Origin of the sequence: Chelatococcus sp. XZ-Ab1, assembly GCF_029309855.1 — a bacterium.
Taxonomy (GTDB): domain Bacteria; phylum Pseudomonadota; class Alphaproteobacteria; order Rhizobiales; family Beijerinckiaceae; genus Chelatococcus_A; species Chelatococcus_A sambhunathii.
Genome location: NZ_JARKII010000002.1, coordinates 112,436 through 168,267, shown reverse-complemented (window position 1 = coordinate 168,267; position 55,832 = coordinate 112,436). Strand labels below are relative to the sequence as shown.

The 55,832-nt window shown below is 68.2% G+C and carries 52 protein-coding genes (2 of these 52 running past the window's edge); 22 read left to right on the top strand and 30 right to left on the bottom strand.

The window, feature by feature from the left end:
• Positions 1 to 351 carry the 5' portion of a LacI family DNA-binding transcriptional regulator gene (locus P2T65_RS04205; protein ID WP_276199266.1) on the bottom strand. The gene continues 687 nt to the left of window position 1, outside the view, so 351 of the gene's 1,038 nt are visible here — the first part of the coding sequence; it begins with the start codon at positions 349 to 351; the stop codon falls past the left edge of the window.
• A gap of 144 nt (positions 352 to 495) precedes the next feature.
• On the opposite strand from P2T65_RS04205, the gene P2T65_RS04200 reads away from it, so the two are divergent.
• Positions 496 to 1,797 (top strand): extracellular solute-binding protein, encoded by a 1,302-nt coding sequence (locus P2T65_RS04200; protein ID WP_276199398.1) that lies wholly within the window; start codon positions 496 to 498, stop codon positions 1,795 to 1,797.
• An 18-nt stretch (positions 1,798 to 1,815) separates the two neighbouring features.
• Here the strand turns inward: P2T65_RS04200 and P2T65_RS04195 are convergent, their stop codons facing one another.
• Positions 1,816 to 3,669, bottom strand: coding sequence for an ABC transporter ATP-binding protein (locus P2T65_RS04195; protein ID WP_276199265.1), 1,854 nt, complete (start codon positions 3,667 to 3,669; stop codon positions 1,816 to 1,818).
• Between the two features lie 210 nt (positions 3,670 to 3,879).
• On the opposite strand from P2T65_RS04195, the gene P2T65_RS04190 reads away from it, so the two are divergent.
• Complete coding sequence (locus P2T65_RS04190) at positions 3,880 to 4,431, top strand: flavin reductase family protein (RefSeq protein ID WP_055458842.1); 552 nt, start codon at positions 3,880 to 3,882, stop codon at positions 4,429 to 4,431.
• A gap of 53 nt (positions 4,432 to 4,484) precedes the next feature.
• Here P2T65_RS04190 and P2T65_RS04185 read toward each other — a convergent pair whose 3' ends face one another.
• The 3 genes from P2T65_RS04185 to P2T65_RS04175 all read right to left on the bottom strand — a co-directional run bounded on the left by P2T65_RS04185 (position 4,485) and on the right by P2T65_RS04175 (position 6,219).
• Entirely contained in the window at positions 4,485 to 5,411 is a 927-nt protein-coding gene (locus P2T65_RS04185; protein WP_055458843.1) for a GGDEF domain-containing protein, read from the bottom strand.
• Between the two features lie 324 nt (positions 5,412 to 5,735).
• Entirely contained in the window at positions 5,736 to 6,017 is a 282-nt protein-coding gene (locus P2T65_RS04180) for a hypothetical protein (protein ID WP_055458844.1), read from the bottom strand.
• Between the two features lie 10 nt (positions 6,018 to 6,027).
• Positions 6,028 to 6,219, bottom strand: coding sequence for a hypothetical protein (locus P2T65_RS04175; RefSeq protein ID WP_055458845.1), 192 nt, complete (start codon positions 6,217 to 6,219; stop codon positions 6,028 to 6,030).
• Between the two features lie 198 nt (positions 6,220 to 6,417).
• Here P2T65_RS04175 and P2T65_RS04170 point away from each other — a divergent pair, with 198 nt between their 5' ends.
• Positions 6,418 to 7,821 (top strand): ethanolamine ammonia-lyase subunit EutB, encoded by a 1,404-nt coding sequence (locus P2T65_RS04170; protein ID WP_276199264.1) that lies wholly within the window; start codon positions 6,418 to 6,420, stop codon positions 7,819 to 7,821.
• On the top strand, positions 7,814 to 8,590 hold the full coding sequence (eutC, locus tag P2T65_RS04165; RefSeq protein ID WP_055458982.1) for an ethanolamine ammonia-lyase subunit EutC: 777 nt from the start codon (positions 7,814 to 7,816) through the stop codon (positions 8,588 to 8,590). The genes P2T65_RS04170 and eutC overlap by 8 nt, the downstream gene beginning before the upstream one ends.
• Here the strand turns inward: eutC and P2T65_RS04160 are convergent.
• Positions 8,557 to 9,375, bottom strand: a complete 819-nt coding sequence (locus P2T65_RS04160) for an aminotransferase class IV family protein (protein ID WP_276199263.1) — start codon at positions 9,373 to 9,375, stop codon at positions 8,557 to 8,559. The genes eutC and P2T65_RS04160 overlap by 34 nt on opposite strands.
• A 78-nt stretch (positions 9,376 to 9,453) precedes the next feature.
• Here P2T65_RS04160 and P2T65_RS04155 point away from each other — a divergent pair, with 78 nt between their 5' ends.
• Positions 9,454 to 9,807, top strand: a complete 354-nt coding sequence (locus P2T65_RS04155; RefSeq protein ID WP_276199262.1) for a MerR family transcriptional regulator — start codon at positions 9,454 to 9,456, stop codon at positions 9,805 to 9,807.
• A gap of 2 nt (positions 9,808 to 9,809) precedes the next feature.
• Here the strand turns inward: P2T65_RS04155 and P2T65_RS04150 are convergent, their stop codons facing one another.
• Entirely contained in the window at positions 9,810 to 10,595 is a 786-nt protein-coding gene (locus tag P2T65_RS04150; protein WP_071924576.1) for a class I SAM-dependent methyltransferase, read from the bottom strand.
• A gap of 263 nt (positions 10,596 to 10,858) precedes the next feature.
• Here P2T65_RS04150 and P2T65_RS04145 point away from each other — a divergent pair, with 263 nt between their 5' ends.
• From P2T65_RS04145 to P2T65_RS04135, 3 genes are read left to right on the top strand one after another with little or no spacing between them, the layout of a single operon-like run.
• Positions 10,859 to 11,977 (top strand): ABC transporter substrate-binding protein, encoded by a 1,119-nt coding sequence (locus tag P2T65_RS04145; protein ID WP_276199397.1) that lies wholly within the window; start codon positions 10,859 to 10,861, stop codon positions 11,975 to 11,977.
• Positions 11,974 to 13,050 (top strand): iron ABC transporter permease, encoded by a 1,077-nt coding sequence (locus P2T65_RS04140; protein ID WP_210165981.1) that lies wholly within the window; start codon positions 11,974 to 11,976, stop codon positions 13,048 to 13,050. The genes P2T65_RS04145 and P2T65_RS04140 overlap by 4 nt, the downstream gene beginning before the upstream one ends.
• Positions 13,044 to 13,826: an ABC transporter ATP-binding protein gene (locus P2T65_RS04135; RefSeq protein ID WP_276199261.1), complete on the top strand. Its 783-nt coding sequence runs from the start codon at positions 13,044 to 13,046 to the stop codon at positions 13,824 to 13,826. Before P2T65_RS04140 ends, P2T65_RS04135 begins: the two co-directional genes overlap by 7 nt.
• A 13-nt stretch (positions 13,827 to 13,839) precedes the next feature.
• Here the strand turns inward: P2T65_RS04135 and P2T65_RS04130 are convergent, their stop codons facing one another.
• A complete protein-coding gene (locus P2T65_RS04130; RefSeq protein WP_055458852.1) occupies positions 13,840 to 15,165 on the bottom strand; it encodes an FAD-binding oxidoreductase in 1,326 nt (441 codons plus the stop codon).
• 251 nt (positions 15,166 to 15,416) lie between these two features.
• Between P2T65_RS04130 and P2T65_RS04125 the strand changes: the two genes are divergently transcribed.
• Positions 15,417 to 15,899 (top strand): Lrp/AsnC family transcriptional regulator, encoded by a 483-nt coding sequence (locus P2T65_RS04125; RefSeq protein ID WP_019402962.1) that lies wholly within the window; start codon positions 15,417 to 15,419, stop codon positions 15,897 to 15,899.
• 6 nt (positions 15,900 to 15,905) lie between these two features.
• On the opposite strand, the gene P2T65_RS04120 is transcribed toward P2T65_RS04125, so the two are convergent.
• The 7 genes from P2T65_RS04120 to P2T65_RS04090 form a co-directional block, all read right to left on the bottom strand.
• Positions 15,906 to 17,570 carry an ABC transporter ATP-binding protein gene (locus P2T65_RS04120; protein ID WP_063188488.1) on the bottom strand — a complete coding sequence of 555 codons (1,665 nt, stop codon included), beginning with the start codon at positions 17,568 to 17,570 and terminating at the stop codon, positions 15,906 to 15,908.
• A complete protein-coding gene (locus tag P2T65_RS04115; RefSeq protein ID WP_055458854.1) occupies positions 17,570 to 18,421 on the bottom strand; it encodes an ABC transporter permease in 852 nt (283 codons plus the stop codon). The genes P2T65_RS04120 and P2T65_RS04115 overlap by 1 nt, the downstream gene beginning before the upstream one ends.
• Positions 18,422 to 18,424: 3 nt before the next feature.
• Positions 18,425 to 19,375 carry an ABC transporter permease gene (locus P2T65_RS04110; RefSeq protein ID WP_055458855.1) on the bottom strand — a complete coding sequence of 317 codons (951 nt, stop codon included), beginning with the start codon at positions 19,373 to 19,375 and terminating at the stop codon, positions 18,425 to 18,427.
• Positions 19,376 to 19,529: 154 nt separating this feature from the next.
• On the bottom strand, positions 19,530 to 21,143 hold the full coding sequence (locus tag P2T65_RS04105) for an ABC transporter substrate-binding protein (RefSeq protein WP_276199260.1): 1,614 nt from the start codon (positions 21,141 to 21,143) through the stop codon (positions 19,530 to 19,532).
• A 63-nt stretch (positions 21,144 to 21,206) separates the two neighbouring features.
• Complete coding sequence (locus P2T65_RS04100) at positions 21,207 to 21,923, bottom strand: HAD-IA family hydrolase (protein ID WP_276199259.1); 717 nt, start codon at positions 21,921 to 21,923, stop codon at positions 21,207 to 21,209.
• 268 nt (positions 21,924 to 22,191) lie between these two features.
• Positions 22,192 to 23,568, bottom strand: a complete 1,377-nt coding sequence (locus tag P2T65_RS04095; protein ID WP_071924571.1) for an aspartate aminotransferase family protein — start codon at positions 23,566 to 23,568, stop codon at positions 22,192 to 22,194.
• A 13-nt stretch (positions 23,569 to 23,581) separates the two neighbouring features.
• A complete protein-coding gene (locus P2T65_RS04090; RefSeq protein ID WP_276199258.1) occupies positions 23,582 to 24,436 on the bottom strand; it encodes a GNAT family N-acetyltransferase in 855 nt (284 codons plus the stop codon).
• A gap of 322 nt (positions 24,437 to 24,758) precedes the next feature.
• On the opposite strand from P2T65_RS04090, the gene P2T65_RS04085 reads away from it, so the two are divergent.
• Positions 24,759 to 25,427 (top strand): haloacid dehalogenase type II, encoded by a 669-nt coding sequence (locus P2T65_RS04085; protein WP_276199257.1) that lies wholly within the window; start codon positions 24,759 to 24,761, stop codon positions 25,425 to 25,427.
• A gap of 10 nt (positions 25,428 to 25,437) precedes the next feature.
• Complete coding sequence (locus P2T65_RS04080; RefSeq protein WP_055458861.1) at positions 25,438 to 26,715, top strand: FAD-binding oxidoreductase; 1,278 nt, start codon at positions 25,438 to 25,440, stop codon at positions 26,713 to 26,715.
• 53 nt (positions 26,716 to 26,768) lie between these two features.
• Here P2T65_RS04080 and P2T65_RS04075 read toward each other — a convergent pair whose 3' ends face one another.
• The 5 genes from P2T65_RS04075 to P2T65_RS04055 form a co-directional block, all read right to left on the bottom strand.
• Positions 26,769 to 28,232: an NAD-dependent succinate-semialdehyde dehydrogenase gene (locus P2T65_RS04075; RefSeq protein WP_055458862.1), complete on the bottom strand. Its 1,464-nt coding sequence runs from the start codon at positions 28,230 to 28,232 to the stop codon at positions 26,769 to 26,771.
• Between the two features lie 15 nt (positions 28,233 to 28,247).
• On the bottom strand, positions 28,248 to 29,291 hold the full coding sequence (locus P2T65_RS04070; RefSeq protein WP_276199256.1) for a tartrate dehydrogenase: 1,044 nt from the start codon (positions 29,289 to 29,291) through the stop codon (positions 28,248 to 28,250).
• Between the two features lie 12 nt (positions 29,292 to 29,303).
• Positions 29,304 to 30,767, bottom strand: coding sequence for an aldehyde dehydrogenase family protein (locus tag P2T65_RS04065; RefSeq protein ID WP_055458864.1), 1,464 nt, complete (start codon positions 30,765 to 30,767; stop codon positions 29,304 to 29,306).
• A 128-nt stretch (positions 30,768 to 30,895) separates the two neighbouring features.
• Positions 30,896 to 31,249 carry a cupin domain-containing protein gene (locus tag P2T65_RS04060; RefSeq protein ID WP_063188508.1) on the bottom strand — a complete coding sequence of 118 codons (354 nt, stop codon included), beginning with the start codon at positions 31,247 to 31,249 and terminating at the stop codon, positions 30,896 to 30,898.
• Positions 31,250 to 31,274: 25 nt separating this feature from the next.
• Positions 31,275 to 32,198, bottom strand: coding sequence for a glyoxylate/hydroxypyruvate reductase A (locus tag P2T65_RS04055; RefSeq protein WP_276199255.1), 924 nt, complete (start codon positions 32,196 to 32,198; stop codon positions 31,275 to 31,277).
• A gap of 106 nt (positions 32,199 to 32,304) precedes the next feature.
• On the opposite strand from P2T65_RS04055, the gene P2T65_RS04050 reads away from it, so the two are divergent.
• The 4 genes from P2T65_RS04050 to nagA all read left to right on the top strand — a co-directional run bounded on the left by P2T65_RS04050 (position 32,305) and on the right by nagA (position 36,777).
• Complete coding sequence (locus P2T65_RS04050) at positions 32,305 to 33,303, top strand: GNAT family N-acetyltransferase (RefSeq protein ID WP_245316396.1); 999 nt, start codon at positions 32,305 to 32,307, stop codon at positions 33,301 to 33,303.
• Between the two features lie 963 nt (positions 33,304 to 34,266).
• The gene (locus P2T65_RS04045) at positions 34,267 to 34,599 is read left to right on the top strand and encodes a hypothetical protein (protein WP_276199254.1); all 333 of its coding nucleotides are present in this window, start codon (positions 34,267 to 34,269) and stop codon (positions 34,597 to 34,599) included.
• 16 nt (positions 34,600 to 34,615) lie between these two features.
• On the top strand, positions 34,616 to 35,647 hold the full coding sequence (locus P2T65_RS04040; RefSeq protein WP_169790095.1) for an SIS domain-containing protein: 1,032 nt from the start codon (positions 34,616 to 34,618) through the stop codon (positions 35,645 to 35,647).
• A complete protein-coding gene (gene nagA / locus P2T65_RS04035; protein WP_276199253.1) occupies positions 35,647 to 36,777 on the top strand; it encodes an N-acetylglucosamine-6-phosphate deacetylase in 1,131 nt (376 codons plus the stop codon). The genes P2T65_RS04040 and nagA overlap by 1 nt, the downstream gene beginning before the upstream one ends.
• A gap of 119 nt (positions 36,778 to 36,896) precedes the next feature.
• Here the strand turns inward: nagA and P2T65_RS04030 are convergent, their stop codons facing one another.
• Entirely contained in the window at positions 36,897 to 37,673 is a 777-nt protein-coding gene (locus P2T65_RS04030) for an APH(3')-II family aminoglycoside O-phosphotransferase (protein ID WP_276199396.1), read from the bottom strand.
• Positions 37,674 to 38,040: 367 nt separating this feature from the next.
• On the opposite strand from P2T65_RS04030, the gene P2T65_RS04025 reads away from it, so the two are divergent.
• The gene (locus P2T65_RS04025; protein WP_071924777.1) at positions 38,041 to 38,679 is read left to right on the top strand and encodes a class I SAM-dependent methyltransferase; all 639 of its coding nucleotides are present in this window, start codon (positions 38,041 to 38,043) and stop codon (positions 38,677 to 38,679) included.
• A gap of 31 nt (positions 38,680 to 38,710) precedes the next feature.
• Here P2T65_RS04025 and P2T65_RS04020 read toward each other — a convergent pair whose 3' ends face one another.
• The 8 genes from P2T65_RS04020 to P2T65_RS03985 all read right to left on the bottom strand — a co-directional run bounded on the left by P2T65_RS04020 (position 38,711) and on the right by P2T65_RS03985 (position 47,675).
• On the bottom strand, positions 38,711 to 40,837 hold the full coding sequence (locus P2T65_RS04020; protein ID WP_276199252.1) for a caspase family protein: 2,127 nt from the start codon (positions 40,835 to 40,837) through the stop codon (positions 38,711 to 38,713).
• A gap of 28 nt (positions 40,838 to 40,865) precedes the next feature.
• Positions 40,866 to 41,072, bottom strand: coding sequence for a caspase family protein (locus P2T65_RS04015; RefSeq protein WP_276199251.1), 207 nt, complete (start codon positions 41,070 to 41,072; stop codon positions 40,866 to 40,868).
• A gap of 508 nt (positions 41,073 to 41,580) precedes the next feature.
• Positions 41,581 to 43,482 carry a bifunctional sugar phosphate isomerase/epimerase/4-hydroxyphenylpyruvate dioxygenase family protein gene (locus tag P2T65_RS04010; protein WP_276199250.1) on the bottom strand — a complete coding sequence of 634 codons (1,902 nt, stop codon included), beginning with the start codon at positions 43,480 to 43,482 and terminating at the stop codon, positions 41,581 to 41,583.
• The gene (locus tag P2T65_RS04005; RefSeq protein ID WP_276199249.1) at positions 43,479 to 43,925 is read right to left on the bottom strand and encodes a type II 3-dehydroquinate dehydratase; all 447 of its coding nucleotides are present in this window, start codon (positions 43,923 to 43,925) and stop codon (positions 43,479 to 43,481) included. Before P2T65_RS04005 ends, P2T65_RS04010 begins: the two co-directional genes overlap by 4 nt.
• A complete protein-coding gene (locus P2T65_RS04000; RefSeq protein ID WP_071924563.1) occupies positions 43,922 to 45,223 on the bottom strand; it encodes a TRAP transporter large permease in 1,302 nt (433 codons plus the stop codon). Before P2T65_RS04000 ends, P2T65_RS04005 begins: the two co-directional genes overlap by 4 nt.
• Positions 45,220 to 45,738, bottom strand: coding sequence for a TRAP transporter small permease subunit (locus P2T65_RS03995; protein WP_276199248.1), 519 nt, complete (start codon positions 45,736 to 45,738; stop codon positions 45,220 to 45,222). The genes P2T65_RS04000 and P2T65_RS03995 overlap by 4 nt, the downstream gene beginning before the upstream one ends.
• A 63-nt stretch (positions 45,739 to 45,801) precedes the next feature.
• Positions 45,802 to 46,788: a TRAP transporter substrate-binding protein DctP gene (dctP, locus tag P2T65_RS03990; RefSeq protein WP_276199247.1), complete on the bottom strand. Its 987-nt coding sequence runs from the start codon at positions 46,786 to 46,788 to the stop codon at positions 45,802 to 45,804.
• A 38-nt stretch (positions 46,789 to 46,826) separates the two neighbouring features.
• Complete coding sequence (locus P2T65_RS03985; protein ID WP_276199395.1) at positions 46,827 to 47,675, bottom strand: shikimate dehydrogenase; 849 nt, start codon at positions 47,673 to 47,675, stop codon at positions 46,827 to 46,829.
• 209 nt (positions 47,676 to 47,884) lie between these two features.
• On the opposite strand from P2T65_RS03985, the gene P2T65_RS03980 reads away from it, so the two are divergent.
• Positions 47,885 to 48,559: a TetR/AcrR family transcriptional regulator gene (locus P2T65_RS03980; RefSeq protein ID WP_055458878.1), complete on the top strand. Its 675-nt coding sequence runs from the start codon at positions 47,885 to 47,887 to the stop codon at positions 48,557 to 48,559.
• A 36-nt stretch (positions 48,560 to 48,595) separates the two neighbouring features.
• Here the strand turns inward: P2T65_RS03980 and P2T65_RS03975 are convergent, their stop codons facing one another.
• Positions 48,596 to 49,618 (bottom strand): M23 family metallopeptidase, encoded by a 1,023-nt coding sequence (locus tag P2T65_RS03975; RefSeq protein ID WP_276199246.1) that lies wholly within the window; start codon positions 49,616 to 49,618, stop codon positions 48,596 to 48,598.
• Between the two features lie 469 nt (positions 49,619 to 50,087).
• Here P2T65_RS03975 and P2T65_RS03970 point away from each other — a divergent pair, with 469 nt between their 5' ends.
• From P2T65_RS03970 to fhuB, 5 genes are all read left to right on the top strand, one after another.
• Positions 50,088 to 50,585 carry a sigma-70 family RNA polymerase sigma factor gene (locus P2T65_RS03970; protein ID WP_276199245.1) on the top strand — a complete coding sequence of 166 codons (498 nt, stop codon included), beginning with the start codon at positions 50,088 to 50,090 and terminating at the stop codon, positions 50,583 to 50,585.
• Positions 50,586 to 50,684: 99 nt separating this feature from the next.
• Positions 50,685 to 51,698, top strand: a complete 1,014-nt coding sequence (locus P2T65_RS03965; protein WP_276199244.1) for a FecR domain-containing protein — start codon at positions 50,685 to 50,687, stop codon at positions 51,696 to 51,698.
• 121 nt (positions 51,699 to 51,819) lie between these two features.
• A complete protein-coding gene (locus P2T65_RS03960) occupies positions 51,820 to 54,294 on the top strand; it encodes a TonB-dependent siderophore receptor (protein WP_276199243.1) in 2,475 nt (824 codons plus the stop codon).
• On the top strand, positions 54,291 to 55,163 hold the full coding sequence (locus P2T65_RS03955) for an ABC transporter substrate-binding protein (protein ID WP_276199242.1): 873 nt from the start codon (positions 54,291 to 54,293) through the stop codon (positions 55,161 to 55,163). The genes P2T65_RS03960 and P2T65_RS03955 overlap by 4 nt, the downstream gene beginning before the upstream one ends.
• Before the next feature lie 289 nt (positions 55,164 to 55,452).
• A protein-coding gene (gene fhuB, locus P2T65_RS03950) for a Fe(3+)-hydroxamate ABC transporter permease FhuB (RefSeq protein ID WP_276199241.1) crosses the window boundary here: on the top strand, positions 55,453 to 55,832 show its start. The gene runs 1,558 nt beyond the window's last position; 380 of the gene's 1,938 nt are visible here — the first part of the coding sequence; its start codon is at positions 55,453 to 55,455; the stop codon falls past the right edge of the window.

Below are 55,832 nucleotides of genomic sequence, written 5' to 3'. Positions count from 1 at the left end.
CTCCTCCCGCGTGATCGCGTCGGCATAGGTGAGGCGCACCGCGAGCGGCATGCCGGCGTCCTCGGCTGCCTCGCGCAGGCCCCTGAGCACGCCGTCGTAGAAGGAGCTGAGGTCGGCCGTCGCCTGCACAGCATGCACCAGGGCGACGAGCTGATGACCGGGGCCGGAGGCCTGCCGGCGCGCGAGATAGCCGATCTCTCCCGCCACCTCGAGCACGTGGCGACGCACGCTGTCGCTGATGCCCGGCTCGTTGGCGAGCACCCGCGAGACCGTGCTGATGGAAACGCCGGCCCGTTCGGCGATGTCCGCCTGGCGGGGGCGTCTTCCTGATATGGATGCGGCGTCGGTCATGGGTTCATGTTTGCGTGAGTTAATGCAGATTTGCAATACAAGAAAACATTTGCGCTCATTTTCCTGTTTGCATATCCTTCTGCAAAATTGCGGACCGGCGAGCCTTGTCTGGTGTCCGGCCGTCATAACCCGGAGGAGGAAATGATGCGCTTGGATCGGCGGAGCCTTCTGAAATCGTCCCTCGCCGCGGGTGCCGCGACCGCGCTGCCGGCGCTCGCCGGCGGCTCCGCGCAGGCGCAGCAGACGGTCCGGCTGCGCGCGACGTGGTGGGGCTCGCAGGACCGGGCCCAGCGCACGCTCGCCGTGGCCGAGCTCTTCTCGAAGACCCATCCGGGCATCTCGGTCATCGGCGAGCCCGTCGGCGGCGACGCCTACTGGCCGAAGCTCGCGACCCAGATGGCCGGCCGCAACATTCCGGACGTGTTCCAGCTCGAGCCCAACACGCTGCCCGACTATTCGGGGCGCGGCGCCTGCCTTGATCTCACGAAATTCCTGCCCAAGCCCCTCGACATCGAGGGCTTCGGCCAGCGCATGGTCGATCTCGGGCGTGTCTACGACAATCTCTACGGCGTCGCGCTCGGCCTCAATTCCTTCTCGATGTTCTACGACACGGCGATGTTCGAGAAGGCGGGCCTGCCGGCGCCGACGCCGGACACGACCTGGGACGACTATGCCCGGCTCGTGACGGAGCTGAACAAGGCCGTCGGCCGCCCGGGCGAATACTGGGCCTCGCCGGATGGCAGCCGCTATCACTACGTCTTCCAGGTCTGGCTCGGCCAGCGCGGCAAGACGACCTTCTCGGAGGATGGCGGCATCGGCTTTACCGTCGACGACATCAAGGAGTTCTATACCTACTGGCAGGGTCTGCGCGACAAGAAGGTCATCGTGCCGGCGGATGTCGCCTCCGTCGACGACAATTCCATCCAGAACAACTGCCTCGCGCTCGGCAAGTCGGCCATCGGCTTCACCTATTCCAACCAGCTCGTCGGCTACCAGTTGCTGATCAAGAACAAGCTCGGCATCGCCATGGTGCCGCAGGCGGGCAAGGGGGCGCCGTCCGGCCACTTCTATCGCCCAGCGCTCATCTGGAGCATCGGTGCGAGCTGCAAGCACCCCGAGGCGGCGGCGGAGTTCATCAGCTTCTTCGTCAACGACATCGAGGCGGGCAAGATCCTCGGCGTCGAGCGTGGCGTGCCCATGTCGCCGAAGGTGCGCGAGACGATCCTGCCCAATCTCAACCCGACCGAGCAGGCGACGGTCGCCTATGTCAACATGCTCGAGGACCGGGTGATGGACTATCCGCCTCCCGCGCCGATCGGCGCCAACGAATACGACCGCAACGTCTTCCGCCCGGTTGCCGACCAGCTCGCCTATGGCAAGCTGACCGTCGCCGAGGCGGCCGAGAAGCTTGTGGAGGACGCGAAGGCGGTGCTGCGCAAGCGCTGACCCGAACAGCCGCGGTCGTCAGCGATAGCCGGCGGCCTGCAACTCGAACATCTGCGCATAGCGACCGCCGCGGGCGACGAGCGCCTGATGCGTGCCGGCCTCCAGGATGCGGCCGCCCTCGAGGACGATGATGCGGTCGGCCATGCGCACGGTGGAGAAGCGGTGCGAGATGAGCAGCGTCGTCTTGCCCGCGCTGAGGTCGCGGAAGCGCTGGAACACCTCGTATTCGGCATGGGCGTCGAGCGCCGAGGTCGGCTCGTCGAGGATGAGCACCTCGGCGTCACGCATATAGGCGCGCGCGATGGCGATCTTCTGCCATTCCCCGCCCGAGAGGTCGATGCCGCCGCCGAAACGCCGGCCGAGCGGCTGCTCGAAGCCGAGCGGCAGCCGGGCGATGATCGCGCCGGCGAGGCTGCGGTCCGCCGCCTCGGCGATCCGCTCGCGGTCGCCCGCCGCGCCGATGTCGCCGATGGCGATGTTCTCCGCTGCCGTGAAGTGGAAGCGCACGAAATCCTGGAAGACGACGCCGACGCGGCTGCGCAGCATGTCGAGGTCGTAGTCGCGCAGGTCGCGGCCGTCGAGCAGGATGCGGCCCTCCGTCGGATCGTAGAGCCGCGCGAGGAGCTTGACGAGCGTCGTCTTGCCCGCGCCGTTGGCTCCGACGAGGGCCAGCACTTCCCCGGCCGGAATCTCGAGGTCGAGATGCCGGATGGCCCATTGCTGCGCGCCCTCGTAGCGGAAGCCGACGTTCTCGAAGACGAAGCCGGAGCGGATCGACTGCCGGACGGGCACCGGATCGGGTGGCGAGACGACGCGCGGTGCGATCTCGAAGAAGGAGAACAGGTCCTCGAGATAGAGCGCCTGGCCCGCCACCTGCGAGAAGCCGAGCAGCAGCCCATCGAGCAGGCCCTTGAGGCGCAGGAAGGAGCCGACGAGGAACGTCATGTCGCCGACGCTGAAGTCGCCCGCCATGGTGCGCCAGATGACGGCAGCATAGGCGACGTAATAGGCGAGGGTGCCGAAGGCGGCGAACAGACCGCCCCAGAAGGCCCGGCGGGTGGCGAGGCGCCTGTTGTCGCGGTACATGGTCTCGGCGAAGCGGCGGAAACGCTCGATGAGGAAGCGCTGAAGACCGAAGAGCTTGACCTCCTTGGCGGTCTCGATGCTGGAGCCGAGATAGCGCACGTAGTCGAGCTGTCGCCGCTCGGGCGTGCGGAAATAGTCGAGGCGGTAGCCGAGCGCGTTGAACTTCAGTTCGCCGAGCAGCGACGGTAGCAGCGCGACGAGCATCAGCAGGATCAGCGAGGGCCAGTAGGCGGCGAGCGCGATCATCAGCGTGACGGCGCCGAGGATGTCCTGAATCTGGCCGAAGACGAGGCCGAGCAGGCTGGTGCGACCTGTGACCTGGCGCCGGGCGCGGTCGAGCCGGTCCTGCTGCTCGCTGCTCTCGAACTGCTCGAGGTCGAGCGAGGCCGCTTTCTCCATCAGGCGGATGCTGGCGAAATTGCTGTAGGTCTCGGCGAGGAGGCTGTCGACGAGCGAGCTGAGGCGGCCGGAGACATCCGCCACGATCGCGAGGCAAAGCTCCAGCGCCACGAGCGTGCCGACATGCGCGAGCCGGCCGCTCTCGATCCAGTCGCCGAGCGACCAGTCGGGATGGGGTACGCGCGCCTCGGCGACGACGGCATCGATGATGAGCTTGCCGATATAGAGCATCAGCACCGGCACGACGGCGCGCGCGAGGCGCAGGGCGATGCTCGCCGAGGTCAGCGCCGGGCTCGCAGCCCAGACGAGGCGGATGAAGGCCGGCAGATGGTGCAGGGCACCGACGCGTTCGCGGAACGATTGGGGTGTGCGCAGGACGGTGGCCATGCTGCGTCTCTACCTCTTCCGCGCCCGCCGGTCGAGGTCGCGGCGCATAGCGTCCGGCAGGGATCGTTTTGCCGGGCCGGGCGTTCCACCAGGGGAGATGGCGAGACGCGCTGCATCGGGTGTCGGGCGGCATGCTGCCGTGATTGCCGCGATGACACCGCCAGAGCGGCACAGTACGATGGATCAAGATCCTGCCGAGGAGATGAGACCATGCAGGAGATGCCCGCCTCCAGGGCGTACCGTCTGCTCGAGGCTGGCCCGGTGGTCCTCGTCGCCACCGTCCGCGATGGAAAGCCGAACGTCATGACGGTGGGCTTCCACATGGTGATGCAGCACATGCCGCCGCTGATAGGCTGCATCATCGGCCCGTGGGACTACAGCTTCGGCGCCTTGCGCGACAGCGGCGAATGCGTCATCGCCATTCCGACGGTCGATCTTGCGGCGAAAGTTGTCGCCATCGGTAATTGCTCCGGCGAGACGACCGACAAATTCGAGACCTTCGGCCTCACCTCAGTCCCCGCGCGCGATGTCGCCGTGCCACTCGTTGCCGACTGCCTCGCCAATATCGAATGTCGGGTGGCGGATACGAGCCTGGTGGACCGCTACAACCTCTTCATCCTGGAGGCGGTGCGCATCTGGATTGACGCGGACCGCAGGGAAAAGCGAACGCTCCACCACCGGGGCGACGGCACTTTCACCGTCGACGGCCGCGTGATCGACCTTCGGGAGCGGATGGTGAAGTGGAAATACCTGCAGGATTGAGCGGAGGCATAGTCGGCCGGCGCCCCTGGCGCGGGAGCGGGGGGGGGCGCTTTCTATCCGCTGGCGGCCGACTGGTCGGAGTCGGAGCCGTCGAGCTGGATACGATTGCGGCCGGCCATCTTGGCGCAATAGAGCGCCTTGTCTGCGCGCGAATAGAGGCTGAGGGCGATGTCCCCCTCCCGGCAGGCAGCTATTCCCGCCGAGAATGTATAGCTGAAGTCGGGCCGCTCGGTGAGCGGACGCGATTTGCGGACGATGACGAGCATCTTCTCCACGATCAGGGCCGCTTCCTCGAGGGAGGTGCCCGGCATGACGAGGACGAATTCCTCGCCGCCGACCCTGCCGAAGCAATGGGTGCGTTGAACGAGGCCGTGCACCTTGATCGTGAAGTCGCGCAGGATCTGGTCGCCCGTCTGGTGTCCGAACCGGTCGTTGATGGCCTTGAAGCCGTCGATGTCGAGGACGGCGAGGCAGCCGCGCACCGCAGCGCCGCGCTGCAGCATGTCCTCGATCCGCCCCATCACGAAGCGGCGATTGGCCACTCCGGTCAGTTCGTCGGTGTAGGAGGCCTTGATGGCGAGGTCCCGGTCCTGGCGGACCGCGCGGCTCCTGGCCCGCAAGCCGGTGATGTCGCTGGCGATGCACAGCATCCAGCCGTCGGCCTGCATCGTCTCCGTCATCCACAGCCAGCGGCCGTCGAGCAGGTCAGTCTCGAAGGCGCGGAAGCCCATCTTGCCGCGGCGCGACTGCGTGGAACGCAGCCACTCCTCGAAATCGGCCGCGTGGATGACCGTGCCCCGGCTGGCCTGATGGTTGCGCCGCATCAGGTCGGCCCACAGCGGCATCTCGCCCGGCTCGATGAAATAGGCGGCGCGAAAGGCCTTGTTTGCGTAGCGCAGACGATCGAAGCCGTCATAGACGGCGATCAGGACAGGTGTCTCTTCGAAAAGCCCAGACAGCTCTTGGACGACTTCCTCCATGCGGTCGCATCCTACCCATCGGCGCCGTGGAGAAAACTAAACTTTGAACGGCTGCCCGCCGCGTCAGCGCGCGGCGGGCGCGCTTGCCGGGCGTCCACGGACCCTTGCGGCCCGCCGGCCCTTGCAATTAGGGAGACCATGACCGATGTCGGCCTTGGTCCGGCCTGCGATGGCGATCCGCTCGCCCTGTCCGCAGCTTGGACGGGTTCCGGGCCGCCTTTCTTGCCACCGCCTCGACGATGATGGCGACCGCCTTCGTGTCAGGCGGCCTCTCATCCGCTCCGGTCGTTTTCATTCCGGAACTATCCTTCGCTCGATGGCTCATTAGCCAGTTGGGTGACGTCGTCCATCACGCAGCCCTTCCGTGCGGCCCAAGGCGTGCTCGATGAGCGACTGGATCTCCCGCGCCGCGGCGGCCTCGGCCGCGAAGCTCGGCTGCATGACGGCGCCGGGATCCTCCTGCTGGTCCATGATCGTCAGGCGATCCTCCAACGCGGCCTTCAGATCGTCGGCGCCGTTCCTCACGAGATGCCCGACGACGATGGCGAGGACTTCCTTCAGGCCGTTGATGCGGCCTTCGAGTTCGAAGGGACTGAGCTCTGACATGGGACGGCCCTCAACCTGTCTCGACATCGGTCGCGCCGGCCTCGCGAAAAACCTGCTCGGCCCGTGCGGTCTGGCTGCGGCTGACGTCGGCCGATATCGCGATGCTGCCGCGCAGTGCGGCGTCGAGGTCTGAGTTTTCGGCACGGGCGGCCTCCCGTGGGGCGAAGGTCCCGCGGATGGTGCTGATACTGTCATCACCCATGGCATCCACTCCCTTGTTTCGCCCAAAGCGTTCGAGAGCCGAGATTGTTCCGGGGGCAGGAAGCCCTGTGCATCCTCCTGATGGCCGATGCCGTCGCAGGCTGTTCCGGAGCAAGGTGGGCCTCGCGCGAAAACGGCGGCGTGCTAGCATTGCCCCGGTCGTCGTGTACCTCGATCGTCTCGCGAGGGAGTGGATCGCATGGCTGCGTTCACCGCCGATCTCGGCGGCACCCGCTACGTCTTCGCCGGGCTTGCCGGGCTGCTCGCCGCCGCCTCTCCGCCGCGCTCCGGCGACGAGCTGGCCGGCATCGCGGCGACGAATGCCGCGCATCGCGCTGCCGCGCAGCAGGCACTTGCCGATGTGCCGCTCGCCCATTTCCTCGACGCGGTCGTGGTGCCCTACGAGAACGACGAGGTCACGCGCCTCATCATCGACGGCCACGATGCCGCGGCCTTCGCGCCCGTGGCCCACATGACGGTCGGGGACTTTCGCGACTGGCTGCTGTCTGACGCGGCGACGACGCCGGTCTTGACGGCGCTGGCGCCCGGGCTGACGCCGGAGATGGTGGCGGCGGTGTCGAAGCTGATGCGCAACCAGGACCTGATCGCCGTTGCCCGCAAGTGCCGCGTCGAGGTCGCCTTCCGCACGACGCTCGGCCTGCCGGGGCGGCTCGCCAGCCGCCTGCAGCCCAACCACCCGAGCGATGATCCTGCCGGCATTGTCGCTGCCACGCTCGACGGGCTTCTCCTCGGCAGCGGCGATGCCCTCATCGGCGTCAATCCGGTCACCGACAGTGTCGGCAATGCCATCACCCTGCTCGAGGTGCTGGACGAACTGCGCCAGCGCCATGCCATCCCGACCCAGAGCTGCGTGCTCACCCATGTTACGAACACCATCGAGATCATGGCGCGCGGCGGGCCGGTCGACCTCGTCTTCCAATCCATTGCTGGCACCGAGGCGGCCAACCGCGGCTTCGGCGTCGATCTCGCCATCCTGCGCGAGGCGCACGAGGCCGCGCTATCGCTGAAGCGCGGCACGCTCGGCAACAATGTCATGTATTTCGAGACGGGGCAGGGCTCGGCGCTGTCGGCCGATGCCCACCACGGCGTCGACCAGCAGACGCTGGAGGCGCGCGCCTATGCCGTCGCCCGCGCCTTCCGTCCGCTGCTCGTCAACACCGTCGTCGGCTTCATCGGGCCGGAATATCTCTACGACGGCAAGCAGATCATCCGCGCCGGGCTCGAGGACCACTTCTGCGGCAAGCTGCTCGGCCTGCCGATGGGCGTCGACGTCTGCTATACCAACCATGCCGAGGCCGACCAGGACGACATGGACACGCTGGCGACGCTGCTTGCCATTGCCGGGGTCAACTTCCTCATCGCGGTGCCGGGGGCGGACGACGTGATGCTCAACTACCAGTCGCTCTCCTTCCACGATATCCTCTACCTGCGCTCCACTCTCGGCCTGCGCCCCGCGCCGGAATTCGAGGCCTGGCTCGCGGGGACGGGCCTTGCCCGCCCCGACGGGCGCTTGCGCGCGCTCGATCAGGACGCCTTGCCGGCGCAGCGCTTCCTCGCCCTTGCGGGTGGCACCGATGGCTGAGCAGCCTCCCGTCCGGCACGGGCCCGATCCGCAGCCGCCCGATCCCTGGGCGCGGCTGAGAGCCGCGACCCCGGCCCGCATCGGCCTCGGCCAGGTGGGCGATGCCCAGCCGACGCGCGCGGTGCTCGCCTTCCAGGCCGCCCATGCCCTGGCGCGCGACGCCGTCCACGCCCGGCTCGACGCTGCCGCGCTCGCGGCGGCGCTGGCCGATCCGCCGGCGATCCGCGTGCGCAGCCTCGCGCCGGACCGGCCGACCTATTTGAGGCGCCCCGACCTCGGCCGCCGGCTCGATCCTGCCTGCCTGCCGTCGCTGCCCAAGGGCGACCACGACCTTGCCCTCGTCGTGGTGGACGGCCTCTCCGCCACGGGCATCACTGCCCACGCGCCGGCGCTCGTCGCCGCCATCCTGGCGCGCCTGCCGCGCCACCTCGGGCTCGCTCCGCTCGTCGTCGCCGAAGAGGGCCGCGTCGCCCTCGGCGACGAGATCGCCGAGGCGCTTGGCGCCCGGGCGGTCGTCGTGATCATCGGGGAGCGACCCGGTCTGACGGTGCCGGACAGCGTCGGCGCCTATCTCACCTATGCGCCGAAGCGCGGCACGCGCGACGCCGAGCGCAACTGCATCTCCAATATCCATCGCAACGGCGGGCTCTCCTACGCCGCCGCGGCCGACAAGATCGTCTGGCTCGCCGGCGAGATGCTGCGGCGGCGCCTCAGCGGCGTCGCCCTCAAGGACGATCAGCTCGTTTCCCTGGCCGGCTCGGCTTCGTAGGCGTCATGCAGCAGGGCGATGAACGGCCTTGCCTCGGGCAGGACGTTCGAACCGATCGCGGTCACTGCGATGCCCGGCGTCCACGAGTTCATCGCGGCCGCGCCGGATAAGGATTGGAGCTTCTCCAGGGTGATCTCCTCCCGGCGCTGGGGGATCCCCAGGCGCTCGAGCTGCCGCTGCACGATGCCCATCGTCGTGCCGGTCAACATCGCGGCCTTCGGCCAAATGACGGCGTCGCCATCCCAGAAGGCGAGGTTCCAGATGGTCGCCTCGCTCAGCCGCCCGTGCCGGTCGCGAAAGGCGGCGTCGTCGAACCCCTGGCGTATGGCCTGGTGCAAGTAGTGGGTCTTGCCCACCTCGCCGACATGCTTGATGGCGGCGAGCGGCCGCTCGTAGTCGACCGCAGCCAACCGGAGCGGCCCCTTTGGGCCGCTGGATGGTGCCGCCGTCCGCACGAGAACCACCGGCTCGGCATCCATGCTGTCCGCCGTGAACTCGCCCTTGCGCGAAAAGACCGTGGCCGTCAGGGACAGGTCTTCGGGGCCCGCCGCGATTGCCGCCGCGATCCGGGACGCGACTTGCTCGTCGGGCAGCGCCCTTCCGAAAAGCGCCATGGATGCTTCGCGCAGGCGCGCCAGATGCAGATCCAGTCCTTTGACCCTGCGGCCGCGCACCTGCATCGCCGTGAAATGGGCAAACCCAGCGAAGGCCAGGGGTATCAGCTCATCGGGGGTGGCCGCGTGGCCGTCGATCCAGGCCCCGTAAAGGCTGGCGTCAGAAGACATGGTCTTGCTCCTCGTGGTGTTCACATCGACGAGCAACGGCCTTAGGGTCTGACAGTGCTGTCAGAGTCAAGGCGTGATATGAGGATCGGCGAATTGTCCCGGCGCACCGGCGTGAGCGTCCGCATGCTGCGCTATTACGAGGCCGAGGGGCTGCTGAAGCCGCAGCGCACCACGGGCGGCTATCGGGACTACGACCCGGCCGAAGTGCGCACGGTCGAGCGGATCAGGCTGCTCGGCTCGGCGGGCATGACGCTGGCGACCATCCGGCAGTTTCTGCCGTGCGTGCGCGGAGAGGGCCCGGTCTTCGAGCCTTGCGATGAATTGGGGGACGTTCTCAAGGAACAGATCCGCCTCGCCGACCTGAAGACGGAGAAGCTGGCCCAGAGCCGGAAGGTTCTCGAGAGCTTCCTGCTCGAGATCGGGGAGCGCTAGCGTCAGCCGCGGCGCGCGTGGAGGATGAAACGCCTGTAGGTGAGGGTGCGCAGCTTGTCGGCGAAGGCCGCGCCCCGGCGCTGCGCCGCACCGATGCGCGCATGGCTGCCGCGGCGGATGTCCGTGAAGCCGGCGGCGGAGACGAGCCCGGCGAGGGCTTCAAAGGTCAGGCCGTCGCCGAAGGGCAGTTGCTGCATGATCGCCGCGTGCCGGGCGCGGCTCGTCGCGTCCCGTCCGCCCGGCACGGCCGGAGCCTGCTGCAGCCGGGCGATGAGCCACGCCGCCAGCCGCCCGACGAGGCCTTGCCGCACCCAGTTGCCATCGAAGATGATGAGATGGCCGCCCGGCCTGAGGACGCGGTGCCAGTCGGCAAGGGCGGCGGCGGGGTCCGTCAGCGTCCACACGAGATGGCGGCACACCACGGCGTCGTAATGTTCGTCCGGCTCCATCGTGTTCTCGGCATCGGCGAGGACAAAGCGCGCCCGCGGATTGTCGCGGTGCTTGTCCCGCGCCAGCTCCAGCATGGCGGGCGAGAAGTCGAGCCCCCTCACCTCGTGGCCGAGCCCGGTCAGGACGCGCGTCACTTCGCCCGTGCCGCTGGCCAGCTCTAGGACGTGCAACGGCGCCGTGCCGAGCCTCTCGCGAATCTCCCGTGCCCAGGCGTCGAACGGAGGGCCGGCGGCGATGCGATGCTGCACGTCGCCGTCGAACGTCGGCGCCCGGTCCGACCAATAGGCGCGGATCTCCTCCTTGAGCGAGAAGTTCGACAAGGGAGCGGGTTGGGTCATGGCGCCTTCCTGTCCTCACGCCTGGTTTTTGCGGGTCGTGTGCGGGCGCGCAGTATTAGGCCGATACGGAAGCGTGAACAAGCGCTTTCGTGAGGGACAGTGCGCTAATTCTTCTTTCTGGTTCTTTAAAATTTTTCTAATTCATGTAATGAACATTGTATCAGTTAAAAAAGATAGCGATTGACCCGTCCGAATACATTCTCTACGTGCCTGCACCAACTAGCCCGGTATGGTGGAAGGCGAAAATGCAGTTTCTTCGCAAGATGGCGGTGGCGGTCACACTGGCGGTGTCTCTCGTGGCTCCCCTGGTGGCTCGGGCCGAGACCGTCAAGGTGACGGACGTGCTCGGCCGCGAGGTTGAGGTCAAGGCACCGGTCGAGCGCATCATCCTGGGCGAGGGGCGCCAGATCTATTTCGTCGCCACGCTCGACAAGGACGATCCCTTCAAGCGCATCGTCGGCTGGCGCGACGACCTGCCGAAGGCCGACCCGGACAATTACAAGGCCTATCTCGCGCGTTATCCGGACATCGCGAAGCTGCCGACCTTCGGCGGCATGAAGGAGGGCTCGTTCGACGTCGAGCAGGCGATTGCCCTGAAGCCCGACGTGCTCTTCATGAACATCGAATCGAAGGTCGCGAGCGACGAGGCCAAGCTGATCGAGAAGCTCGCCGCCGTCGGCATTCCGGTCGTCTATGTCGATTTCCGCGAGCGGCCCTTCGAGAACACCGAGCCATCCATGCGCCTCATCGGCAAGCTCTTCGGCGAGGAGGAGAAGGCGGAGGAGTTCATTGCCTTCCGCGCCGCCGAGATCGCTCGTATCACCGACCGGCTGAAGGGCGCGAAAGTCGACCAGCCGCTCGTCATGATCGAGCGCGCGGGCGGCTATTCCGACGACTGCTGCATGTCCTTCGGCCGTGAGAACTTCGGCAAGATGGTGGAGATCGCCGGCGGCCGCAATCTCGCCGCCGACCTCATCCCGGGCACCTTCGGCGTCGTCAATCCCGAGCAGATCGTCGCCGCCAATCCGGATGTCGTCATCGTCACCGGCGGCAACTGGGATGCCTATGTGCCGGGCGGCGCCTGGGTGGGCCTCGGACCGGGCACGGACCTCGCCGAGGCGCGCCGCAAGCTCGCGAACCTCACCCAGCGTCCGGCCTTCGCCCACACCGCCGCCGTCGGCAACGGCCGCGTCCACGCCATCTGGCATCAGTTCTACAACAGCCCCTACCAGTTCGTGGCCATCCAGGCGATCGCCGGTTGGCTGCATCCGGATCTGTTCAAGGACGTCGATGCCGACGCGACCCTGAAGACCCTGCATGAGCGCTTTCTGCCCCTGCCGTACAAGCCGGGCTACTGGGTGTCGCTGGAGAAGGTGCAGTGACGGTGACCGGCGACACGATCGCCGCCGAGCAGCCGGAGGGAGCGCGGTTCGCCTACCGCGCTCGCACCCTCCGCAAGCAGCTCATCCTGCTCGCGCTGGCGGTCCTGCTGCTCACGAGCCTCGTCGCCGACATGATGCTGGGCCCCGCGCGCTACGGCGCGGGCGAGGTGCTCGCGGCACTGTTCACGCCGGATGCGGCGCCCGTGGCGGTGCGCGTCGTCATCTGGGACATCCGCCTGCCGGTCGCGCTCATGGCCGTCGTCGTCGGTGCAGCGCTCGCGATCGCCGGAGCGCAGATGCAGACCATCCTCAACAACCCGCTGGCGAGCCCCTTCACGCTCGGCATCTCGGCGGCGGCGAGCTTCGGCGCCGCGCTCGCCCTCGTCTTCGGCATCGCCATCGTGCCTTTAGCCATCAATTATGTGGTGGCGGTGAACGCCTTTCTCGCCGCCATGGCCGCGGCGCTCATCATCCACGTGCTCAGCCAGCGGCGCGGCGTGACCACCGAGACCATCGTCCTCCTCGGCATCGCGCTCGTCTTCACCTTCAACGCCCTCCTGGCACTCCTCGAGTTCTTCGCCTCAGAACAGGCGCTCGGCGCCGTCGTGTTCTGGACCATGGGCAGCCTGACCAAGGCCACCTGGCACAAGCTCGCCATCACCACGGCCGTGCTGGCGCTGTGCCTGCCCGTCTTCGTCCGCCGCGCCTGGGCGCTGACGACGCTCCGGCTCGGGGACGACAAGGCGGCGAGCTTCGGCATCGACGTGCGCCGGCTCAGGCTCGAGACCATGCTGCTCGTCAGCCTGCTCGCCGCCGTCCCCGTCGCCTTCGTCGGCACCATCGGCTTCATCGGCCTCGTCGGGCCGCACATCGCCCGCATGATCATCGGCGAGGACCAGCGCTTCTTCCTGCCGGCCTCGGCGCTCGCCGGGGCGGCCATCCTCTCGGCTGCCTCGGTGGTGAGCAAGTCGCTCATCCCGGGCCTCGTCTTCCCCATCAGCATCGTTACGGCACTGATCGGCGTGCCGTTCTTCTTCAGCCTCATTCTCTCGACTCGGAGGCGGTCATGGTGAGTCTTGAACTCGTCGGCGTCGGCGTCCGCTACGGCCGGCGGGAGATCCTCTCCGGCATCACCACGCCTCCGCTGCGGGGCGGGGAGGTGGTGGCGGTGATCGGCCCCAACGCCGCCGGCAAGTCGAGCCTCTTCCGCCGCATCGCCGGCCTGACGCGCGGCCCGGGCGAAGTCCGCGTCGGCAGCCCCACCGGCCGGGCCCCGTGCTACCTGCCGCAGGACACGGCCGTGAACGCGGTGCTCACCGTCCATGAATCTGTCCTCCTCGCCAAGAAGCAGGGCGGCTCCTGGCGCGTCAGCGACGACGAACTCGCCGCCATCGACGCCGTGCTGCGGGCGCTCGCCATCGAGGATCTCGCCTTCCGTTCCCTCGGCGAACTGAGCGGCGGCCAGCGCCAGCTCGTCTCCATCGCCCAGACGCTGGCGCGCGAGCCGGAGATCGTGCTGTTCGACGAGCCGACGAGCGCGCTCGACCTTCACCGCCAGTTCGAGGTGCTGTCGCTCGTGCGCCGACTCGCCAGCGAGCGGGGCCTGTGCGTGCTCATCTCCCTGCACGATCTCAACCAGGCGCTGCAGGTGGCGGATCGCGTCATGGTGCTCGCAGGCGGCCGCCTCGCCGCGCTCGGCTCGGTAGCCGAAGTGATCACGCCGGCGCTCCTCGCCGAGGTCTACGGCATTGCCGCACGCATGGAACGGACCGCATCCGGCGCGCCCTATGTCGTCGTCGAGGGCTCGCTGAAGGAGGGCGTCACCCCTCGACAGAGCCGCGCCGCCTGAGGATGACCGGTCCCTAGAACTCCGCGACCTTGCCGAAGGCGGAGCCTTCGAGCCGTTCCGGCCGGTAGGGCGCCGGATTGACGATGGGTTTCGTGCCCGTGATGAGGTCCGCGATCATGTGGCCCGCGCCGGGGCCGACACCGAAGCCATGGCCGCTGAAACCAGCGGCGAGGATGAAGCCCGGCAGGGCTGCGAGCTCGCCGATGGCCGGCACGCCGTCCGGCGTACTGTCGATATAGCCCGCCCAGCGCGCCGCGACGGGGACCGCCTCGAGGGCCGGCAGCAGGCGCCGCGCCCGGGCGTGGGTCTCGGCGATCTGGCGCGGATCGGGGGTGGGATCCAGGATCCGCGTCGCCTCCATCGGCGTTGGCGCGTCGAGCCGCCAGCGTGCGAGCGTCTCGTGCCCGGCCCGCCAGCCTTGGAGCCCGCCCGGGGCGAGGCTGCGCCAGCGCCTGAGGAACATGGGCACGAACTGGCGGGCGAAACGCAGCTGCTGTGGGGTCGGATCGACGCGGGCGCCGCCGCTGATCGCCAGCGTATGGCCGCCGTCCGCGCGGCGCGTGACCGAGACCTCGGTCGTATGGAGCGCATCGGGCAGACCCGCTGCGCCGGGGGCGACGGAGAGGATCGACGCGCGTACGGAAGACTGGGGAAAGCGGATGCCGCGCTGGTTGAGGAAGGAGGAGGCCCAAGCCCCGCCCGCATGGACCACGGTCGCGGTGCGGATCGTGCCCTTCTCCGTCACGACGGCAGCGACGCGACCGCCGGCCGTCTCGATGCCGCGCGCCGCGCAGAACTGATGCACCGTGCCGCCGGCAGCCATGATGCCGCGGGCGATTACCGGAGCGGCCCGTGCGGGGTTGGCTGTGCCGTCGCTCGGGGAAAAGACGCCGCCCTTCCAGCGCCGCCCGGTCGCGCTGCCGCGGGCGGAGGCCTCCTCGCTTGAGAGCATGTGCGTGACGACCCCTTCGCTCGCGGCGAAATCGCGCCACTTGGCCCAGACGGAGAGCTGGGCCTCGTCGTTGCTGAGATAGAGCAGGCCGCAGCGGCGGAAGCCGAGGTCCTCGCCGATCTCGGTGGCGAGGCGGTCCCAGAGCGCGAGGCTGTGCGTTGCCATCGGCAACTCGCGGGCGTCGCGGTTCTGCTGGCGGCACCAGCCCCAGTTGCGGCTCGACTGCTCGGCGCCGATCCGGCCCTTTTCCAGCAAGGCGACCTTGAGGCCGCGGCGCGCGAGATAATAGCCGGTCGAGACGCCCACGATGCCGCCGCCGATCACGACGACATCGGCCCGCTCGGGCAGGGTCGGGCTGGTCTCGATCTCGAAAAGTGGCGCCGGCATCGTGGGTCTCCCTGGACGCAAAGACCCTAGCGCCCCCGCAGAAGGCGCGGGCACCGTAGATCGATCCGACGCGGCATTTCCTTTCGCGGGTACCCCAGCCATCTGCGATATTATTCCGTTAATGCCGGCAAGCTTCTCGATTTTTCTACGGCACTATCTGCTGTATGGTGGGTGCAGGCTGTCGCCTGCACCCGGCTCGCGAGAGCAAGACGGCGCCTCGACGGCGAAGCGCCCAGCCCGACGAGGTTGCGATGAAGCTCGATCAGATTGACGTCAAAATCCTCTGCGAGCTGCAGAAGAACGGCCGGATCACCAATGTCGAGCTGGCCGATCTCGTGCACCTTTCGCCGAGCCCCTGCCTGACGCGGGTCAAGAAGCTGCAGCAGGAAGGCTATATCCTCGGCTATTCGGCCCTCATCAACATCGGCAAGCTCGGCCAGACGCTGACGGTCTTCACCGAGGTGACGCTGAAGAACCACCGCCAGATCGATTTCGCCCGTTTTCTCGCGGCCGTCGACAAGCTCGACCAGGTGGTCGAGTGCCATCTCGTCTCCGGTGGCTACGACTATCTCGTCAAGTTCGTCACCAGCGGCATCATCGAATATCAGACGCTCATGGAGCGGCTGATCGACCTCGATATCGGCATCGACAAGTATTTCAGCTTCGTCGTGCTGAAGTCGCCGATCGTGAAGCCGCACCTGCCGCTGACGAGCCTCTTTCCCGTCAGCGCGTGACGGCTCTCAGCGCTTCGCGAAGGCGGCCACGAGCTCGGGGTCGCGCTCGAGCCGGTCGAGCCATGTCGGGTCGAGCTTCGGCACCGACGCCATCAACAGGCGGGAGTAGGGGTGCCCGGCGGCGCTGCCCACATCCCTGGCCGGCAGTTGCTCCACCTTCTCACCGCGATACATGACCGCCACCTCGTCGCAGATCGCCTGCACGGTGTGGAGATCGTGGCTGATGAAGACATAGGACAGGCCGAGTTCCTGCTGGAGGTCCTTCAGCAGGTCGATGATGGCGGCGGCGACCACCGTGTCGAGCGCCGAGGTGATCTCGTCGCACAGGATGAGGTCGGGATCGGCGGCAAGGGCGCGTGCCAGATTGACGCGCTGCTTCTGGCCGCCCGACAGCTCCGCTGGAAGCCGGTGCTTCAGGGTGCGCGGCAGATGCACCAGGTCGAGCAGCCGGTCGATGCGGGCGTCGCGCGCCGCGCCGCGTAGTCCGTGATAGAAGGCGAGCGGCCGGCCGAGGATGTCCGCGATCGACTTCGCCGGGTTGAGCGCGGTGTCCGCTGACTGGAAGACGATCTGCAGTCTGCGCAACTCGTCCGGGCTGCGGTCGCGCGCCCGGGGGGCGACCGGCTTGCCGTCCAAATAGATGTGGCCCGAGGCGGGGGGGATGATACCGGCGATGGTGCGGGCGAGCGTCGACTTGCCGCAGCCGGATTCGCCGATGATGCCGAGATTGCGGCCGCGCTCGAGCCTGAAGCTGACCTTGTCGACGGCGAGGATCGGCGGCGTCCCGTCGGCGCCGGGCTTGCCATAGCCGGCGCTCACGGCCTCAAGCTCCAGAACCGGCCGGGCGGTGTCGCTCTCCGCTGCCGGCTGTGCTGTGACCCGGCCGGGCGGAGAGAAGGCGGCGAGCAACGCGCGCGTATAGGGATGCTTGGGCGCGGACAGGATCTCGCGCGTCGTGCCGATCTCCTGCACCTCGCCGCCCTTCAGCACGACGATGCGGTCGGCGATCTGGGCGACGACGGCAAGGTCGTGCGAGACGTAGACCCCGGCCATCCGGCTCTGCCGCATGACGGATTTGAAGGCGCGCAGCACCTCGATCTGCGTGGTGACGTCGAGAGCCGTGGTCGGCTCGTCGAAGATCACGAGCTTTGGATCACCGATCAGCGCCATGGCCGCCGACAGACGCTGCAGCTGGCCGCCGGAAACCTGGTGCGGGTAGCGTGTGCCGATCGTCTCGGGCGAGGGCAGCGAAAGGGCGCGGAACAGTTCCACCGCCTTGGCCTCGGCCGCGGCGCGCGGCATCAGACCGTGGATGCGGGTGATCTCGATGACTTGATCCATGATGCGCTGCGCCGGGTTGAAGGCCGCGGCCGCGCTCTGCGGCACATAGGCGACCTCGCTGCCGCGGACTCTGGTTCGCCCCTTCTCGCTCAGCTGTGCCATATCCCGTCCTGCGACGCGGATGCTGCCGCCGGCGATGCGGCAGCCCGTCCGCGTATGGCCGAGCAGGGTCAGCGCAATCGTGGTCTTGCCCGAGCCGCTCTCGCCGATGAGCGCGACGATCTCGCCTTCGGCGATGTCGAAGTCGACACCCTTGATGATGTCGACGCGCCGGCCGGCATCGGTCGTCGCTTCGACCTTGAGGTTCCGGATCTCGACGAGGTGGCTCATCAGGCGCTCCGATCCCGGATCTTCTGCGGCAGGTTGTCGATCAGCAGGTTCACCGCGATCGTCAGGCTCGCGATGGCAAAGGAGGGCGCCATCACCGCCGGAGCGCCGAAAGGCAGGCCACCGATGTTCTCGCGCACCAGCGCTCCCCAGTCGGCCTCGGGCGGCTGCACGCCGAGCCCGAGGAAGGACAGGCCCGAGAGCAGCAGCACGATGAAGACGAAGCGGATGCCGACGTCGGCGAAGACCGGGCCGATGATGTTCGGCAGGATCTCCGAGCCGATCAGATAGCCCAGCTTCTCGCCGCGGATGCGGGCCACGGTCACGAAATCCATCGTGTTGACGTTGACGGCGAGCGCCCGGGCGAAGCGATAGGAGCCAGGCGTATAGATGATGGCGAGCGTCAGGATGAGCACCGGGATCGAGGAGCCGACGCCGGCCACGACGACGAGGCCGAAGAGCTTGCTGGGGATGGAGTTCAAGGCATCGAGGAAACGGCTGAGGGCCGCATCGAACCACCCGCCGCTGACGGCAGCGGCCATGCCGAGCGTCACCCCGGCGGTGCAGGCGATGAGCGTCGCGGCGAGCGAAATGCCGACCGTGTAGCGCGCGCCCAACAGGATGCGCGAGAGCATGTCGCGTCCGAGATAGTCGGTCCCGAGCGGGAACTCGGCGCTCATCGGGCCGAAGTAGTCGAGATCGACGATGTCGCCGACGCCGTGCGGCGTCAGGTAGGGCGCCAGGACCGCGACCGCCGCCCAGGTGATGACGACGGCGAGGCTCGCCCAGCCGGTCAGGTTGAACCGGTAGCCCGGAAGGCGCGGCTTGAAGGTGGGGGAGACGTCGATGGCCATGGCTCAGCGCAGCTTCGGGTTCGACAGGATGGCGATGATGTCCGCCGTCGTGATCAGCAGCAGGTAGACGAAGCAGAAGATCATCGCGCAGCTCTGGATGAGTGGCAGGTCGCGCGTCGACACCGCATCGACCATCAGTTTGGCGATGCCGGGATAGTTGAAGATCGTCTCGACGATGATGACCCCGCCGAGCAGGTAGGAGAGTGACAGGGCCACGGCGTTGACAATCGGCCCGAGTGCATTGGGCAGCGCATGGCGCAGCACGATGCGCGTGCGGGACGCGCCCTTGAGCCGCGCCATCTCGACGTAAGGAGTGTTGAGCGCCTCGATGACGGCTGCCCGCGTCATGCGGATCATCTGCGCCGAGATGACGAAGCTCAGGGTGAAGACCGGCATGGCGTAGATGCGGATGAGTTCGCCGAAGGAATCGACGTTGCGCGTGATCGAGAGCGAGGGCAGCCATTTCAGCCACACGGCGAAGATCAGGACGCCCGCGGTCGCCACCATGAACTCGGGGACCGATATCACCGTGATCGTGGCCGTCGTGATGGCGCGGTCGTAGAGCGTGCCGCGCAGCATGGCCGAGGTGATGCCCAGGGCGAGCGCGATCGGCACCGAGAACAGTGCCGTGGCGGCCGCGAGCTGCAGCGAGCTCTTGAGGCGGCCACCGATCAGCTGCGCGATCGGCATGTTGTTGGCGTAGGACGTGCCGAGATCGCCCGTCACCAGGCCGCCGAGCCAATAGAAGAAGCGCAGGATCGCCGGATCGTCGAGATGCATGGCCGCGCGCAGGCCGGCCACGGCCTCGGGTGTCGCGGCCTGGCCGAGGAGAACCTCGGCCACGTCACCGGGCAGGATCTGCGTCGCGCCGAACACGACGAAGGACACCACGAAGAGGGTGAACAACGCGACGAGAAGGCGGCCGCCCAGCAGGGACAACAGGTGAGTGTTCATCGGGCGCTCCTGCAGCTGATGGCTCCAGGGAGAGTGTGACACGAGGAAGGAGGACCGGGCCACATGGGACCCGGCCCGCGAGCACCTCGTGCCGGCCGGATGCCGTCCGGCAGCGAAATGCCTTGTGCTCAACGTGCTACAAGGCAAGCAAGATTCAGGCCTCGAGCCACACGTATTCGGCGAAGGCATAGCCCATCATGCCGCCGAGCGGGTTGGGCTGGAGACCCTTTAGCTTACTGGAGATGGCGTCGACGTTCGAGATGTAGACGGGGATCGCGGTGCCTGCCTCTTCGGCGACCATCACCTGCATCTCGCCGTAGATCTCCTTGCGCTTGGCCTCGTCGAGCGAGCCGCGGGCCTCGAGGAGCATCTGGTCGAACTTCTCGGACTTGTACCGGCTCTCGTTCCACGGTGCGGTGGAGGCATAGAGCAGCGAGAACAGGATGTCCGGGGTCGGCCGCGGGTTGATGTTGCCGAAGTGGACGGGCGCCTTCAGCCAGTAGTTCGACCAATAGCCGTCGGACGGCACGCGCTGGATGTCGAACTTCATGCCGATGGCGTTGCCGGCCTGCTGAACGAGGACCGCCATGTCGATGGCCGCATTGGCCGCCTCGGAGGTGACGATGGGGATCGACTGGCCGAGGAAACCCGCTTTCTCAAAGTGGAATTTCGCCTTCTCGGGATCGAACGCCTTCGGCTTCAATTCCTTGTTGTGATAGATATTGGCGGGTGAGACGGGCTGGTCGTTGGCGATCTCCGCAAGACCGCGCAGCGCCGATTTCTGGATCTGCTCCCGGTTGAGCAGGTATTTCATGCCCGTCACGAAATCCATCTTGTCGCCCGGAGCCATGTCGAGGCGCATGTTGAGGTTCGTGTAGTTGCCGGAGGTCGTCTTCGACAGGGCGACGCCAGGCTGGCTCTCGACGAGCCTCATCGAGCGCGGGCTGATCGCGGCTGCGAGCTGGATGTCGCCGGCCAGGAGCGCGTTGACGCGGGCCGTATCCTCCGAGATCGCAAAGAATTCGAATGAATCGAGGTTTGCCCCGCCAGGCTTGAAGTAGTTCTTGTTCTTCACGCCGATCGAGCGCACGCCGGGCTCGAAGTTTTCGCAGACGAAGGCGCCCGTGCCATTCGCCTTCGAGAAATCGGTGGTGCCATCGGCGATGATCATGAAATGGTGCATCGCTAGGATGGTCGGCAGGTCGCTGTTCGGCGCCGCCAGCGTGATCTGGACCGTCAGCGGGTCGACAGCCTTGAAGTCGACCATCTGCTTGGCAATGGCGTTCACCTTCGAGCCGGTGGCCGGATCGAGATGCCGTTTCAGCGAATAGATGACGTCGGCAGAGGTGAGCGGCCGGCCGTCGTGGAAGGTCACGCCTTTCTTCAGCCTGATCGTCCAGACCTTGGCATCCTCCGTGCCGATCGCCTCGGCGAGTTCCATCTGCAGGACGCCGCCCTGGTTGAGGAAGGTGAGCCGATTGTAGAAGGCGCAGCAGCGGACATAGTCCGTCGAGAGTGAGGCCTTGGCCGGGTCGAGCGTGTCGGCGGTGGAGGACGACCAGCCGGCCGCCTTCAGGTGGCCGCCCTTGACCGGGGTATCAGCCAGCGCCGTGCTGGCGCGGGCGAGTACGAGGCTGCCGGCGGAGGCCGCGAGGCCGCCGGCCATCAACATCTGCAGGAGGTCGCGGCGGCTGGCGCCGCGGCGGATGGCATGTTCGACAAGGGCGTCGTCAGCGCCCGTCCAGCTGGAGGTGATCTTCTCGCTCACGGTCTTTCCCTTCTCTGGTTTGTCGCCGGCGTTTGCCGCCGGCTTTTTGTCCGGTTCCGCCTTTCAGGCGGCCGGTTTGGTCCCGGCGGCATCGGCGAGGCCGGCCATCGAGATGAAATGGAAGTCGGGCTCGGTGAAGCGCTCGGGCTCGATCGTGCCGCCATAGCCGGGCTGGGCATGGCGCCGCTGGATCCAGCAATTGGTGAGGCCGAGCCGGCGCGAGATGCCGATGTCGTGGTACTGGCTCTGCGCCACGTGCAGGATCTCGTCGCGCGAGCCGCCGTCCTTCTCGACGAAGGTGAAGACGTGCTCGAAGAAGGCGGGATCGGGCTTTTCCGTCCCGGTGTCGTCGACCGTGAAGCCGGCGTAGAACGGATCGCCGAGGGCGCGGGAGAAGTGCGCGAAGGCCCAGCGCTGGGCATTGGTCATGGCGATGAGCTTGTAGCGCCGCGCCAGCCGTGCGAGCGCGTCGGCGCTGTCGGGGAAGGGCCGCCAGTCCTTCACGCTGTCCCGCAGGCGCTGGCCATGGGCGGCGCCCGAGGGCAGGCCCAGCTGCGGCGCGATCACACCATAGACCCGGGCGAGGTCGTCGGGGAAATGCCCGGCATCCGGCATGTAGCGGGCGGCGCGATAAAGCGCGAGGGCCTCCTCGCCGTCGAAGGAGACGCCGGCCTCCCGGGCGATCTCCTCAAGGCAGCCGACGAGGCCGCCCTCGAAATCGATCAGCGTGCCCACGACGTCGAAGGTCATGTAGCGGAAATCGGCGAAACTCTTGGCCATGGTCCCTCCGCCTCATCCCGCGTATTGCCGGCGGGACATCCCGTGATCACCTGCAAAGCACAGTCACGTCATCGCCGCGCCGCTCAGGCGCCTCTTGCGATGCTCACGCTCTGTTCCCCTGCCGCGTCTGCGTCGGCTCTGAACGCTACTGTCTCACCGCCCGGATCGCCGGATTCGCCGAATGTCGAAAATCCGGCGGCACAAAATTCCGAATTCGCCGGCCTGGCGGAATATCGGCTGCGGCGCCGGCCGGGCCGCAGCCCCTGCCTCATGCCATCGCGGCGCGCACGTCCGGGTCGGCGAGCGTCTCGTCGAGCGTCGCCCGCGTGCGCTCGACGATGGCGTCGATCTCGGCCTCGGTGCAGCACAAGGGCGGCGCAAAGCCGAGCACGCCGTTGCCGAAGGCGCGGATGATGAGGCCGTTGTTCCAGGCCCGGTCGAAGATACGCTGCGCCGGCAGAGAGGCCGCAGGCAGAGGGGTCTTCCGCGCCTTGTCGATCACGAGCTCGACGGCGGCCAGCATACCGCGGCCGCGCACCTCGCCGACGAGCGGGTGGTCGGCGAGGCTGCGCAGCCCCTCCATCAGCCGCCTGCCGGCCTTGCGGCCGTTGTCGAGCAGCCCCCCTTCATAGAGGCGCAGCACCTCGAGTCCCACCGCGGCGCTGACCGGATGGGCGGAATAGGTATAGCCGTGGCCGATCGTCGCCGCGCCCGCCCCATCGGCGATGACATTGTAGACGTTGCTCGACATCAGTACGGCCCCCATGGGCACGTAGCCGGCGGTCAGGCCCTTGGCGGTCGTCATCAGGTCAGGGATGATGCCTTCGTCCTCGCAGGCGAAGAGCGGGCCGGTGCGCCCGAAACCCGTGATCACCTCGTCGGCGACGAAGAGGATGTCGAGCTCCCGACACAGATCGCGCATCGCCTTGATCCAGCCGGGTGGCGGCACCAGGACGCCGCCCGACCCCTGGATCGGCTCGCAATAGAAGGCGGCGACGCGCTCGGGGCCGCCGAGGGCGTCGACCTTCGCCCTGAGCGCCGCGAGCGACGCGGCGATGACGGCCGCCGGCTCGGAGCCGGCCGGATTCCGGTAGGTGTAGTGCGACGGAATCTTGTGCTGCCAGTCGTAGGGCACACCGAAGCCGGCATGGAAGACGGGCAGCGCCGTCAGCCCGGCACCGACGGTGGACGAGCCGTGATAGCCCTGCTCGATGGAGATGAACTGGTCCTTCTGCGGCTTGCCGCGCGCCTGCTGGTAATAGCGGATGAAGCGCACCGTGCTGTCGATGGCGTCGGAGCCGCCCAGCGTGAAATAGACATGGTCGAGATCGCCGGGGGCCCGCTCGGCGAGCGCCGCCGCGAGCCGGATGGCCGGTTCGGAGCCGAGGCCGAAGTAGCCTGTCGCGTAGGGCAGTTCCCGCATCTGGTTGGCGGCGGCCTCGACGATGCTGTCGTGGCCATAGCCGGCATTGACGCACCACAGCCCGGCAAAGCCGTCGATGAGCTGGCGGCCGGTCGCGTCGGTGACGGTCGCGCCCTTGGCGGAGCGCAGCACGCGGACTCCGGCCTTCTCGTGGCCGCGATAGGAGGCGACCGGGTGGACCCAGTGGGCGCGATCGAGCTCGATCAGCGAATTGCTCAACATGACGGTTCTCCGGTTATCCGAGCGCCTGGCTGGCGAGGGCGAAGGGCTTGCAAGGGGCCGACGGACCGGGCCGCGCGGGCCCGGTGCACATGGCGATGCCGCCGCCCACCTCCTCGAGGCCGCAGGCGGAGAGCCAGGGCGAAAGGTGCGTGAGCGCGGGCGTGTCGACGCGCAGGAAGGCGCCGGGGCGGGCCGCCATCAGAAAGGCGATCAGGGCCTGCGCCTCCTCTTCGCTGCCGGCGATCACCGGCCCGATCACCTCGCCGCGCCCGAAGGGACGCAGCACGCCGTAGCCCGCAACCTGCCCGTCGGCAGCGCGCAGGACGGCCATGCGCCCCGCTTCGGCGAGGAGGTGCAGCAAGGGGCCCCGGTCCATGCCGAGGGCGAGACGATCGAGCGCGGCGATCGCCGCCAGGTCTCCGGCGCCGGCCCAGGCGACCCGGCCACTTTGCGGCATCGCAACCGCTGCGATCCCGTCGGGCACGCCTTGGTGCTGGCGGATCTCGTGCGTCGCGCGGAAGCCGAGCTTTTCATAGAGCGGCAGCCCCTCCGCGGTCGCGATGAGGCGGCATTCCAGCGGGCCGGCGGCGGCGAGGGCCCTGTCCATCAGCCGCCGGCCGAGGCCGCAGCCGCGCATCGCTGCTGCAACGATGACCATGTTGATGGTCGCGGCGGTGTCGCCGAAGGGCGTCATCATCGCCGTGCCGACGACGGCGCCGTCCTGCAAGGCGACGAAGCCGCGGCTGAGCGACAGGACCATTGCCCAGTCCTCGCGTCGATGCGGCCAGTTTGCCTCCCGCGACAGGACGTGGGCGCCGTCGAGATGGCTTTCGTCGAAAATCGCGAGGTCGATGGTGTCCTGCTTCATGTGCCTCGGTCCGTTTCACTTGCTCCATGAATAAGACGGGCACAGGCGCAGTTGCTCTTGTGGATCGGCACTGAGCGACATCTTCGGCCGAAGGAGCGGGCGGGGACCGCATGGAATGCCAAAGTCCTCCGGCACTGGGATAGGCGAAGGGCCCCCTCCGGCAGGCCGGCGGCGGTGACCGGCGCAACTGTCTGCCAAAGGCCGAGAGGCAGACGGCACTTTGTGCTCCCCAGCGGCGGCAATGCGGTGCCCGGGGCCGGATCCGCCCGGACTATGATCGGTGTGGGAGCGAACCGACCTTTCGCCAGCAGGGAATGAACCCATGAGCGCCTTCAAGCCCAAATACGTCACCTTCGATTGCTACGGCACGCTGATCTACTTCGCCATGGCCGATGCCGCGCGCACGCTTTACGGCGAGAGGCTTAACGAGCCGCGCATGCAGCAGTTCCTCGCCGATTTCGCCGCCTATCGGCTCGACGAGGTGCTCGGCGCCTGGAAGCCGTATGAGGAAGTGGTCTACAACGCGCTCGCGCGGACCTGTCGCAGGAACGATGTCGCCTTCCGCCCGGAAGATGCGCGCTGGGTCTACGAGCAGGTCCCGACCTGGGGGCCGCATCCGGACGTGCCGGCCGGCCTCGCGAAGGTGGCCAAGGAAATCCCGCTCGTTATCCTCTCGAACGCGATGGATGCGCAGATCCCGTCCAATGTCGCCAAGCTCGGCGCGCCGTTCCATGCCGTCTACACGGCCGAGCAGGCCGGCGCCTACAAGCCGCGCTTCAAGGCCTTCGAATACATGTTCGACATGCTGGGCTGCGGGCCGGAGGACATCGTGCACTGCTCGTCCTCGTTCCGCTACGATCTCATGTCGGCACACGATCTCGGCATCACGCACAAGGTCTGGGTGAACCGCGGCCACGAGCCGGCGAACCCCTACTACGGCTACGTCGAGATCAAGAACATCTCGGGACTTCCCGGCGTCTTCGGCCTGTGAGGCTCAGCCCATGCAGTTCCGGTCCTACTGGCACGACACGGCGCCGCCCTTCGCGGGCGCAGCCTCCGGCCCGGTCGAGGGCGCCTATGACGTCGCCGTCGTCGGCGGCGGCTTCACGGGGCTCGCTGCCGCGCGTGCGCTCGCGATGGCGGGTGCAAAAGTCGTGGTGCTGGAGGCCGGCACCGTCGGTTGCGGCGCCTCCGGCCGCAACGGCGGCCATCTCAACAACGGCCTCGCGCACAGCTTCATCGCCGCCAAGGCGGCGCTGGGGACCGAGCGGGCGATCGCGCTCTACAAAGCCTTCGACGATGCGGTCGACACGATCGAGCGCCTCGTCGCCGAGGAGGGCATCGATTGCGCCTTCCGCCGCGCCGGCAAGCTGAAGCTCGCCTCCAAGCCCGGGCATCTCGACGCGATCGCGCGCAACTTCGAGGCGGTGCATCGCGAGGTCGATCCCGACACGGCCCTCCTCGGCCGGGCGGATCTTGCCGGCGAGATCGGCTCCGACGGCTTCCACGGCGCCATGCTCTCGAAGAAGAGCGCCATGATGCACATGGGTCGCTTCGTCACCGGCATGGCCGACGCGGCCGTGCGGTACGGCGCGGTGATCCACGAACATGCGCCCGTGACCGCACGGCGGGAGAAGGGCGGTCGGCATCTCCTCGGCACGCCGCGCGGCAGCCTTTCGGCCAGGGAGGTGCTGCTGGCGACAGGGGCCTACACGAGCGGGCCCTTCGCCTGGTTCCGGCGGCGCATCATCGCGGTGGGCAGCTTCATCATCGCGACGCGGCCATTGAGCGAGGCCGAGATCGCGGCGACCATGCCGGGCAACCGCACCGCGGTGACCTCGCTCAACATCGGCAACTACTTCCGCCTCGCGCCCGACAACCGCCTGATCTTCGGCGGGCGCGCGCGTTTCTCGGCCACCTCCGATGAGGCGTCCGATGCAATGAGCGGCGCCATCCTGCGGGCGAGCCTTGCACGCATCTTCCCCCAGCTGGCCGATGTCGAGATCGACTATTGCTGGGGCGGCCTCGTCGACATGACCAGGGACCGCTATCCCCGCGCCGGCCGTACCGACGGCGTCTGGTATGCCATGGGCTATTCCGGCCACGGCGCGCAGTTGTCGACGCATCTGGGCATGATCATGGCCGATGCGATCCTCGGCCGGTCCGACCGCAATCCCCTGAAGGACCTCGCCTGGCCGGCGGTGCCCGGCCATTTCGGCAAGCCCTGGTTCCTGCCGCTGGTCGGGCTCTATTACAAGATGCTCGACCGCATCCAGTAGGCACATGATGCTGCAGGCGCCGGGAGGATCCCCCCGGCGCCTTTTCCATGCGCTCAGGCAAGGCCGCCCATGTGGAAGGCCTTGACCTCAAGATATTCCTCGATGCCGAGCTGCGAGCCCTCGCGGCCGAGGCCGGACTGCTTGACGCCGCCGAAGGGCGCGACCTCCATCGAGATGGCGCCGGTGTTGAGCCCCACCATGCCGAATTCGAGCGCCTCGCCGACGCGCCAGGAGCGCCGCAGGTCCTGCGTGAAGAAATAGGCCGCGAGCCCGAAGGGCGTTCCGTTGGCGATCCCGATCGCCTCCTCCTCGTGGCGGAAGCGGAAGAGCGGCGCCACCGGCCCGAAGGTCTCCTCGCTCGCGAGCAGCATATCGGTGCTGGCGTCGCCGAGCACGGTCGGGGACGCGTATTGCGGCCCGTCCGGCACCTCGGCGGCGCTCGCGAGCCGCCGGGCGCCCTTGGCGAGCGCGTCCGCGACGTGGCGCTCGATCTTCTCGATCGCGGCGGCATTGATCATCGGGCCGATGGCGACGCCCTCCTGCGTGCCGGGGCCGACCTTCATCGCCGCGACCTTGGCCGACAGCTTCTCGGCGAACCGGTCGTAGATGCCGTCCTGCACGAGGATGCGGTTGGCGCAGACGCAGGTCTGGCCGCCGTTGCGGAACTTCGAGGCGAGGACGCCCTCGATGGCGAGGTCGAGATCGGCATCGTCGAAGACGATGAAGGGCGCATTGCCGCCGAGCTCCAGGCTGAGCCGCTTGATGCTGTCGGCCGCCTGGCGCATGAGCAGGGCGCCGACGCGCGTCGAGCCGGTGAAGGAGAGCTTGCGCACCGCGGGGTTGCCGGTCAGTTCCGCCCCGATCGGCGTCGGCATGCCGGTGACGATGTTGATCACGCCCGCCGGAATGCCCGCGCGCTCGGCGAGCACGCCGAGCGCCAGCGCCGAGAAGGGGGTCAGCTCCGAGGGCTTGATGACCACCGTGCAGCCGGCGGCGAGCGCCGGGGCGACCTTGCGGGTGATCATTGCATTGGGGAAGTTCCAGGGCGTGACGATGCCGCAGACGCCCACCGGCTGCTTGAGCACCACGATGCGCCGGTCCGCCGTCGGGGCAGGGATCGTCGTGCCGTAGATGCGGCGCGCCTCCTCGGCGAACCATTTGACGAAGGAGGCGCCGTAGCGGATCTCGCCCCGCGCTTCGGCAAGAGGCTTACCCTGCTCGCGCGTCAGGATCAGCGCGAGGTCCTCCAGATGCTCCAGCATCAGCGCGTGCCACGCCTCCAGCAGCGCGGCGCGCTCGGCGGGCGTCCTGGCACGCCAGGGCTCGAAGGCGGCGGCCGCCGCCTCGATCGCGGCGCGGGTCTCCTCGGCGCCGGCATCGGGCACCGTGCCGAGCACCGACTGCGTGGCCGGGTCGATCACATCGAGCGTCCGGCCGGCGGAGGCTCCGCTCCAGCGGCCCCCGACGAGGCAGGCCTCCCGGACGAGGCCGGGATCGCGAAGGCCTTCGATGGTCATGTCGTTCGTCTCCTGTCAGGCGAGTGCCGCGAGCACGGCGGCGGTGATCTCGGTGGTGCGGTGCTTGCCGGGCTCTGTGCCGATGCCGCGTGCGGTCGCAGCTTCGATGGCGGCCATGACGGCCGCCGCTGCGGACCGCTCGCCCAGATGCTCCAGCATCATCGCCCCGGACCAGATCGCCGCGATCGGATTGGCGATGCCGAGATGGGCGATGTCCGGCGCCGAGCCGTGCACCGGCTCGAACATCGACGGGGCGGTGCGGTCCGGATTGATGTTGGCCGAGGCGGCGAAGCCGAGCCCGCCCTGGATGGCGGCGCCGAGATCGGTCAGGATGTCGCCGAACAGGTTGGAAGCGACGACGACGTCGAGGCTCTCCGGCGCCATCACCATCCGCGCCGCCATCGCGTCGATGTGGTAGTTCGTGACCGTGACGTCCGGATAGTCGGCGGCGAGCCGCGTCGTGACCTCGTCCCAGAACACCATGGAATGCTTCTGGGCATTCGATTTGGTCACCGAGGCAAGCTTGCCCCGCCGCCGGCGCGCCTCTTCGAAGCCGAAGCGCAGGATGCGCTCCACCCCCTTGCGCGTGAAGATCGACGTCTCCACCGCGACCTCGTCGTCCGTGCCGTTGTGGACGCGGCCGCCGGCCCCGGAATACTCGCCCTCGGTGTTCTCGCGGATACAGAGGATGTCGAAGGCGCCTGCGCGCAGCGGCCCCTCGACGCCCGGCAGCAGGCGGTGCGGCCGGAAATTGGCATATTGCACGAAGGCCTTGCGGATCGGCAGCAGCAGCCCGTGCAGCGAGACCGCATCGGGCACGCGCGCCGGCCAGCCGACCGCGCCGAGCAGGATGGCGTCGAAGCTGCGCAGGGTCTCGATGCCATCCGCCGGCATCATCGTGCCCGTCCGCTCGTAGAAGTCGCAGGACCAGGGAAAGGTCGTGCCTTCAAGGGAAAAACCGGCGCCGCGCGCCGCCTTGCCCAGCACCTCCCAGGCGGCTTCGGTGACGGGCACACCGATGCCATCACCCGGAATGAGGGCGATCTTGTAGGATTTCACTGGTCTTCCTCCTCAGATGGCGATAAGGACGCTCTTCGACCTGCGGTTCGCGAGATAGGCCTCGCGGCCGAGGTCCTTGCCGAGCCCCGATTGCTTGTAGCCGCCGGTCGGCAGGATGTGGTCGCGCGAGCGGCCATAGCGGTTGATCCACACCGTGCCGGCCTCCAGCCGGCCGCTCAGGCGCAGCGCGCGCGACAGGTCCCGCGTATAGAGGCCGGCGCAGAGGCCGTAGGTCGGATGATCGGCAAGCGCGAGCGCCTCCTCTTCCTCGCGGAAGGTTTGGACGGTGAGCACCGGCCCGAAGATTTCCTCCGCGACGGCCCGGGAGTTGGCGTCGACACCGTCGATGAGGGTCGGGGCATAGAAATAGCCCGGCCGGTCGAGGCACTCCCCGCCGAAGCGGCACTGGGCGCCCTGCGCGAGGGTGGCATCCACGATGCTCTTTATGCGGCCGAGCTGGCGCGCGGAGACGATCGGCGCATAGCCCGTGGCCTCGTCCCAGGTCGGGCCGGGCCGGATCGCCGCCATATGCTTGGTGATCAACCCGATGAGCTCATCCGCGACGGTTGCCTCAACGATGAGCCGGGAGCCCGCGACGCAGACCTGGCCGGCATTGGCGAGGATGCTGCGGGCGATGGCGCCGGCGGCGAGCGCAAGGTCAGCGTCGGCGAAGACGAGCTGCGGGCTCTTGCCGCCGAGCTCCAGCGTCATCGGCTTGATGCCGGTGCGCGCGACATTCTCCATGATCGCCGCCCCGGCGCCCGTCGAGCCGGTGAAGCTGATCTTGGCGATGTCGGGATGGCTGGTGATCGCCGCGCCGGTGGTGCGCCCGTCGCCGAGCACGACGTTGATCAGCCCCGCCGGCAATCCCGCCCGCACCGACAGCTCGGCCATGAAAAGCGTGGCGAAGGGCGTCATCTCCGACGGCTTGAGCACCACGGCATTGCCGGCGGCGAGAGCTGGGCCGAGCTTCCACGCGGCCATCGAGATCGGGAAGTTCCACGGCGTGATGGCGCCGATGACGCCATAGGGCTCCGTCGCGATCATGCCGACGCTGTCGGCGGCGGTGGGGGCGAGGTCGCCCCCTTCCTTGTCGGCGAATTCCGCGAAGAAGCGGATCTGCTCGACCGTGATCGGAATGTCGACCCTGATCAGCTCCGCGACCGGCCGGGTCGACGCCACCGCCTCCAGCCGCGCCAGCGTCATCGCCTCGGCCGCGATGAGATCGGCCCAGCGGTGGAGGGCATCGACGCGCTCGCGCGGCCGCACCCGGCCCCAGCCGCTGGTCGCGAGGGCCATTCTGGCGGCGCCGACGGCGCGATCGACGATGCCGGCATCGGCGACCGGACAACTGGCGAAGGCCACGCCGTCTGAGGGGCGGTGAAGCGTGATGCCATCGGCCGCGGCCACGCGCTCGCCGCCGATGAAATGGACCTGCGGCATGATGACCGCGGCAGGATCGAAACTCAGCGACAAGGGCTCATCTCCGGATGCGGCCGCAAGCCTCACATGCCGCGGTCCGCAGGTGCGATCGGAAGGACGGGCTGGCTCGACGGGAAATCCCGTTCGCCGCGCCCGTGACGGAGAAACCTGCCGCCACGCGTTCAGCCGACGACGACGTAGATCTTGCGCACGGTCTCGATGGTCTTCCACACGCCGACATAGCCGGGCTTCATGACGAAGCTGTCGCCGGCACGGAAGATGCGCGGTGCCTTACCCTCTTCCGTGAGCTCGACGACGCCTGACAGGATGTAGCAGAACTCGAAGGTCTCACCCTTGATGGAGCGGGTCTCGCCGGGCGTCGCCTCCCAGATGCCGGTCTTGACGGTGTCGTCGCGGGAGGCGTCCTGTGCCCAGGTCTTGAAGGCGGGATCGCCGGCGATGAGCCGGTCGGGCGCCGGCCTGCTGTGCCTGGGCTCGTCGGTCGGGGCAAGATCGAGCTGAACGAGAAGGGACATGGGTCAACCTTTCCTGGTGGGGGTGTCAGTAGCCGCGGCCGCGGTCGACGAGGCCGATGAGCGGCAGGCCGGCCCGGTGGCGGCGGATGTTGTCGATGACGGCCTTGGCCGCCGGCGCGGCCTCGACCTTGCTCGCGATGTGCGGCGTCAGGATCACCCCGGGGTGGTTCCAGAGCCGGTGATCCGCCGGCAGCGGCTCCGGGTCGGTGACGTCGAGGACGGCGCCCGACAGGTGGCCGCTGTCGAGCGCCTCGATGAGGGCCGCCTGGTCGAGATGCTGGCCGCGCCCGACATGGACGAGCCCGGCACCGGCGGGGAGCCGCGAAAAGAGATCGGCGTCGAGGATGCCGACGGTTTCCGGGGTGAGGGGCAGCAGGCAGATCAGGATGTTGGTTTCGGCGAGGAGGGCGGCCAGGCCCTCCTTGCCGTGGAACGAGCGGATGCCGTCGAGCGACCGCGGCGAGCGGCTCCAGCCCGCGATCGGGAAACCGAAGGGCTTCAGTCGTTCGATGACGGCCGAGCCCATCATGCCGAGGCCGAGCACGCCGACGCGTCGTTGCGTTGCCGGGAGGAGGTCGTGCGCCTGCCAGCGCGCCTCCTTCTGCTGGGTGATATAGAGCGGCAACTGCCGATGCAGGGCGAGCACGCCGAGCGTGACATATTCCTGCATCATGCGCGTGATGCCCTCCTCGACCATGCGCACCACGAGGACGTGCGGGGGCAGGGCATCCGTGTTCAGCTGGTCGATGCCGGCGCCGATCGAGAACAGGATCTCGAGGCTGGAGAAGCGGCCGAGATCGTCCGGCGCCGTCCAGGTGATCAGGTAGCGCACGTCGGCGGGATCGAAGGCGTCGCCGTTCCGCACGAAGCGGATGTCGGGGAGTTCCTCAGCAAAACGCACCGCGAACACCCTGGCGCGCTCCTCGGTGGAGTTGAAGAGGAAGGTCAAGAGGCGTTCTCCGGCAACATCGGGATATCGTTGGCGCGAACAAGATAGGCCGGGCGCAGCGGCCGTCCCTTCGTTTGTGTGCGCGCCGACGGTCGAACCTGCCGAAATGCCGCGGAAGAACAGTGCTTCCTGTCGAGAGAATGGTTTAGAAAGAGCTCTGGGCTGGTGGCCCGATCGTTCCCGCCCGCGCGGCGGGGACTCGCCGGAGCTTTCGATTTTGGAGACCGACGTTCAACTGCAGCTGGATGCCTTCGAGGTCACCCTGCGCGATATCGCGGTAGTGGGCATCGACCAGCTGCACGCCCTGTCCGTCGCGGTCGGCTGGCCCCATCGTGAGAGCGACTGGCGCATGCTGCTCGACCTGGGACGGGGCATCGCGGCCGTCGACGAGATCGGCCGCGTGGTCGGCTCTGTCATGTGGTTCCGCTATGCACCGGACTTCGTCAAGGTCGGCATGCTGATTACGTCGCCGCGCCTGCAGGAGCAGGGTGCCGGACGCTGGCTGATGCAGCGCGTGCACGAGCTGAACAAGGGGTCGGTGTTCGGCCTCACGGCGACGCGTGCGGCGAGGCGGCTCTATCGCTCGCTGGGTTATGGCCATGAGCAGAAGGTCCTGCAGTGCCAGGGCCGGGCCGTTGTGCCCGCGGATGTGCGGGCCGTCGTCGCGGGCAGCCTCAGGCCCGTCCGCCCGGCGGATCACGATGCGCTGCTCGATCTCGACCGGGCGGCGGTGGGCTGCGACCGGTCCGCCATGTTCCGCCGGCTGCTGCCGCTATCGACGGGTCACGTGCTTGTCCGCAACGGCGAGACGGTCGCCTTCGCGCTCTGCCGCCAGTTCGGGCGCGGCCATGTCATCGGTCCGGTGATCGCTGCCACCGAGGAGGACGCGATTGCCGTCGCGATGCCGCATGTCGAAGCTCACGCCGGCGGTTTCCTGCGCGCCGATACGCCGGCCGCCAACGCGGCCTTTACCGGCTTTCTCGCCGCCGCCGGCATGCAGGTCCATGACACGGTGACATCGATGGGGCTTGGTCGCGCACCCTTCAGGCCGGCGAGCGCCGATGGCCCGCGCCGCATGGCGCTCGCCAGTCACACACTCGGCTGAGGCGCCGATCGTCGCGACCGGCTCGCAGGACGCGAGGCAGGGCTGCATCGCATCTGTGCGACGTTAGGACGGGGCCCGGCACAGGCGCGGATCGAGATCGTCACGCAGCGCGTCGGAGGCTCATACAAGATCGATCATCGCCGGATCCGGGCGCAATTGACGATCGGGGTCGGGCCGTTAGCGTCCGTCGCCGCCATCCTGGCAGTATGGGTTGCGCCGACGGCGATCTCTCCCCTGGCGCTCGGCCGCTCGATGGCCGCGAGGTGGAAATCGACGGGACGGGCGCCGATGGCGCAGCCGCCGGGCAGCGAGATAGGGCCTCTCCGAGCCGGGCCGCGAGCGGCCCGAGCATGCGGAAAGAGGCCCACATCTTGCGGACGTAGATTGCTTCGGTGTTGGTCAGCGAGCCGGAGGAAATCGAGAGTACGCGGGATGGGCCCACGTCCATCGCGGTGCCGAGCCGGCGCAGCAGGGCTAGCATCGTATGCAGGTCGGCAGCATCCGCAACATTGCTCAACGTGAGCGATTGGCCGCCGAGGAGGCTAGCCGCCAGCACCGGCAGGGCGGCGTTCTTCGCGCCGGGACCTGGACGGTACCCTCCAGGCGCACGCCGCCGATGATCTCGTGTCTGTCCAAGGCGCATGCCTTCCTGCGGGGCAGGCCGGCCGACCCCGCCAAGCGGATCGGAGAGAGCCCGTTGTCAACCAGTTGCGGTCTTCTTTCGAGCACTTCGTCACGCCAGCGGGGTCGTTGCGGGGAGGGGGTTGTGCACGGCATCCTTGGTTCAAGCCGCTTGGAGTCGATGACCCATCCCGTGAAAGTCCGTTGCGTCGGTTCTCCGCGCAGTTTACTCCGGTATCATAGTGGTTATGGAGCGGTGGCATGACCAGGGCAGGCCTGATCGGCCATACCGAACGCCGCAGCCTCAAGTACCGGAACCTCGAGAAGCTTCTGGGCGAGTAGATGCTGCGCGCGCTCGTACGGGGACAGGAGAAGGTGATTGGCACCGTCTGGGCGGTGCTGCCGTCGCTCCAGCGGGTCATCCCGCTGGCAAGCTCCATCGCCGCGCGGGGACATCGTGGCGAACGTCACCGCTGCAGCCCGGCCGCGGCCCGAGCAGCTCTCGAAAAGGCGACATTCCAGGTCAAGCTCGCCATCTTCGTGGTGCAGGGCCTGTCGCCGGCCGAGGCCGAGCAGGCCTCGCGCGCGTCCGGCGAAGACCTGCCTGCGGTGACGGCGGCGGCTTTCGAGGGAAGGTCACAGCAGCCCGCCGATGCCCCGAAGGACGAGAGCTGATGGCGATCCGGAGGGTGTGTTGAATCCTATGACTGAGATGGAGCGGGAGACGCGGGAGGCACCGCAGGCTGTCGCCCGGCTTCTCGACGCCAGCCTCGACGACCTGACGGCGCTGGGTCGCCGCCTGTCCGGCATGGCGCCGCCGATCGTCGCTACCTGCGCGCGCGGCACGTCTGACCATGCGGCGGGCTATCTGAAGTACCTTCTCGAGATTGCGACCGGCACGCCCGTCGCCTCGCTTGGGCCTTCGCTGGCGTCGGTCTACGACGCGCCCTTGCGCCTGCGCGGCGCCGTGCTGTTCACGATCTCGCAGTCGGGCCAGAGCCCGGACATCGTTGCGCTGCAGGCCGCCGCCCGGGCGGCCGGGGCGCTGACGGTCGCCCTCGTCAATGTCGACGACAGCCCGGTGGCGCAGGCGGCCGATGTCGCCATCCCGCTCCAGGCCGGCGTCGAGCGCAGCGTGGCGGCGACGAAATCCTTCATCGCTGCCGCCGCCGCGGCTGCCACCATTGTCGCGGCCTGGGCCGGCGACGAGCGCCTGCTCGCAGCGATCCGGGGTCTGCCCAAGAGCCTTGCCGAGGCGCTGGCCGCCGACTGGTCCGCGCTCGAGGAGCCATTGTCGACGGCCTCTTCATGCTACATGGTCGGCCGCGGGCCGGCCCTGGCCATCGCGCAGGAGGCGGCGCTGAAGAGCAAGGAAACCGCTGCCATTCATGCCGAGGCCTTCTCGACTGCCGAGATCATGCACGGCCCCTTGCGCCTCGTGCGCGCGGATTTCCCGATCCTCGCCTTCCTGCCGGAAGACAGGGCGGCCGCGGCCGGGCGCGCCGCCTTGCAGCGCCTGCAGGCGGCCGGCGGCCACGTCTTTCCGGCGGCGACAGCCGACGCGCCCGGCAAGCGGCTGCCCGTCGCGGCGACCGGTCACGCCCATCTCGATCCTCTGTCGATGGCGGTGTCCTTCTATGGACTGATCGAGAAGGTCAGCCGTCTGCGCGGCTTCGATCCCGACCGCCCGCCCCATCTCCTCAAGGTTACGGAAACCGTCTGATGTCTCTCACCGCCATGGTCGGCGCCCGCGTCTTCGACGGCGATCGGATCCGGGAGGAGGCGGCGGTCCTCGTCTCCAGCGGCACCGTCCTCGACGTGGTGCGGGCGCAAGACGTGCCCGCGCATGCCGAGCGCCGCGTGCTCGACGGCGGGCTGCTGGCGCCGGGTTTCGTCGACCTGCAGGTCAACGGCGGCGGCGGGGTCATGCTCAACGACGGGCCGAGCGGCGAGGCGATTGAGCAGATCGCGGCCGCGCACCGGCCTTTCGGCACGACGGGGCTGCTGCCGACGCTGATCACGGACACGCCCGCCGTGACGGCGGCGGCCATCGCCGCCGCGGCAGAGGTGGCAGGGCGGATCCCCGGCGTTCTCGGCCTTCATCTCGAAGGGCCGCACCTGGCGCCCGCCCGCAAGGGTGCGCATCTGGCCGAGTTGATGCGTCCGTTGACGGAGAACGACGTTGCCCGCCTGATCGAGGCGAGGGAGCGCATCGGGGTGCTCATGGTGACCGTGGCGGTCGAACAGGCGCCGCTGCGGCTCATCCGCCGCCTGGCCGATGCCGGCGTCATCGTGAGCCTCGGCCACACCGATGCCGGCTATGACGCAGCGCGGGCGGCCATCGATGCCGGCGCGCGCGCGGTCACCCACCTCTTCAATGCCATGAGCCAGCTGGGCAACCGCGACCCGGGCATGGTCGGCGCCGCCCTGGCGGCCGGCGCCGTGTTCTGCGGGATCATCGCCGACGGCCACCACGTGCATCCGGAGAGCCTGCGCGTGGCGCTGGCGGCCAAGCGCGGGCCGGGACGGCTCTATCTCGTCACCGATGCGATGGCCTCGGTCGGCTGGAGCGGCGACAGCTTCACGCTGGGCGGGCGCACGGTCTATCGCCGCGGCGGCCGGCTCACGCTCGCGGACGGCACCCTGGCCGGAGCCGACATCGACATGGCGAGCGCGGTGCGCTATGCGGCGCGGGACCTCGGCCTCGGCACGGAGGAGGCGCTGCGCATGGCTTCCCTCTATCCGGCCGAACTGATCGGCGACGCAAGGCGCGGACGCCTGCGCCGTGGTGCAGTCGCCGAGATCGTGCATCTCGACGACAATCTCTGCGTGCGCGGCGTCCTTGAGTTCTGATCCCCGATCCGGCCATCTGGTTCCATAAGAACGCTTATGCGATTCTGGAGAACTGTTCGAGCGACCTCGCCCTCTTCCCTTCCGAACGGGAGGCGGCGGGGCCGATAGGCGGAGCGCGTTCAGAAGAACTCGTCGAGCAGACGGTAGAAGGCCAGACGATCGGGATCGACCGTTCCGCCGTAATGCCGCAGGAAGGGTTCGACCCAGTCCTCGCCGAGATTGTGGCGGATGCTCCAGCTTGCCAGCGCCAGATCCTGGTGGCGGTCGGCCACGCCGAGCCTGCCGCAGTCGACGAAGCCGGTGAAACGCCCGTCCTGGGCGAGGAGATTGGGCAGGCAGGCGTCACCATGCGTGACGACGAGGTCCTCGCCTTCGGGACAGCTTGACAGCAGATCGTTGAAGAGGTCGGCCGCGCTGCGGCCGCGGCGCTCATCGTCGAAATCCTCCTCGTCTACCAGCCCGGCATCCATGCGCGTCCGGGCGAGCGCGATACGCGGGCGGAGTCCATGATCGAAGGGGCAGGTGCGTGCGGCGAGCGCGTGCAGCCCACGCAAGGCTTCCGCCGCGATGGTCACAATCTGCTCGGGCGCGAGATCGGTCGAGGAGGCAAGGTCGCGGCCGGCCACGGCACTCATGAGAAGCCAGCAGCACTGCGCCTCCTCGGCCTCGGCGAGGACCCGCGGGCAGGCGATACCCTGCCCGGCCAGCCAGCGCAGTCGCGCTGCCTCTCCCGGCAACTCACACAGCGGTCCGACCGGCTCCGCCTTCACGAACAGGGTCGGACGGCCATGTGCCTCGAGCCGGTAGACCGCCGCCTCGGAGCAGCCGATGGTCTGCGGCCGGCAGGCATAGCCGGCAAGATCGCCGACCCAGGCACGGGGCAACTCCACGGCCATCTGCGCATTCGCCAGAACCATCGGCTGCATTCCTTTCCGCACCCGTCCGGGCTGCCGGTCGCCGCCCCAGTATTCGAACCAAGCAACTAACCATCCCGTCGCCCACAGGCAATGCCGGCCGCAGACCCTAGATGACGTGCGCACGATGTTGCGACGGCGGTTGCGCCGGCCCCCTGCCGGCCGAAGCGATTCTCATGGCATCCATCATGTGGATCGACTGCTGAGCCATGTGCCGCTCGAGTGGCGCGGATGCGCCTGTTGCCGGAGGTGGCGCAGATGGCGAAACTGCTGGTGTTGCGAAGCGGGCCGCCACGATCTAACCCACCGCATATCAGGGCAAGCTTTCCTGCCCAGAGAGAACGGCATGATGAGCACCGCCAGCGACGCTCGCTTCTGGGACAGGTCTTCCCGCAGATATGCTCGCTCCGCCATCGCGGACCAGCTTGGGTACGAGCGCACTCTCGAACGCACGCGCGCCCATCTGCGGCCCACCGATGATGTGCTGGAACTCGGTTGCGGCACGGGAACGACGGCATTGCGACTTGCAAGCGGCGTTCAGAGCTATCTCGCGACGGACCTTTCCCGCGGCATGATCGCGATCGCCGAAGACAAGCTGGCGGCAGAGCCGGTCCCGGCACTGTTGTTTCGCACGGCGACGGCCGAGGAACTGGTCCACGACGAAGGCCGGTTCGACGTCGTCCTCGGTTTTAACTACCTGCACCTGGTGCGTGACGTGCCGGGCACCTTGCGTGGCATTCACACGCTGCTGAAGCCCGCAGGTCTGTTCATCTCGAAAACCCCTTGCCTCGGAGACATGAACCCGCTCATCCGGCTGCTCCTGCTGCCCGCGATGCGGGCTGTCGGACAAGCGCCGCATGTCAATTCGTTCGATACATCCGCGTTGGACCAGCTGATCACCGGTGCGGGGTTCGACATTCTTGCCCTGGAGACCCACGCCAGCAGAGGAAGGGACCGGCGTCCCTACATCGTGGCCCGCAGGCGATGATCACTGGACCGGGCGTCGATTCACCACGCATCTATGGTTGCGGGCAGTCCGCGCCTTCTGGGCAGCCGCGCCGGCCAGGTCCGCGCGGGCCGCGCTCCGCCGCTGGACCGGACGGCTGCTGACGGGGTGCCTGCATGCGCGGCTGTTCGGGCGCGGGCCGTTCTGGACGCGGCATGGCGGCGGGGGCGCGGGGCTGTTCTGCGCGACCCGGCCGTGCGTCAGGCATGACCGGTGCGCGCCCATCGAAACCGGATGGACGTTGCGGCTGCACCGGCCCTGATCGTTCTTGTCGGGGCGGCGCCTCGCGAACGGACGGCTGCGGCATGCGTACCGGGGGAGCGGTCTCTGAAGGCGCGGGCTCGCGTCGGGGACGGGTGCCGGCGGGCGCCTGCCTCGCCGGTTGCCGCGGCTGAATTTCGCTCGGCGCCGTCTGCCGACCGGGAGCGCCCGCAGCGGGCGGGCGCTCAGGCGGGGCGGCGTCTCGCCCCGGCCTCGACGACCTTTCCGGCGTGCTGCGTTGCGCTGGGGCCTGGCGCTCGGCGGGCCGAGTTCTCCTTTGCGGCCGAGCCTCGTCGCTGGGCTCCGTCCGCTGGCCGCGAAGCTGGTCGGGCACGGGTACCGGCGCGGGTGGCGTCGCGCCCTCGCCCGGCACCGGCAGTTCGCCCGGCGCGCGGCGCTGCCGCGGCGCTTCGCGATCTGCCGGTCGAGGCGTTCGCTCTCGCCGTGGCCGGACCTGATCGGCAGGAGCCCTTTCCGGGTCGCGCAGGTGGCCCGGCGCGGATGCGGGCGGCGCCGCGTCCCGGTCCGGTACAGGCGGTTCACCCGGAGCGCGGCGCTGGCGGGGCGCCTCGCCTGGCTGGGCGGGCGCGGGTGAGCCGGGCCGGGCATCATCGGCCGGCTGCGGCGCCCGGTCGCCCTGTGGGGCCGTGCGCTGCGGGGCAGGCGGGGTCGGGGGCGGTGGCTGATCGGTGTCCGGGCGCGCGCCTTCGGGCGCCGCCGGCGCAGGCGCGGTTCGCGGCACCTGAACGTCGATGACCCGTTGCGGATCCAGTGCCGGACGGAAAACGCCTTCCGGCCGCCGCCGCGCTGCGCTCGGCAGGGGTACTTCGGTGGGGATCGGCAGGAAGCCGGCTGTCGGCGGTGGCGGAGGCGGCGGCAGGCGCTCGAATTCGGTCGGCCGCGGCGGCAGGATGGCGACGGGGAGCGGTGGCGGCGGCGGCAGGTCGCGGATCTCGTAGATCTCGGCATAATCCTCGAACTCGTCCGGCAGCCGTGGCGGCAGGTCGTCATATTCGATGATGTCGAACCGGCGCGGCGGCTCGAGCGCGACCGACAGCCTCGAAAGGCGGCGGCGGCTGTCCACGGCATGCGGCCCGCGCGGATAGCGGTGCAGGTAGGTCCAGTATGCTTCCGGCGAATCCGTGAGGAGGGTGCGGCGCCAGATCAGCGCTTCGCGCCGCTCGGCAAGGATGACACGCACGCGCCGGGCCATCGGATCCCGCGGATAGATACGCAGGAACTCCTGGTAGACCGGAATGGTGTCCTCCTCGATGGCATAGACATAGGCTTCCGGAGCCGGAAGCCGCGCGATCGAACGGCGCGGCGGCGGGCCGGCCACCGGCGCCGATCCCGGCTCGGGCTCAAAGAAGAAGAAATTGGCATCGCCGATATTGACGCTGTCCCAGGGCGTCTGCCGGCCGCCCGTCTCCTCGTGCACGCGCAGCCGCACCCGCCCGAAGAGCACATCGATCGGCAGGCCGGGCTGCTGCATCATTTCGGCGAGCGCCGTGGCATAGGGGCCGTAGGGGCCCTGCCCTTCCGGCGCGACCGAGTTGGGCGCCGCGGAGTAGGCAATGGCGAACCCCTGCGGGGGGTCGATGATGGCGAGACCTGGCGCGATCGGCTGCCCGCCAAGCTCCGGATGGGGGCGGGCGGCGTCGAGGATCACGATGCGTACGCCGGCCGAGGCGCCCGCCAGCGAGCGAAGCAGATCCGAGATCCTGAAGCCCTCGAGCGGAACATCGCTGTCGTTGCTCAGCCGCGCATCGACGGGCAGGAAATAGTTCTCTCCCTCAAGCTGCAGCGCCTGTCCCGCCAAATAAACGACGATAGCCGCATCCCGGCCCGCTCCCTGGACCTTGTCCAGGAACGCCCGCATGGCATGGCGCAGGTCGTCGCCCTTCAGGTCAGCGCCCCCCCGACACGTCGAAGCCGGCGGTTCGCAAGGTCTGGGCCACGAGGCCGGCGTCATTGAGGGTGGTCGGCAGGCGGCCGCTCGGATAATCGGCCTGGCCGATGACGAGCGCAAACCGTTCCTGCTGGGCGAAGGCGGCTCCGGCGCCCACGGTCAGAGCGAAGGCCATGATGATCAGAAATAGGGTCCGGCGAAGCATATCGCGTTTTCCTTTGCCGCAGCCAGCCCCGGGTTTCCTGTCACGATGCAATAATGATTAGACTGAAATGAGCTATTGATAATCGTTCTCATTCCAAAAGAACCATGCTCAAGTAAATAGGTCATTGTTGATTATTTTATGCTTGTCACCATGTGTTTGCTATGGCCGCTCGGCCCTTTCTTTGTAAGTCTGGTCCAGTGCTGTCGGGTCGCTTTGCGTCCCTTCGGCACGAGGGAAACGCCCGGCCGGACATTTCGTTCCAGTGCGGAGGACGTCCAAAGGCTGCGCGAGGTGCCGGTCGCGGATGGCACGGCACCTCATCAGACGCAGCAGCCCGCAAAAGCGTGAGCCGGGCATTTCGGGTCGGTCCGGGGCGGCGACGCCTGGTGTCGCGGAATGGCTCCGGCGGCATCCTGATGCGCGTCACGGGCCATGACGCTGACGTGTTCCATCGGAAAAGTCCCGATCAGCCGATCCTCGCGGGTCCCATAGCCATGGATGACGGGCGTCAGCTCCGGGGCAGCCCCGGCGGCCGCAGCTGCCGCTTCTGCGCTGCTATGCGGAAGGGTGCATTGGCGGCGCCGTATCCACGATAGCCGCCGCGGCGCTCGACGATCTCGAAAAAGAAGCCCTCGCTGTAGTTGGTGCTGTAGACCTGGAAATATTCACCGCCGTCGTCGCGGTCGTAGAGAATGTTGTGGGTGCGCAGCTGGTCGAGCAGCTCCGGCTGGATGCCGAAGCGGGCCGCGAGATCGTCGTAGTAGTTGGGCGAGATTTCCAGTGCCCGAAAGCCACGTTCTGCCATGGCCGCCGCACTCGCGAAGATGTCATCCGTGCGGAAGGCGAGGTGCTGCACCGACGAGCCGAAGCTTTCGGCGATGAAATGCCCGGCGAGGGTCTTGTGGTTCTCGGCGCCGTTGAGCGTCAGCCGGACGGCCCCGTCGGTGCTCGCGACCACTTGGCTGCGCACAAGTCCACCGGGATCGACCACGTCCACCATCGGCGATTTCTCCATGCGGAAGATCGCCGTGTAGAACAGGATCCAGGTCAGCATCTCCTCGTAGTTCATCGTCTGGGCGACATGATCGATCCCGACGAGTCCCACCGCCTGCCCCGTCTGTGGGGCCTGCGGCAGAGGCTCGAACTCAATGTCCCAGACGTGATTGGTGCGGTCGTCGATGAAATAGATAACGCCGCCGCCGACTCCCCGGATGGCCGGGATCGCCAGTTCTCCGGGCCCGTGCTTCTGCTCGAAGGGTTCGGCGCCGAGCGCGCGGGCGCGGGCCACCGTGGCGTCGGCGTCCCCGACCTTGATGCCGAAGGCATAGGCGTTGGTGCCGTGCACCAGATAGGACGAGTGGGCAAAGCCCTCGTGTTCGGTATTAATGACGATGTTGATGCCATCGCCGGCTGTGCCCTGCCGCCACAGCACGACCTCCTTGTTGCGGTGCCTGGCGTGCGGGGCAAAACCCATCGTCATGAGCAGAGAGCCGAGGGCGCCCGCTTCCTCTTCGTTCGCCGCGAATTCGACGAAGGCGACGCCTTCCACCCGCACCGGCTCCGGCATCGCCGGCACGTCGATCGCGATGGCCGGCTCGGACCGGCGGACCTGGTCCATGAGGTTGACGAGCGAGCGCCGGCCGTCGACCGCGATCGACCGGGGCGAGCCGCCGCGGAACTGGTCGTTGAAGATCTCCAGTGAGAGCGGCCCGACATAGCCCGTCGCCGCCACCGCGCGCATGAAATCGACGACCGGGAGGTCGCCCTGGCCGGGCATGTTGCGGTAGTGCCGGCTCCAGGAGAGCAGGTCCATCGTCATCTTCGGCGCGTCGGCGAGCTGCACGATGAAGATGCGGTCGCCGGGAATGGCGCGGATGGTGTCGACGTCGATGCCGCGGGCCAGCGTGTGGAAGGAATCGAGGATGAGGCCGATCGCCGGGTGGTCCGCGCGGCGCACGATCTCCCACGCATCGCGGTGGTCGCCGATGTGGCGGCCCCAGGCGAGCGCCTCGTAGCCGACGCGCAGGCCGCGCTTGCCCGCCCGCTCGCCGAGCTCGCGGAAGTCGGCGGCGGCCCGGTCGATGCCGCCGAGCGCTGCCGGCGAGACATTGGAGCAGACCAGCATCAGGTCCGTGCCGAGCTCCTGCATGAGGTCGAACTTGCGCTCGGCCCGGTCGAACGCGCGGCTGCGCTGCGGCTCGGGCAGGCCCTCGAAGTCGCGGAAGGGCTGGAAGAGCGTGATCGCGAGACCGTGGTCGCGCACCATGCGGCCGACCTCCGCCGGCGTCCCGTCGAAGGCGAGAAAGTCCTGCTCGAAGATCTCGACCCCGTCGAACCCGGCCGCGGCGATTGCTGCCAGCTTCTCCCGCAGGTCGCCGCTGATCGAGACCGTGGCGATGGATGTCTTCATGGCGATCCTCCATCGATCATCTCGATCAGGGCACGGATGCCGTGGACGTAGCCGCGCGGCCCGAGCCCGGCGATGACGGCCGTGGCGGCCCTGGACACAAGCGAGTGGTGATAGATCTCCTCGCGCCGATGGATGTTCGAGATGTGGATTTCGACGATCGGCCCGGGGAACATCTTCAGGGCGTCGAGCAGCGGGATGGAGCGGAAGCTCAGCCCTGCCGGATTGATGAGGATGCCCGCTCCCCCGTCGATCGCCTCGTGCACCCAGTCGACGAGCTGGTGCTCGGCATTCGTCTGGTGGAAGCGCAGGGGCGTGTCGCCGGCCGCCTGCCGGCACATCGCCTCGATCTCGGCCAAGGTCGTCGTGCCGTAGACGTGCGGCTCGCGCGTGCCAAGCCGGTTGAGGTTGGGCCCGTTGAGAACGAAGATCGGCTTCACGGTCATCCCCCGTATCCGAGCAGGCGCGGCAGCCACAGGACGGTGCCTGGCACCAGCGTGACGATGGCGAGCGCGCCGAGCATGGCGAACAGGAAAGGCAGGACGTTGAGGACGATATCGCGCAGCGGCACCTCAGCGATGCGGGTCATGATGAAGAGCAGCAGCCCGTAGGGCGGCGTGATCAGCCCGAGCATGATGTTGAGGACGACCACCACGCCGAAATGCACCATGTCGATGCCGAGGGCCCGCGCCGCGGGGATCAGCACCGGCACGATGACGAGCAGGATCGTGGTGCCCTCGAGCACGCAGCCCAGGAGAAGAAGCAGCACGTTGACGAGGAGGAGGAACTGCGTCGGCGTGAGATTCCAGCCGAGCAGCAGGGCAGACAGCGATTGCGGAATGTTCTCGACGGTGACGACGTAGTTGAACACCATCGCGCCGGCCAGCAGCATGCCGATCGAGGCGGTGGTGCGCCCGCTGCTGAGGAGCGCGCGATAGAGCTGCCCGGGCGTGACGCTCTGGTAGATCGCGACGGAGATGAGGAGCGCATAGCCTGCCGCCACGGCCGCCGCCTCTGTCGGCGTCATCACGCCGCCCCGGATGCCGACGAGCAGAACCACCGGCAGCATGAGTGCCGGCAGGGCCCGCAGCGTGAGGCCGGGCAACCGGTGTAGCGGAACAGGCTTCTCGACGGGGAAGTTCTTGCGGCGTGCGTCGATGGCCACGATGGTCATCTGCGCGAGCGCCAGCATGATCCCGGGCGTGATGCCTGCGAGGAACAGGAAGCCGACCGAGGCGTCCGAGACGAGCGCATAGATGACGAGCGGAATGGAGGGCGGGATGATCGGCGCGATCACGGCGGTGGCTGCCGTCAGCGCGGCGGCATAGCTCGCGGGATATCTGTCGTCCTTCGTCATGAGCTGCTGCATCATCTTGCCCGTGCCGGCCGCATCGGCGATCGCCGAGCCGGACATGCCCGCGAAGATGAGGGATTGCAGCACGTTGACCTGGGCAAGGCCGCCGCGGAAGCGGCCGACGACGGCATTGCAGAAATGGAGCAGCCGCTGCGTCATCGTCCCCGCGTTCATGATTTCGGCGGCGAGGATGAACATCGGCACGGCGAGCAGGAGGTATCCGGTATAGAGGCCGTTGAGGATCTGCTCGGCCGCCGTGCCCATGTCGAGTCCGGCGAGCCACAGATAGAGGATCGAGGATGCGATCATCGCATGGCCGATCGGCAGACCGATGAGCGCCAGCACGCAGATCGAGGCCAGTGCCAGCCAGAATGGGTCGATGACGATCATGTGGTGGGGCCCGCCTTGGCAGGATCGGTTTCGTCCGGCTCCCGACCCGTGAGAGCGTGCCAGCCGAGCCACAGGTAGCGGGCGAGGACGGCGACGACGAAGATGACGTAGATCGAGAACAGCCAGTCGAAACGGATCTTCAGATAGGCGGTCCTCTGCACCTTCATGAAGCTTACGTAATCGTAGACGGCGGGAAGCGACCAGCCGTAGAGCACGAGGAGCGCGGCCGCGGCCATCACCGTCATCACGCGGCGCACGCGGGGGCGGACCGCGCCGTAGATGAGGTCAAACCGGATTTCCTCCTCCTCGCGCACCACGAAGGCGGCCCCAAACAGGACAACCCAGATCCAGAGGACCACGGTGAGTTCGTTGCTCCAGCCGGTCGGCCATTGCAGGAGATAGCGAAAGATCACCTGGAGCAGAAAGGCGGCGAACATCACGCCGATCATGACGACGACGAGGTTCTCGCCGCGTCGATAGAGCCAGCCCGCCAGGAGCCGCGCACCGTGCCGCATCGGCTTGTCTCCCGTGGACGTACCGCCGGCCCCTCGTGGGCGGCGGTACGCCGCGTGACGTTCTCAGAGGGCGTTGATCTTGTCGACCATGCCCGCGGGCCAGCTCGCCGCGAGGTCCGACGCAAGATACTGCTGCTGCACATGGCTGCGGAAGGCCTCGACGTCGGGCTCGTAGATCTTCAGCCCGGCCGCTTTGAACCGTTCGGCGAGCTCGCTCTCGCGGGCGAGGTGCTTCTCGGTCGAGAAGTCGATCGCCGCGTCCGCCGCCGCCTGGAACCGCGCCTGTCGGTCGGCATCCATCCCGTCCCAGACTTTCTTGGATACGGTCAGGAGGTCGAAGCCGACGAGGTGAGAGGTCAGCACGATCTGCTTCATCACCTCATAGAATTTCATGTTCTCGACGTTCGGCAGCGGATTGTCCTGGCCGTCGATGGCGCCTGTCTGCAGGCCGGTATAGACCTCGGCATAGGCCATCGGCGTCGGGTTGGCGCCGAGCGCGCGGCCCAGGAACTGCCAGGCGTCGCCGCCGGGCATGCGCAGCTTGATCCCCGCCATGTCGGCCGGCGTCTTGATCTCCCTGTCGACCCTGAGGCCGACCTGGCGCACGCCGAAATAGGTCGGGCCCAACACCCTCACGCCGAGCTGGTCCTCGGTCATCTTCTTCATCTCGGCGCCGGCATCGCTGGCGAAGAAGGCCTTGAGATGCGCGGCGTCGCGGAAGAGGTAGCCGGCGGTCAGGATCGACCAGGCGGGGATCTGGTTGGAGATGTCCTGCGGGGCGATGTTGCCCATCTCGAGGTTGCCGCGCTGCAGCGCCACGAGCTCGGTGCCCTGCTTGAACAGGTTGCCACCGTAATAGCCCTCGAACGCGAAGTCGCCGGCGATCGCGTCGGCGAACTTCTTCATCATCTCGGCGCGGATGTCCTGCTCGGAAAAGACGGCTGAGAAGCGAAGCTTCGGCTTGTCTTGCGCGAGCGCCGGGACGGCCGAGGAGGCTGCGAGAATGCCCGTCCCGATGAGGAACTGGCGGCGTGTGGCATGCAGTTTCATTTGAATTCCTCCCTGTTCTTCTTTCCGAAACTGGCCCGCTATTCCGCAGGCTCGTGTGTGAATGCCGCGAAGGCGGCCTTCATCCGGTCGGCGTCGGGCGCGATGCCCGTGAACAGTTCGAAGGCGCGGACGGCCTGGAAGACCGCCATGCCTTCGCCCGAGAGGGTGCGGCAGCCCTTGCGGCGGGCCGCGCGCAGCAGTTCCGTCTCGAGCGGGAAATAGACGATGTCGGCGACCCAGTGGCGCGCCTCGATGCAGTCGGCCGGGATGGGCATACCGGGCAGTTTCGCCATGCCGACCGGGGTGGCGTTGACGATCCCCTGCGCCGCCTTCGCGGCCTTGGGCAGGTCATGGACGACCACCGCCCGGCCGGCGCCGAAGCCGGCCTCCAGGTTCTGGACGAGTGTCCCGGCCCTCTCGGGCTCGACGTCGGCAATGGCGAGCCGTTCGACGCCGCAGTCGAGCAGCGCATGCGCCACGGCCGCGCCGGCGCCCCCGGCCCCGAGCAGAAGTACGCGGTCGCAGGTGGCACCCGCCATCCCCGCGCGAAAGCTCTCGCGAAAGCCCCAGACGTCCGTGTTGTGTCCGAAGCGCTTTCCGGCCTTGAGCACGACGGTATTGACAGCGCCGATCCGGCGCGCCGCCTGCGACAGCCCGTCGAGCAGCGGCAGAATCTCCTGCTTGTAGGGAAACGTGACATTGAAGCCGGAGAAGCCGAAGAATTCGGCGAAGCGGATGATCTCGGCGATCGGCGGGGCGCGGTTGCCCATCAGTTCCGTGTCGAACAGACGATAGACATAGGCGAGGCCCTGCGCACGCCCCTCGGCTTCGTGCATGGCCGGCGTGCGGGACAGCTGGATGCCGCGGCCGAGCAGGCCGACCAACACGGCCCGCTGGGACCGCTCCCCTCCCCGTCCCGTTTCGGCCGTGGTTGTCGTCCCATCCAAGAGATCGCCTCCTCCGCGGGGCCCCGTTGTCTCGTTTCTCGTTCGCCCCCGAAGCCAACTTTGAACCATCTGGTTAATTCTGGCAAGCGTTTTGAACGATCCGGATAATTCATATAGAAAGACTGAGTGGATGCAGGGCGATTCAGGCGATGGACGAGGCAGGATCGGATACCGGGAAGGCCACCGGTCGCGGTGGCTGGAAGCAGGACCCAGCCGGCGTGCAATCGAACATCCTCGCGGTCGCCATGTCGGAGTTTGCCGACAACGGCCTGTCAGGCGCGCGCATCGACGAGATCGCCGCCAAGACCCGAACGTCCAAGCGCATGATCTACTACTACTTCGGCGACAAGGAAGGTCTCTACCGCCGTGTGCTCGAGGAGGCCTACCGAAAGGTCCGCGAAGGGGAGCGCAAGCTCGATCTCGACCACCTGCCACCGGTCGAGGCGCTCACGCGGCTCGTCGAATTTACCTTCGACCATCACAGCCAGAACCCCGATTTCATCCGGCTAGTAATGATCGAGAACATCCATCACGGCGCCTATCTCGAGCGCTCGGACCTGATCGGGCGGCTGAATGCGGGCGCCATCGAGAAGCTGGAATTGATCTGCCGTCGCGGGCGCGAGGCCGGACTGTTCCGCGATGATGTCGAGCCGCTCGAACTGCACTGGCAGATCAGCGCGCTCAGCTTCTTCAACGTGTCCAATCGCGCGACTTTCTCGCGGATCTTCGGCGGCCGGCTCTACAGTACCGAAGGCCAGGAGACGATGCGCCGGCACGTGGTCGAACTGATCCTGCGCTTCATGCTCAAGGACAAGAGGTCCTGACGCTCGCCCGCCGCGGCTGGGCATCGCCGGCATGTTTCAGGGCTGCTTGCCCAGCCCCACAGAAAAATCCTGCTCCAGCACCACGATGCCGTCGCGCATCACGCGGTAGCTCGCCTGATAGAGCCCTGGCCGCCAGCCGTCCTGGGGCCGCTTCCTGCCCGCATACAGCAGTGTCTGCGCCTGGTTGCGCTCCATCGGCTTGGCCCGGTTCTCGGCGATGACATGCCCCGATGGGTCCTTGACGGTCAGAAGCTGGATGTCGCCTGCCTGAAGCCCGATCGCGCGGATATAGGCCACGAGCGCGGCGGCATCGGCGCCGTCCGGGGCCTGCCCGGTGCGGGCTTCCTCGACCATCTGCATCGTCACCGGGCCCGAGGCAAATCCGTGGTTGATGATCGCGCGCGGTCGATAGGCGAGGCCCGGCTGCAGTGCCGGCGCCCACAGGCTCGCGCCCGCGCCGCAGGAACCGGGCGGGGCATCGTGGGCGAAGGGATCGATGATCCGGCCGCCATGGCGCACCGTGAAATGGACGTGCGGATACTGGCTGAGGCCGGAAAGGCCGACGCGCCCGACCGGCTGCCCCGCCTTCACCATCTCGCCCGGCTTCAGCCGCAGGCTCCCCTTGGCGAGGTGGCAGTATTGCGTCTCCCACCCCCCGCCGTGGTCGATGACGAGGCCGTTGCCGCATTCCGTGTTCTGCACGGCCGAATGGTCGCTGCCCGCGACCGGCACGTCGGCCATGCCGTCGCGCTGCCGCAGGACGCGCCCGTCGGCAGCGGCGAGGACGTCGACGCCGTCGCGCTGCGCGGCCATGCTCGGCAGGCGGAAATCGGTGCCGTTGTGACCGTCCTGCGCGCGGGCCCCGCACATGTAGTCCCGGGCTAAAGGGGATGGATCGGCATCGACATAGGTTTGGATGAAGCAGTTGCGGCCGATATCGCAGGCGAGCGGCAGTTGCAGGACGGGGGTGCCCGCAGCGACGGCACCGGCCGCCCCGCCGAGCATCGCGAGCGCCGCCGCGATGACCGTCCGCGGATGAGGCATCGTGCGGTTGCTCATCGCCTGCATCTCCTGTCGTGCAGCGGGTCCCTTGGGGAAGGCGGTCGGCTCTCCGCCTCCCCGCCTGAAGGGCGGCACGGTGAGCATGTAGAGCAGGACGAGACCGGCTTGTCGATTGATGCTGAGCTTGAGAATGATGCGTTTCGTGCAGGTTGTTGCGCCGCCTCGGTGAGGTCGAGGACGCCGCCCATCCGAGACGGCGGCTGGCCGCATAGGACGCAGGCCACGATCCTCTCTTCGCCCATTTGGGATCGATGCGCTGGGCGCCCGCCGCTCGATCGGCCTGAGGGCGACCAAGACGTTACCGGACCCGATAGCGTCGTGAGAGAATTCATATTTCAGTTTATAACTATTATAAACCAAATATACGTCATCGTTTCATAGAGGACTTCCAATAATTTTCCATTGATGGCGCTGCGCACCGTGTTTATACACGATTCACTACTTGCAAGATGTGGCGAAAAGCGGCATGCGGCCCGATTCCGACACACTCATCCTCTATCTCATGCACCGCCCGGCGCTCATCAACTATGCCGCGCCGATCGTTGGCTGCCGGGCGCGGGCGGAGGATGTGGTGCAGGAGGCCTATTTGCGCTTCGTCCAGGTCGCACGGGACGAAAAGGTGTTGCAGCCCGTGGCCTATCTCTATCGCATCGTGCGCAATCTCGCCGTGGACTGGGTGCGGCGCCTCGGCGCCGAGGTGCGGGAGGACGCCGGCACGGCCGAGCCGCTCGCTGCCGACACGCCCTCGCCCGAGGACGAGGTGCTCTACCGTGACGAACTGCGCCGGCTCGCCGAAGCACTGGCGGAACTGCCCGAGACGACGCAACGTGCCTTCACCATGCACCGCTTCGACGGCCTGACGCTGCAGGTCATCGCCGACAGGCTCGGCCTTTCCGTCGCGGGAGCCCACCGCCTCGTACGCGACGCGCTCGCCCATTGTGCTCGCCGGCTCGGCGACGATTGAGCGAAATCCGGTTCCGAACTGAAAAAATCCCCTCCTCGGAACGTCTCTAAGGAGATAAGCAGGGCCGGGACGACCGGACGCCGCAGGAAGCGACGGGACATGGCGGGAGCGCGCGACAAGGGGGAAGACCCGGTTCTCGATGAGGCGCTCGACTGGCTCCTCGCCATCGAGAATGCCCCCGCCGATCAGGCGCTGCGCCGGGCGCGCGACGCGTGGATCGCCGAGAGCGACGAGAACGCCCGCGCCTGGCGCCGCGCCGAGCGCACCTGGCAGCTCACCGGCGCGCTCGCCGGTTTGCGTGAGGCGCCGCTCGACAGTACGGTCCCGAAACCGGACCCGCGACAGGGGCCCGTCGCCGCCGCTCCGGCGGGTCAGTGCCCGCCGCCGCGCCGCCGCGCTGTTCCGCGCTGGGCGGCCGCAGTCGCAGCCGCGATCGTCGTCGGTTTCCTCCTCGCCGCCGGCCATGAACTTCTGAGCCGGAGCGCTGCGGACCATGCGACCGGCACGGCCGAGATCCGCGATGTCGCGCTGCCGGACGGCTCCCGCCTCATCCTCGACGCCCGCAGCGCCGTCGACGTCGATTTCTCGGGGCAGGAGCGACACATCCGCCTCTTGGCCGGCGCCGCCTTCTTCGATGTGCGCCCTGACGCCGCTCGGCCGTTTGTCGTGTCGGCCAAGGACGTTCACGTGACGGCCGTCGGCACCGCCTTCTCGGTGGAGATCGGCCCGCGCTGGCTGAGCGCCGCCGTTGCCGAAGGCCGCGTGCGCCTCGATCGACCGGGTGGCGCGAGCGAAATCGCGGCGGGCGAGGAGGTCGCCGTCGACCGCACCTCCGGCAGCGAGCGGCGGCGCCAGCGCGCGCCGGGGGATGTCGCCGGCTGGCGCGAGCGGCGCCTCGTCGCCGACAACGAGACGATCGCCGATGTTGTGGCGAGGCTCGCCGATCACCACCGCGGGCTGATCCTGACGCTCGACGGCACGCTCGCCGAGCAGCGAGTCACCGGCATCTACGACCTGTCGCGGCCCGTCGAGGCGCTCGGCGCAGTCGTGCGGCCCTATGGCGGCTCCGTGCACCGGATCACGCCCTATCTCGTGTTCGTCGGCGGCCGCTGAAAGCTCACGAAAAAGCATGTCTTCTGAAAAATCCTGCGCTCCCGTTCGTCATGTCCCACGGGGCTGGCGCGATCGCCGGCGGAGTCACGGCGGCGCGGCCGCGAGCGAAGGAAGACGAGCGATGGGGCGTAGGGTATCGGGTGCCGAGGCGCGGGACGTTCAGCGGCTGTGCGGACGGGCGGCATGGCTTACTGCGACGGCGATGGCGCTGATCATCGCCGGCCCGGCCATGGCGCAGACGATTCAGTCCACGGGCCAAGCGAGCAACGCGCGCCAGGCCGGCTCCGCGCGCGCCTTCGACATACCGGCACAGCCGCTGTCACGCGCCCTCGCCGCCTTCGGCCGCCAGGCGGGCCTGCAGGTGAGCGCGGCGGCTGATGCTGTGGCCGACTTCGATTCACCCGCCGTGCGCGGCACCATGAGCGCCGAGGCCGCGTTGCGCCGCCTGCTCGCCAACACGGGCGCGAGCTTCCGCATTGCCGGTGGCACGGTGACGGTGTCGCGCGGCGCCGCCGGTGCCGCGGCGCCGGCCGCCGACGGTTCCATCCTGCTCGACACCATCAATATCGAAGGCACCGCCGAGACGGCCTACGGCCCGGTCGACGGCTATGTCGCCACGCGCACCGGCACGGGCGCCAAGACTGATACGCCCGTCATCGAGGTGCCGCAGTCCATCTCCGTCATCACCCGCGACCGCATTGAGGCGCAGAAGGCGCAGACGCTGCCGGAAGCCCTGCGCTACACGCCCGGCGTCCTCGCCCAGCCGTGGGGTCTCGACCCGCGTTTCGACCAGTTCAAGGTGCGCGGCTTCGAGATCACCTCCGTCGGCGTCTACCGCGACGGCATGCGCATGCCGACGGTGGGCATGATGAGTTGGGCCTACGATCCTTACGGTGTCGAGCGCATCGATGTGCTGCGGGGGCCCTCCTCCGTGCTCTACGGCGCGGCATCCCCCGGGGGTATCGTCAATCTCGTGACCAAGCGCCCGCCGGCGAGCCCCTTCCACGAGGTCGAGATCTCGGGCGGCAGCGACGCCAACAAGCAGATCAACGCCGACCTCGGCGGCCCCATCGACAAGGACGGCATCTGGTCCTACCGGATCACCGGCCTCCTGCGCGATTCCGAGACGCAGGTCGACTACACGCGCAACGATCGGCACTTCATCGCCCCGGCGCTGACCTGGCGGCCGAGCGCCGACACCTCGCTCACCCTCTTCGGCAGCTACCAGCACGACGAGGCATCCGCCTACGGCACCTTGCCGGCGCTCGGCACGCGCTTTGCCAATCCCAACGGCCGCATCGCGCGCAGCTTCTTCATCGGCGACCCGAACTTCGACCGGGTCGACCGCACCGCCTATTCGCTGGGCTACGCCTTCGAGCATCGTTTCAACGACGCCTGGACGGTGCGACAGAACCTGCGCTGGGGCCATCTGGAAGCGGACCAGAACGTGCTCTACGGCGCCGGCCTGCGCGCCGACCTGCGCACGCTCGACCGCGCCGCCTTCACCGTCGACGGCAAGCTGCGCTCCTTCACGGTCGACAACCAGGTCGAGGGCAAGTTCGAGACCGGGCCCCTGAAACACACGCTGCTCTTCGGCCTCGACTACCTCAACCTCTCCGCGCGCTCGCTGCAGGGCTATTCCGACAGCACCTATGATCCGGGCGTGCCGCCGATCGACCTGTTCCAGCCCGTCTACGGCCAGGCGGTGGCGCTGCCGCCGATCTACCAGAACAACGAGCAGACGCTGTCGCAGCTCGGCCTTTATGCCCAGGACCAGATCAAGTTCGGCGGCTTCATCCTCACGGCCGGCCTGCGGCAGGACTGGGCCACCAGCAAGCTGAAGAACTACATCGCCAATTCCTCCCGCACGCAGGACGACAACGAGCTCACCTGGCGCGTCGGCCTTGGCTACGAGTTCGACTTCGGCCTCGTGCCCTATGCCGCCTATGCCACCTCCTTCGAGCCCGTCGTCGGGACCGACCGGCTCGGCGCCGCCTACAAGCCGACGACCGGCGAGCAGTTCGAGGTCGGCCTGAAGTACCAGCCGCCCGGCATGCGCTCGATGGTCACCCTCGCGCTCTTCGACCTCAAGCAGCAGAACGTGCTGACGACGGACCCGCTCAATCCCTTCTTCAGCGTGCAGACCGGCGAGATCCACACGCGCGGCCTCGAGGTGGAGGCGCTGGCGAGCCTCATGGACGGGCTCGATCTCGTCGCCAGCTACACCTATACGGACGCCGAGATCAGCAAGGACACCGACGCGGCCCTCGTCGGCAACACGCCGGCGGTCACCCCGCGTCACATGGCCTCGCTGTGGCTCGACTACACGCTGCAGGAGGGCGTGCTGAAGGGCCTCGGGCTCGGCGGCGGCGTGCGCTATGTCGGCGCTAGCTACGCCGACAACGCCAATACCTTCCAGAATCAGGCCTTCACGCTCGTCGACGCCGCCGTGCATTACGAGCGGGACAACTGGCGCTTCGCGGTCAACGCCAAGAACCTCTTCGACAAAACCTACGTCATCTGCAACGGCGGCGACCTCTCGTGCGTCTACGGTCCGGGCCGCAGCGTCGTCGCCTCGCTGCGCTATCGCTGGTGAGGCGTCGGCAGGTCCTCGCGGCGCTCGCCGGCCTTGCGCTCCTGCCGGCGGCGGCGCCAGTTCCCGCCCGGCGCATCGTCGCGCTCGACTGGGGGCTGGCCGAGACGCTGATCGCGATCGGCGCGCCGCCCGTCGGCGTGCCCGAGACGCGCACCTATGCCGACTGGGTCATCTCCCCGGCGCTGCCGCCGGGAACGGCGGACGTCGGCCTCAGGGTCGAGCCCAATCTCGAAATCCTGCAGCAGCTCGCGCCCGATCTCATCCTCGCCATCGCCGAGCACGAGACGATCCGCCCCCTGCTCGAGCGCATCGCGCCCGTCCTGTCCCTGCCCATCTACGGCCCGCAAGGCACGCCCTATACCGTCGCGCAGGCGGCCACGCGTCGCCTCGGCGCCGTCACGGGCCGGACGGCCGAGGCCGAAGCGCTCATCTTCCGCGCCGAGGAAACGATGGTGTCGGCCCGGGCGCGGCTCGCCGCTTCGGGCAACGCGCGACCCGTCGTCATCGCCTCCTTCCTCGACGGGCGGCATGTGCGCATCTATGCCCGTCACGGCCTGTTCGATGCCGTGCTGCAACGCATCGGTCTTGCCAATGCCTGGCACGGCCCGACGAACGCCTGGGGCTTTGCCACGGTCGGCCTCGAGGCCCTCGCCGGCATGCCCGAGGCGCGCCTTGTGCTCCTGGAGCCGCTGCCGCGCGAGACGGCGCGCACCTTCCGCGACAGCCCCCTGTGGAACAACCTGCCCATGGTGCGGGACGGCCGTGTGCTGCGCCTGCCGCCCGTCCTGATGTTCGGCACCCTGCCCGCCGCCATGCGCTTCTGCACCCTCCTTACCGATGCGCTCACGGGAGAGGGTGGCCATGGCTGAGCACGCTCGTGAGCATGCGGCCGCCGAGCCGGAACGAGCGACGCCGGCCGCAGGAACCCGCTCCCCGCCTGCGGAGAGAGGGCAGGATGAAGGGCAAGGGCCTGGACCGGAGGCGACGGCGCTGCGTCGGCGGATGCGTGTTGCCGCTCACCGCAAGCCTCTCCCCGAAAGCAAGTCGGGTTCACCCGACTTGCGCGAGACGAATCGGAGCTCGAGCAAGCCCGAGCTCCGTTGCGGCGAGAGCGGGCTATCGCGGTCCCTCCTCCATCCCGCCTGGTGCGTGGCGGCCATGGTCGCCGTCGCATTGCTCCTCAGCATCGATGCGCTCGTGGCACGGCTGCCGCCGGAGCTGTGGTTTACGGCCCTCACCGCTCCGGACCTCACCGACATGCGCCAGCTCGTGGCGCGCGAGAGTTTCCTGCCCCGGCTCGTCGTCAGCATCCTCGCCGGAGCGGCGCTGGGGCTCGCGGGCGCCGTGTTCCAGCAGGTGCTGCGCAATCCCCTCGCCTCCTCGACGACGCTCGGGGTCGCGGCCGGCGCGCGCCTTGCCCTCGCCGTTGCCGGGCTGTGGCTGCCGGGAGTGCTGACGGAAGGAAGCGAGATCGTCGCCTTCGGCGGCGCCGCGGCCGCGCTCCTACTCGTCCTCTCCATCGCTTGGGGCCGGGCGCT

Coding starts and splice junctions, on each gene's coding strand:
- P2T65_RS04180 (WP_055458844.1), bottom strand. CDS start 6,017: ATGTCAGAGCTCAGTCCCTTCGAACTCGAAGGCCGCATCAACGGCCTG.
- P2T65_RS03980 (WP_055458878.1), top strand. CDS start 47,885: ATGGACGAGGCAGGATCGGATACCGGGAAGGCCACCGGTCGCGGTGGC.
- P2T65_RS03975 (WP_276199246.1), bottom strand. CDS start 49,618: ATGAGCAACCGCACGATGCCTCATCCGCGGACGGTCATCGCGGCGGCG.
- P2T65_RS03970 (WP_276199245.1), top strand. CDS start 50,088: ATGCGGCCCGATTCCGACACACTCATCCTCTATCTCATGCACCGCCCG.
- P2T65_RS04130 (WP_055458852.1), bottom strand. CDS start 15,165: ATGCCGGCGCCACTTTTCGAGATCGAGACCAGCCCGACCCTGCCCGAG.
- P2T65_RS04020 (WP_276199252.1), bottom strand. CDS start 40,837: ATGCGGGCGTTCCTGGACAAGGTCCAGGGAGCGGGCCGGGATGCGGCT.
- dctP (WP_276199247.1), bottom strand. CDS start 46,788: ATGAAACTGCATGCCACACGCCGCCAGTTCCTCATCGGGACGGGCATT.
- P2T65_RS04030 (WP_276199396.1), bottom strand. CDS start 37,673: ATGGCCGTGGAGTTGCCCCGTGCCTGGGTCGGCGATCTTGCCGGCTAT.
- P2T65_RS04025 (WP_071924777.1), top strand. CDS start 38,041: ATGAGCACCGCCAGCGACGCTCGCTTCTGGGACAGGTCTTCCCGCAGA.
- P2T65_RS04045 (WP_276199254.1), top strand. CDS start 34,267: ATGCTGCGCGCGCTCGTACGGGGACAGGAGAAGGTGATTGGCACCGTC.
- P2T65_RS04085 (WP_276199257.1), top strand. CDS start 24,759: ATGAGCGCCTTCAAGCCCAAATACGTCACCTTCGATTGCTACGGCACG.
- eutC (WP_055458982.1), top strand. CDS start 7,814: ATGGCTGAGCAGCCTCCCGTCCGGCACGGGCCCGATCCGCAGCCGCCC.
- P2T65_RS04160 (WP_276199263.1), bottom strand. CDS start 9,375: ATGTCTTCTGACGCCAGCCTTTACGGGGCCTGGATCGACGGCCACGCG.
- P2T65_RS04135 (WP_276199261.1), top strand. CDS start 13,044: ATGGTGAGTCTTGAACTCGTCGGCGTCGGCGTCCGCTACGGCCGGCGG.
- P2T65_RS04095 (WP_071924571.1), bottom strand. CDS start 23,568: ATGTTGAGCAATTCGCTGATCGAGCTCGATCGCGCCCACTGGGTCCAC.
- P2T65_RS04100 (WP_276199259.1), bottom strand. CDS start 21,923: ATGGCCAAGAGTTTCGCCGATTTCCGCTACATGACCTTCGACGTCGTG.
- P2T65_RS03965 (WP_276199244.1), top strand. CDS start 50,685: ATGGCGGGAGCGCGCGACAAGGGGGAAGACCCGGTTCTCGATGAGGCG.
- P2T65_RS04155 (WP_276199262.1), top strand. CDS start 9,454: ATGAGGATCGGCGAATTGTCCCGGCGCACCGGCGTGAGCGTCCGCATG.
- P2T65_RS04050 (WP_245316396.1), top strand. CDS start 32,305: ATGCCGCGGAAGAACAGTGCTTCCTGTCGAGAGAATGGTTTAGAAAGA.
- P2T65_RS04080 (WP_055458861.1), top strand. CDS start 25,438: ATGCAGTTCCGGTCCTACTGGCACGACACGGCGCCGCCCTTCGCGGGC.
- P2T65_RS04125 (WP_019402962.1), top strand. CDS start 15,417: ATGAAGCTCGATCAGATTGACGTCAAAATCCTCTGCGAGCTGCAGAAG.
- P2T65_RS04200 (WP_276199398.1), top strand. CDS start 496: ATGCGCTTGGATCGGCGGAGCCTTCTGAAATCGTCCCTCGCCGCGGGT.
- P2T65_RS04185 (WP_055458843.1), bottom strand. CDS start 5,411: ATGGAGGAAGTCGTCCAAGAGCTGTCTGGGCTTTTCGAAGAGACACCT.
- P2T65_RS04175 (WP_055458845.1), bottom strand. CDS start 6,219: ATGGGTGATGACAGTATCAGCACCATCCGCGGGACCTTCGCCCCACGG.
- P2T65_RS04000 (WP_071924563.1), bottom strand. CDS start 45,223: ATGATCGTCATCGACCCATTCTGGCTGGCACTGGCCTCGATCTGCGTG.
- nagA (WP_276199253.1), top strand. CDS start 35,647: ATGTCTCTCACCGCCATGGTCGGCGCCCGCGTCTTCGACGGCGATCGG.
- P2T65_RS04015 (WP_276199251.1), bottom strand. CDS start 41,072: ATGCTTCGCCGGACCCTATTTCTGATCATCATGGCCTTCGCTCTGACC.
- P2T65_RS04195 (WP_276199265.1), bottom strand. CDS start 3,669: ATGGCCACCGTCCTGCGCACACCCCAATCGTTCCGCGAACGCGTCGGT.
- P2T65_RS04170 (WP_276199264.1), top strand. CDS start 6,418: ATGGCTGCGTTCACCGCCGATCTCGGCGGCACCCGCTACGTCTTCGCC.
- P2T65_RS04190 (WP_055458842.1), top strand. CDS start 3,880: ATGCAGGAGATGCCCGCCTCCAGGGCGTACCGTCTGCTCGAGGCTGGC.
- P2T65_RS04120 (WP_063188488.1), bottom strand. CDS start 17,570: ATGAGCCACCTCGTCGAGATCCGGAACCTCAAGGTCGAAGCGACGACC.
- P2T65_RS04060 (WP_063188508.1), bottom strand. CDS start 31,249: ATGTCCCTTCTCGTTCAGCTCGATCTTGCCCCGACCGACGAGCCCAGG.
- P2T65_RS04115 (WP_055458854.1), bottom strand. CDS start 18,421: ATGGCCATCGACGTCTCCCCCACCTTCAAGCCGCGCCTTCCGGGCTAC.
- P2T65_RS03960 (WP_276199243.1), top strand. CDS start 51,820: ATGGGGCGTAGGGTATCGGGTGCCGAGGCGCGGGACGTTCAGCGGCTG.
- P2T65_RS04150 (WP_071924576.1), bottom strand. CDS start 10,595: ATGACCCAACCCGCTCCCTTGTCGAACTTCTCGCTCAAGGAGGAGATC.
- P2T65_RS04075 (WP_055458862.1), bottom strand. CDS start 28,232: ATGACCATCGAAGGCCTTCGCGATCCCGGCCTCGTCCGGGAGGCCTGC.
- P2T65_RS04005 (WP_276199249.1), bottom strand. CDS start 43,925: ATGACCGTGAAGCCGATCTTCGTTCTCAACGGGCCCAACCTCAACCGG.
- P2T65_RS04110 (WP_055458855.1), bottom strand. CDS start 19,375: ATGAACACTCACCTGTTGTCCCTGCTGGGCGGCCGCCTTCTCGTCGCG.
- P2T65_RS04010 (WP_276199250.1), bottom strand. CDS start 43,482: ATGAAGACATCCATCGCCACGGTCTCGATCAGCGGCGACCTGCGGGAG.
- P2T65_RS04090 (WP_276199258.1), bottom strand. CDS start 24,436: ATGAAGCAGGACACCATCGACCTCGCGATTTTCGACGAAAGCCATCTC.
- P2T65_RS03995 (WP_276199248.1), bottom strand. CDS start 45,738: ATGCGGCACGGTGCGCGGCTCCTGGCGGGCTGGCTCTATCGACGCGGC.
- P2T65_RS04145 (WP_276199397.1), top strand. CDS start 10,859: ATGGCGGTGGCGGTCACACTGGCGGTGTCTCTCGTGGCTCCCCTGGTG.